This is a genomic window from Verrucomicrobiia bacterium, from assembly GCA_036405135.1.
Classification (GTDB): domain Bacteria; phylum Verrucomicrobiota; class Verrucomicrobiia; order Limisphaerales; family JAEYXS01; genus JAEYXS01.
In genome coordinates this window covers 172,255-227,349 of record DASWYF010000010.1, presented here as the reverse complement: position 1 = coordinate 227,349, position 55,095 = coordinate 172,255, and the positions used below count along the sequence as shown (strand labels likewise).

General features: G+C 56.4%; 45 protein-coding genes and 1 tRNA gene (1 of these 46 only partly in view). 22 read left to right on the top strand and 24 right to left on the bottom strand.

The features are described from left to right. Nucleotides 1–837 precede the first annotated feature (837 nt). From VGH19_05025 to VGH19_05005, 5 genes are all read left to right on the top strand, one after another. Complete coding sequence (locus VGH19_05025; protein HEY1170713.1) at nt 838–1,029, top strand: hypothetical protein; 192 nt, start codon at nt 838–840, stop codon at nt 1,027–1,029. Between the two features lie 14 nt (nt 1,030–1,043). Beyond that, nucleotides 1,044–1,457: a hypothetical protein gene (locus VGH19_05020; protein ID HEY1170712.1), complete on the top strand. Its 414-nt coding sequence runs from the start codon at nt 1,044–1,046 to the stop codon at nt 1,455–1,457. Between the two features lie 6 nt (nt 1,458–1,463). Beyond that, nucleotides 1,464–1,850, top strand: coding sequence for a hypothetical protein (locus VGH19_05015; protein ID HEY1170711.1), 387 nt, complete (start codon nt 1,464–1,466; stop codon nt 1,848–1,850). 424 nt (nt 1,851–2,274) lie between these two features. Then, nucleotides 2,275–2,814 (top strand): hypothetical protein, encoded by a 540-nt coding sequence (locus VGH19_05010; protein HEY1170710.1) that lies wholly within the window; start codon nt 2,275–2,277, stop codon nt 2,812–2,814. Nucleotides 2,815–2,920: 106 nt separating this feature from the next. Beyond that, on the top strand, nt 2,921–3,538 hold the full coding sequence (locus VGH19_05005) for a hypothetical protein (GenBank protein ID HEY1170709.1): 618 nt from the start codon (nt 2,921–2,923) through the stop codon (nt 3,536–3,538). 106 nt (nt 3,539–3,644) lie between these two features. On the opposite strand, the gene VGH19_05000 is transcribed toward VGH19_05005, so the two are convergent. The 5 genes from VGH19_05000 to VGH19_04980 all read right to left on the bottom strand — a co-directional run bounded on the left by VGH19_05000 (nt 3,645) and on the right by VGH19_04980 (nt 6,708). Continuing rightward, on the bottom strand, nt 3,645–4,070 hold the full coding sequence (locus VGH19_05000) for a GFA family protein (GenBank protein ID HEY1170708.1): 426 nt from the start codon (nt 4,068–4,070) through the stop codon (nt 3,645–3,647). Nucleotides 4,071–4,364: 294 nt separating this feature from the next. Then, nucleotides 4,365–4,631, bottom strand: a complete 267-nt coding sequence (locus VGH19_04995; protein HEY1170707.1) for a hypothetical protein — start codon at nt 4,629–4,631, stop codon at nt 4,365–4,367. A gap of 139 nt (nt 4,632–4,770) precedes the next feature. Beyond that, on the bottom strand, nt 4,771–5,577 hold the full coding sequence (locus VGH19_04990; protein ID HEY1170706.1) for a DUF899 domain-containing protein: 807 nt from the start codon (nt 5,575–5,577) through the stop codon (nt 4,771–4,773). Between the two features lie 293 nt (nt 5,578–5,870). Next, nucleotides 5,871–6,365, bottom strand: coding sequence for an SRPBCC domain-containing protein (locus tag VGH19_04985; GenBank protein HEY1170705.1), 495 nt, complete (start codon nt 6,363–6,365; stop codon nt 5,871–5,873). Then, nucleotides 6,349–6,708 carry a metalloregulator ArsR/SmtB family transcription factor gene (locus tag VGH19_04980; GenBank protein ID HEY1170704.1) on the bottom strand — a complete coding sequence of 120 codons (360 nt, stop codon included), beginning with the start codon at nt 6,706–6,708 and terminating at the stop codon, nt 6,349–6,351. Before VGH19_04980 ends, VGH19_04985 begins: the two co-directional genes overlap by 17 nt. Nucleotides 6,709–6,918: 210 nt before the next feature. Between VGH19_04980 and proB the strand changes: the two genes are divergently transcribed. The 3 genes from proB to VGH19_04965 all read left to right on the top strand — a co-directional run bounded on the left by proB (nt 6,919) and on the right by VGH19_04965 (nt 10,193). Beyond that, a complete protein-coding gene (gene proB, locus VGH19_04975; GenBank protein ID HEY1170703.1) occupies nt 6,919–7,992 on the top strand; it encodes a glutamate 5-kinase in 1,074 nt (357 codons plus the stop codon). A 177-nt stretch (nt 7,993–8,169) separates the two neighbouring features. After that, nucleotides 8,170–8,838 carry a MazG family protein gene (locus VGH19_04970; protein HEY1170702.1) on the top strand — a complete coding sequence of 223 codons (669 nt, stop codon included), beginning with the start codon at nt 8,170–8,172 and terminating at the stop codon, nt 8,836–8,838. A gap of 236 nt (nt 8,839–9,074) precedes the next feature. After that, on the top strand, nt 9,075–10,193 hold the full coding sequence (locus tag VGH19_04965; GenBank protein HEY1170701.1) for an aminopeptidase: 1,119 nt from the start codon (nt 9,075–9,077) through the stop codon (nt 10,191–10,193). Nucleotides 10,194–10,292: 99 nt separating this feature from the next. Here VGH19_04965 and VGH19_04960 read toward each other — a convergent pair whose 3' ends face one another. Genes VGH19_04960 through VGH19_04950 form a run of 3 tightly spaced genes read right to left on the bottom strand, consistent with a single transcriptional unit; the run spans nt 10,293 to nt 16,073 of the window. Further along, on the bottom strand, nt 10,293–11,699 hold the full coding sequence (locus tag VGH19_04960) for an efflux transporter outer membrane subunit (protein HEY1170700.1): 1,407 nt from the start codon (nt 11,697–11,699) through the stop codon (nt 10,293–10,295). Then, complete coding sequence (locus tag VGH19_04955) at nt 11,692–14,856, bottom strand: efflux RND transporter permease subunit (protein ID HEY1170699.1); 3,165 nt, start codon at nt 14,854–14,856, stop codon at nt 11,692–11,694. Before VGH19_04955 ends, VGH19_04960 begins: the two co-directional genes overlap by 8 nt. A 17-nt stretch (nt 14,857–14,873) precedes the next feature. Continuing rightward, a complete protein-coding gene (locus VGH19_04950; GenBank protein ID HEY1170698.1) occupies nt 14,874–16,073 on the bottom strand; it encodes an efflux RND transporter periplasmic adaptor subunit in 1,200 nt (399 codons plus the stop codon). A gap of 90 nt (nt 16,074–16,163) precedes the next feature. Between VGH19_04950 and VGH19_04945 the strand changes: the two genes are divergently transcribed. Further along, nucleotides 16,164–17,099 carry a LysR substrate-binding domain-containing protein gene (locus VGH19_04945; GenBank protein ID HEY1170697.1) on the top strand — a complete coding sequence of 312 codons (936 nt, stop codon included), beginning with the start codon at nt 16,164–16,166 and terminating at the stop codon, nt 17,097–17,099. A gap of 65 nt (nt 17,100–17,164) precedes the next feature. Here VGH19_04945 and VGH19_04940 read toward each other — a convergent pair whose 3' ends face one another. The 3 genes from VGH19_04940 to VGH19_04930 are packed head-to-tail and all read right to left on the bottom strand — an operon-like array spanning nt 17,165 to nt 20,525. Further along, complete coding sequence (locus VGH19_04940) at nt 17,165–18,040, bottom strand: LysR family transcriptional regulator (protein HEY1170696.1); 876 nt, start codon at nt 18,038–18,040, stop codon at nt 17,165–17,167. A gap of 43 nt (nt 18,041–18,083) precedes the next feature. Continuing rightward, nucleotides 18,084–19,622 (bottom strand): ATP-binding protein, encoded by a 1,539-nt coding sequence (locus tag VGH19_04935; protein ID HEY1170695.1) that lies wholly within the window; start codon nt 19,620–19,622, stop codon nt 18,084–18,086. Nucleotides 19,623–19,679: 57 nt separating this feature from the next. Beyond that, complete coding sequence (locus tag VGH19_04930; protein HEY1170694.1) at nt 19,680–20,525, bottom strand: purine-nucleoside phosphorylase; 846 nt, start codon at nt 20,523–20,525, stop codon at nt 19,680–19,682. Between the two features lie 129 nt (nt 20,526–20,654). Here VGH19_04930 and rpoD point away from each other — a divergent pair, with 129 nt between their 5' ends. From rpoD to VGH19_04915, 3 genes are all read left to right on the top strand, one after another. After that, nucleotides 20,655–22,511, top strand: coding sequence for an RNA polymerase sigma factor RpoD (rpoD, locus tag VGH19_04925; GenBank protein ID HEY1170693.1), 1,857 nt, complete (start codon nt 20,655–20,657; stop codon nt 22,509–22,511). A 296-nt stretch (nt 22,512–22,807) separates the two neighbouring features. Beyond that, nucleotides 22,808–24,076, top strand: coding sequence for a putative Na+/H+ antiporter (locus VGH19_04920; protein ID HEY1170692.1), 1,269 nt, complete (start codon nt 22,808–22,810; stop codon nt 24,074–24,076). Between the two features lie 90 nt (nt 24,077–24,166). Next, nucleotides 24,167–24,595, top strand: a complete 429-nt coding sequence (locus VGH19_04915; protein HEY1170691.1) for a hypothetical protein — start codon at nt 24,167–24,169, stop codon at nt 24,593–24,595. 105 nt (nt 24,596–24,700) lie between these two features. Here the strand turns inward: VGH19_04915 and VGH19_04910 are convergent, their stop codons facing one another. Together VGH19_04910 and VGH19_04905 are read right to left on the bottom strand one after the other, a co-directional pair. Beyond that, the gene (locus VGH19_04910; GenBank protein ID HEY1170690.1) at nt 24,701–26,161 is read right to left on the bottom strand and encodes a DUF1501 domain-containing protein; all 1,461 of its coding nucleotides are present in this window, start codon (nt 26,159–26,161) and stop codon (nt 24,701–24,703) included. Nucleotides 26,162–26,165: 4 nt separating this feature from the next. Continuing rightward, nucleotides 26,166–29,402, bottom strand: coding sequence for a DUF1553 domain-containing protein (locus tag VGH19_04905; GenBank protein HEY1170689.1), 3,237 nt, complete (start codon nt 29,400–29,402; stop codon nt 26,166–26,168). Between the two features lie 163 nt (nt 29,403–29,565). Here VGH19_04905 and VGH19_04900 point away from each other — a divergent pair, with 163 nt between their 5' ends. Together VGH19_04900 and VGH19_04895 are read left to right on the top strand one after the other, a co-directional pair. After that, entirely contained in the window at nt 29,566–31,953 is a 2,388-nt protein-coding gene (locus VGH19_04900) for a DUF1592 domain-containing protein (protein HEY1170688.1), read from the top strand. A 4-nt stretch (nt 31,954–31,957) separates the two neighbouring features. Continuing rightward, on the top strand, nt 31,958–33,226 hold the full coding sequence (locus VGH19_04895; GenBank protein ID HEY1170687.1) for a DUF1552 domain-containing protein: 1,269 nt from the start codon (nt 31,958–31,960) through the stop codon (nt 33,224–33,226). A 209-nt stretch (nt 33,227–33,435) separates the two neighbouring features. On the opposite strand, the gene VGH19_04890 is transcribed toward VGH19_04895, so the two are convergent. The 3 genes from VGH19_04890 to VGH19_04880 form a co-directional block, all read right to left on the bottom strand. Beyond that, a tRNA-Asp gene (locus VGH19_04890) sits at nt 33,436–33,512 on the bottom strand. Between the two features lie 176 nt (nt 33,513–33,688). Further along, on the bottom strand, nt 33,689–34,660 hold the full coding sequence (gene galE / locus VGH19_04885) for a UDP-glucose 4-epimerase GalE (protein HEY1170686.1): 972 nt from the start codon (nt 34,658–34,660) through the stop codon (nt 33,689–33,691). A 13-nt stretch (nt 34,661–34,673) separates the two neighbouring features. Next, nucleotides 34,674–35,360: an SGNH/GDSL hydrolase family protein gene (locus tag VGH19_04880; protein ID HEY1170685.1), complete on the bottom strand. Its 687-nt coding sequence runs from the start codon at nt 35,358–35,360 to the stop codon at nt 34,674–34,676. A gap of 193 nt (nt 35,361–35,553) precedes the next feature. Here VGH19_04880 and nadC point away from each other — a divergent pair, with 193 nt between their 5' ends. The 4 genes from nadC to glnD are packed head-to-tail and all read left to right on the top strand — an operon-like array spanning nt 35,554 to nt 41,352. Next, nucleotides 35,554–36,432, top strand: a complete 879-nt coding sequence (gene nadC, locus VGH19_04875; GenBank protein HEY1170684.1) for a carboxylating nicotinate-nucleotide diphosphorylase — start codon at nt 35,554–35,556, stop codon at nt 36,430–36,432. A gap of 6 nt (nt 36,433–36,438) precedes the next feature. Continuing rightward, nucleotides 36,439–37,422, top strand: coding sequence for a biotin--[acetyl-CoA-carboxylase] ligase (locus tag VGH19_04870; GenBank protein HEY1170683.1), 984 nt, complete (start codon nt 36,439–36,441; stop codon nt 37,420–37,422). 51 nt (nt 37,423–37,473) lie between these two features. Next, nucleotides 37,474–38,523 carry a lipid A deacylase LpxR family protein gene (locus VGH19_04865; protein ID HEY1170682.1) on the top strand — a complete coding sequence of 350 codons (1,050 nt, stop codon included), beginning with the start codon at nt 37,474–37,476 and terminating at the stop codon, nt 38,521–38,523. 54 nt (nt 38,524–38,577) lie between these two features. Then, nucleotides 38,578–41,352 carry a [protein-PII] uridylyltransferase gene (glnD, locus tag VGH19_04860; GenBank protein ID HEY1170681.1) on the top strand — a complete coding sequence of 925 codons (2,775 nt, stop codon included), beginning with the start codon at nt 38,578–38,580 and terminating at the stop codon, nt 41,350–41,352. A gap of 1,126 nt (nt 41,353–42,478) precedes the next feature. Here the strand turns inward: glnD and VGH19_04855 are convergent. Then, nucleotides 42,479–43,819 (bottom strand): hypothetical protein, encoded by a 1,341-nt coding sequence (locus VGH19_04855; GenBank protein ID HEY1170680.1) that lies wholly within the window; start codon nt 43,817–43,819, stop codon nt 42,479–42,481. A gap of 272 nt (nt 43,820–44,091) precedes the next feature. Here VGH19_04855 and VGH19_04850 point away from each other — a divergent pair, with 272 nt between their 5' ends. Both VGH19_04850 and VGH19_04845 read left to right on the top strand, forming a co-directional pair. Beyond that, on the top strand, nt 44,092–44,514 hold the full coding sequence (locus tag VGH19_04850) for a hypothetical protein (protein ID HEY1170679.1): 423 nt from the start codon (nt 44,092–44,094) through the stop codon (nt 44,512–44,514). A 369-nt stretch (nt 44,515–44,883) separates the two neighbouring features. Next, on the top strand, nt 44,884–45,978 hold the full coding sequence (locus VGH19_04845; protein ID HEY1170678.1) for a crosslink repair DNA glycosylase YcaQ family protein: 1,095 nt from the start codon (nt 44,884–44,886) through the stop codon (nt 45,976–45,978). Nucleotides 45,979–46,081: 103 nt separating this feature from the next. Here the strand turns inward: VGH19_04845 and acpS are convergent, their stop codons facing one another. From acpS to polX, 7 genes are all read right to left on the bottom strand, one after another. Continuing rightward, nucleotides 46,082–46,459, bottom strand: coding sequence for a holo-ACP synthase (acpS, locus tag VGH19_04840; GenBank protein HEY1170677.1), 378 nt, complete (start codon nt 46,457–46,459; stop codon nt 46,082–46,084). A gap of 144 nt (nt 46,460–46,603) precedes the next feature. Next, on the bottom strand, nt 46,604–47,344 hold the full coding sequence (locus VGH19_04835) for a pyridoxine 5'-phosphate synthase (GenBank protein ID HEY1170676.1): 741 nt from the start codon (nt 47,342–47,344) through the stop codon (nt 46,604–46,606). 8 nt (nt 47,345–47,352) lie between these two features. After that, the gene (locus VGH19_04830) at nt 47,353–48,984 is read right to left on the bottom strand and encodes a hypothetical protein (protein HEY1170675.1); all 1,632 of its coding nucleotides are present in this window, start codon (nt 48,982–48,984) and stop codon (nt 47,353–47,355) included. A 91-nt stretch (nt 48,985–49,075) separates the two neighbouring features. Next, on the bottom strand, nt 49,076–49,792 hold the full coding sequence (locus tag VGH19_04825; protein HEY1170674.1) for a hypothetical protein: 717 nt from the start codon (nt 49,790–49,792) through the stop codon (nt 49,076–49,078). A 548-nt stretch (nt 49,793–50,340) separates the two neighbouring features. After that, the gene (locus VGH19_04820; GenBank protein ID HEY1170673.1) at nt 50,341–50,622 is read right to left on the bottom strand and encodes a response regulator; all 282 of its coding nucleotides are present in this window, start codon (nt 50,620–50,622) and stop codon (nt 50,341–50,343) included. Continuing rightward, the gene (locus VGH19_04815; protein HEY1170672.1) at nt 50,619–51,011 is read right to left on the bottom strand and encodes a hypothetical protein; all 393 of its coding nucleotides are present in this window, start codon (nt 51,009–51,011) and stop codon (nt 50,619–50,621) included. Before VGH19_04815 ends, VGH19_04820 begins: the two co-directional genes overlap by 4 nt. 122 nt (nt 51,012–51,133) lie before the next feature. Then, on the bottom strand, nt 51,134–52,891 hold the full coding sequence (gene polX, locus VGH19_04810; GenBank protein ID HEY1170671.1) for a DNA polymerase/3'-5' exonuclease PolX: 1,758 nt from the start codon (nt 52,889–52,891) through the stop codon (nt 51,134–51,136). Between the two features lie 349 nt (nt 52,892–53,240). Here polX and thiD point away from each other — a divergent pair, with 349 nt between their 5' ends. Together thiD and VGH19_04800 are read left to right on the top strand one after the other, a co-directional pair. Continuing rightward, on the top strand, nt 53,241–54,044 hold the full coding sequence (gene thiD, locus VGH19_04805) for a bifunctional hydroxymethylpyrimidine kinase/phosphomethylpyrimidine kinase (protein ID HEY1170670.1): 804 nt from the start codon (nt 53,241–53,243) through the stop codon (nt 54,042–54,044). Between the two features lie 58 nt (nt 54,045–54,102). Further along, on the top strand, nt 54,103–55,095 hold the 5' portion of the coding sequence (locus tag VGH19_04800; protein ID HEY1170669.1) for a prolyl oligopeptidase family serine peptidase. Its footprint extends 72 nt past the window's final position; only the first 993 of its 1,065 coding nucleotides appear in the window; the start codon lies at nt 54,103–54,105; the stop codon falls past the right edge of the window.

Here is a 55,095-nt window from a genome sequence, read left to right as displayed (position 1 = left end):
ACCGGGCTGAAAACTGAACACTGAAAACTTTCCAACTCCATCGTCCGACGATGGCTCAAGGAACTATGTCAAAGAGCAATGAAACCACCCGACCCCTGCGAGTTACCGTCTTCTTCCTCCCTACGATTGAGAGTTCAAATTAAGCGATATTTGAAACCCGGCTGGTTCCGCAGTGGCTACTCAGGATTCCCCGGTTTTATTCTTCACCGGCGTCCCTTTCCCCCTCCAGCTTACGAGCCCCAACAACAACGCCCGATACACCCACAGATCCTACCCACCTCGGTAGGGCGAGGCTCCTGACGAGCCCAAACTCTTTTCGCAACTGCCCCACCAAACTTCAGCAGAGACCCCGAAGCAAGATTCTCACTTCCCCATATAAGGAAGCCGAACTTCGGCCCTGACGGTTCCATAAGGAATTGCCAAAACGATTCCATCGAATCACTCAGCGGGGATTTCAGCCTTCCGTGTCCCTAACCCGAAACTTAAAACCCGAAACACGTAACCGGCTTGCAGCCCTTCCTTTACCGACAACGAGTTGTCAGCAATCCCACTATCCCTCACCGCACCCACTCAAACCACCACAATGTGTTATCTATAAGCGACATTTCTCCCAACTTATTCCAAGAGAGATAATTCCGATCCAAGATTTCCGCTTTTTCATCCAAATTCACCTTCGCCGACCTCATCGAAAATTTACTCAGTTAAAAAAATCAGCCCCATTTGTCCCATGAGACCTATATGTCCCATTCACCTTTCCCAAAAATTAGCCCGCCGGTGCAACCGGCTTGACATAATTAACTTTGTATCACAAAGTAAGTTTACCATCAAAGGACTCTAATGAAAACTCTCGCCCGCACCGCTGCTGGTTTATCCTTCACCGCCTTCTTCCTCAGCGGCTCCATCGTCATCTCTCAGCCGGGGCTCTTCGCCACTGTCGTCGGCCTTTTCCTTATCGGCATCGCCTTCTTCACCGGCCCCCTCCTCTGGCTCGCCGCCGAGAAATGGTGTGCCAAACCTGATGGCCGGTGAACCATGTCCCACCCATGTTACGCCACCCGCTCTTAGGATTCTTCAGTAGCCTCGCCGCGCTCACCTTCATTTACATCGTAGCTTGGGTGACTGATATCGGCGGTCCAGCAGCCGCTATAGCGGATGATGGCTACCCTCTTACCGTCATATTTGTCCCTGCCATCGCCATCATCTTCTCCACCGTCGCATTTTTAGTAGCTGTCTTGCCCCAAGCATTATTGGCGCGCTTGATAGTCAATCGCTTCAAATGCCAGACACCTATTCCATACCTGTTACTTTTCGCTTTTTCAGCACTGATCATCACTCCAATCGCTTTTCAAGATTCCACCCCCACCCCGCTCTGGACACTTTTTTGGGGCATCGCATACTTGCTTACTGGCAGTTCTGTTCTTTGGTGGATTTCGTTCCGTCATATTTTGACCAAATAGAAAGTAATGAACACCTCACGCACCATCGCATGGCTCCGCTCCCCGAAGGTCAGCCCCATCCTGATCTGGACTGCCCTCGCCATCACCCTCCTCGCCCTCTGTCGCATTGGCTATGTGCTGCGTCTGTTCTATCTTGATACCGCAGCACTCGCCCCTGGCACCGCCATCCGCCCTCTGGGTGTTACCTACCATCTCGCGATCGCCTGGTTCGCCTCCCTCCTATGTGGCGGCGCGTGCGCCTTTACCGGCGGCATCTTCGCCACCATCCAACGCCGCTGGAACTACCTCGCCTTCGCCCTGCTCGCGACCGGTCTGACTCTCGCTCCCCTGCTCCTCAGCAATTGGGGCTTCAATCATATCGTCCAACTCAGGCAACTACTCCTGAAAGACTGACCATAAAACCGTCAGCCCCGAGATACTTCCCACCAAAATTCGGCTGACCCCATTCGGTTGATTCGTTTTCCCCTCTCGATGTTGGATGTTCGATGTTTCCCTTGTCATTTCCCTGGTGTTTGGAGATTTAGTTCGTCATTCGGATTTCGTCATGGGTCATTCACATCGTGGGATATTTCTCAAACTTCGCCAGCGCCACATCCATCTTGTCCCACGCGTGCGCATCTGACACCCACACATCCATCTGCGCATTAAAACTCACTCGTAGCGCAGACTGGTAGTCGGCAGGCCACACAATCCAGCATGCCGCAACGATAAATCAATTCACTAACTCCCTAATCTTCCCCGTAATTTATCCGTGTGATCCGTGTTCAATCCGTGGCTCAATTTGACGAACCCTCCCTTTTCTGATTAGCTTACTGCCATGCCCAAGGCTCCTCCCACTACGCGACCGCTCCGTGGATTCGCCACTATCCCTGAGACACCGGGCTCCAAGTATACCCCTCAGGAAACCATCCGTTTCCAGGAGATGTTTCTCCCTCAAACCGAACTCTACCGCCGTCGCCAGCGGCAAGCCGCGATCGCCTTTCTCGGAGGCGGCGGCCCATTCTTAGCTGCACTGCTGTTAAATAGTATCACCCATCTCCTGCTAGATCGCGCACCGGTTCCCCAAAGCTGGTTCACCCCCTTGGGCATCCTATGTGTTATTTCCATCATCATCGGCATTGGCCTGCTCTGGGCCACCCCCGCGCTGAAATGCCCGGCCTGCAACTGTTCTCTCGATGAAAGGATTCTAACCCACTGCCCCGAATGCGGCAGCGATAAGCTCCATAGAAACATATTCGGCAACCTCTGCTGCCAAAGCTGCAGTAAAGACTTGGAACATCGCCGTAATGAAGGACGCCGCTACCGCATCCACGCCTGCACCGGCTGCGGCGTCATGCTTGATTACCACGGCCTCTGATCGTAGCGCAGGTTGGTAACCTGCTGCCTGTCCCGCGACTGCGGTGATGTCGCCGAATGACAGTCGGCAGGGCTAACGATAGCAAAACAACCATCACAAACAACCCATGGCGCATATCACCTCCTCTGCTTCCCCTCACTCCCTCACCACCGAACTTCGCGCCCTCATACCCGCATGGGCCATCGCCACCTTTTTACCCATCCCCATACTCGTGACCTCTGCAGCCACAGATGTTTCCTGCCTTTACCTCGGCATCATGAACGCCTGGCTCGTGACTGAATTCCACCGCACCTGCGGCCTGCCAAGCAACATCACCACATGGCACATCCGCACCGTAGCTGCTTTGATTGCCGTATTGACCAACGCCGTTCTCTTCATCGCATTCGGATTCGCCACCGGAGTTACCACACATTTCCCCTTTTCCTTGATGGCCATCCTTTCCGTCATCCCCGCTATCGGTATCATTCCATGGATCCTGCGTCGAATCCCCCAGCGGCCCTATGCCTCCATCATACTCGGTGGATTTCTCATCTTCGCTTGCAAACTTGCCGCCTGTGTCGTCGCCCGCTTCGTCTATGGCCCTGACTACATGGAGCAAGGCTACATCGCTGGCGACTGGCGCACCGCCAAACTCATGATCACCCTCCTCTGGACCTTCAGCACCGTGCTTTCCCTCGCCCTGCTCTACGCCGACCATAAATCCTGCTCAGCATCCTATAAATGAGGCTCACCACTCCTCAAATCTTCCCGACGATTTATCCGTGTGATCTGTGTTAAATCTATGGCTAAAACTTCGCCCTTTCCCCGCTGAAAACTTGTAACTCCTTTTCTCACATCACCGGATATTTTCCGAACCTAGCTAAACTTGCATCCATCTTATCCCACACCAGCGCATCTGACACCCACACATCCATCTGCGGATTGAACCCGCTCGGATCATCCATGCTCCCCGCCCGGATCGCCACAATGCCCGGCACCATGTCCGGCTTCCCCATCACCGGCGAACCGCACTCCGTACAAAACCCGCGCCGCGTCATCCCACCCGCCTCACTCGGCGACGCATGAAATTTCAACTCCCCCTTCGTGAACTTGAACGCCTCCGTCGGCACCACCACAAAAGATGAGAACGGTCCTCCACTCGATCTCTGGCAATCCCGGCAATGACAATGCAACATCACCACCGGCTCCGCCGAAGCCTCATACCGCACCGCCCCACACGCACACCCACCTGAAAAAGGAACCGCAATTTTGCTCATAAATATTTAGTTTATTGTTAAATCTTCATCAACGCCGAGCACACCAACAACGTGCTGCCGGCATCTTGCCGGCAGTAAAGGGTCTCACGCCAGTCACGCTCTATTTCAAATAATCAGAATCGAACAACCATCCGCCAGGCAAACGCACTCGCCCACCCGCAGCTTCCAAATCTCTCCAGCAGGCGCCAAATGTTCCCCCTATCCCCTGTAGGCAAGCCGAGCTTCGGCGGAGAAGGCCGGGGTGAGGAAGGCAACATCCATAAGCAAAACTGCCTCACAACTTAGCCAACTCACTCACACGCGATTGATTCTCCATATTTTCACGCACCTCACCAAAACAAACCCCAACACCCCCACGCACAAAACCATCATCCCCACCCGCAGATACGCCGCCGTCGGCAACGATATCCCGATCCCCGTCGCCAACGCCACATACGCCACCACGCACGCCGGACACTTCGGCAACAACGCTAGCACCGCCCCCGGCACGATCCACCCCGCCAACTCACCTGCCCGCCGCCACCTCGACACACGTGGATGAATCGTTTCATCAACGCGCATCGTAGTTTGGCAGCCGCAATTCGCTTTTGTCATTTTAAACAGCGCTTGGATGCGCAATCAAACCGGCGATGAAAAAGGCCCCATCTTCCTTCTCCCCTCGGAGGGGAGAAGGATTGAGGATGAGGGGTGCCGGGCCCCCTCACCCCTTCTTCGCACACCCACACGCCGACTTGGATTCCGTCTCCGGCCAATACGGCTTGTCCGCATCCGCAAACTCATTCGTGCCGTAGCGATCATGATACCGCACCCACGCCATCGGAAACTCCAGATCACCCTCATCCCGCCCCTTCGGCACCATATCCAGCATCCGATACGTGCTCATCGCATCCTCCACACCCCGTCCAAAAGTGGAATACGTGTGAAAGATGTCCCCATTCGCATCCTTGAAGAACACGCTGATGCCCGGCCCCTCCGCACTCGGAAACTCCTGCATCACGTAATTATAATTCACCTTCCCCGTCGCCAGTTCCGCCGCCGTGAATGACACATGGAAGTCATGATTGAACTCACTCCCGCTCGATGACACCCATTTGAAATGCCAGCCCATTCGCCCTTTGAACGCCTCGATCTTCGCTAGCGCTGCTCGCGACACCGCCACCAACGTGACATCCCGCGCCTCCAGATGCGCCAGCGCCCCATCAAAATGATCCGACACAAACGAACAACTCGGACACCCCTCCTGCCAGTCCGGCCCGAACATGAAATGATAAACGATCAGTTGCTTCCGCCCCGCGAACAGATCCGTCAGCTTCACCTTGCCGTTCGGTGAATCAAAAACATAATCCTTCTCCACCTCCACCCACGGCAGCTTGCGTCGCGCCACCGCCAACTCATCCCGCAACCGCGTCGCCTCTTTCTCCTTGTTCAGCAACTCCCTCCGCGCCACCAACCACTCCTTCTGCGACACCACCCTATGTTCCTGCGCTTCCAATATCACTGCACTCATAATTCACCTTTCAGTTATGACTGGCCCCGTAAAAACAGACCCAGCCGATTTCATTTCACAACAACTCGACCAAACACGCCGCCGCAACGTGCTGCCGGCATCTTGCCGGCAGTCGAGGGTCTCCCAACAGACACGCACAGCCTCAAACAACCCGAACCAAGCAACCACCCGCCAGGCAAACGCACCGATTTGTCGGCATGCGTGAAAACGCCGAAGTGCTTAACCACCCTCTCCCCTCGGAGGGGAGAGGGCCGGGGTGAGGGGTGCCCGTATTCCCTCAGCCGTTGCCACACTTACCCCACCTTCTCCACATACTCCGCCAGCACATCCACCGCGCGCCCCCATCCACCCGCATGACTGTCCCGGCTCTCCACCGTGGCAAACCGCGTATGCGTCATCACAAACTCCGTCTGCTTCTCACCCCGCTTCAAAAACTCCACCGTGATCAGCGACACCTTCCCTTCTCCCTCACCGAAATCATCGCCGCTCCCGTCCTTCTCCCAATCCCACGTATACACCAGCTTCTCCGGCGCCTTCACCTCACGAAACTCGCCCGCCGCCGTAAAATACTCCCCCTTCGGATCCTGCATCTGGATGCGCAATTTCCCGCCCACCCGCAGATCCATTTTCGCCGACGGCACGATCATCCCCGGCTCCGGCCGCATCCACTGCCGGATATGCTCTGGCGACGTCCACGCCCGGAACGCCAGCTCCTGCGGTGCATTCAGCAAACGCGTGATGATCAGCGTCGCATTATCCGGCTTCTCCACTTTATTTATCGATGACATTTTTATTCTCTTTCGCTTGTAAGGTTTCCAAATATTTCTCGAACTGATCCAAGTTCCCCTCCCAGAACTTCCGGTAACGATCGATCCACGCCTGCGCCTCCCGCATCGGCTTTGCCTCCAGCTTCAGCGAATGCACCCGCCCCTGCTTCCGCCGCTTCACCAGCCCCGCCTTCTCCAGCACGATGAGATGCTTCGACACCGCCGCCAGCGACATCGAATGCGCCTTCGCCAGATCCGTCACACACTCATCCCCCACCGCCAGCTGCTCCAAAAGCCGCCGCCGCGTCGGATCAGCAAGCGCCCCAAAAGTCCGGTCCAACAACTTGGATTTATATTCAACCATCTGGTTGAATATTGAACACAATCGAAGTGAATGCAAATTAAATTTCCCGCAAATCAAATCCTGCACCTCATGCTCTCACCCTCATCCGCGTGATTCCGTGTTCAATCTGTGGCTATAAACTCCGCGCTCTCCGTGTCTCCGTGGTAAATCTCCCCCCATTTCGTCATTGGACATTCCCGTCCATCTCGCTACGTTCTGCGCCTGAATTTTATGCGGAGCGAATTGCTCAAGCACATGGATCGGATCGTGGTCAAGGTCGGCACTGGCGTGCTGACCGATGCCCAGAAGCGTCTCGACTTTAACCGCATGCAGGCGCTCGTCGCCCAGCTGGCCCGGTTGCAAAAGGCGGGTAAACAAGTCGTGCTCGTCACCTCCGGCGCCGTCGGCGCAGGCATGGGCGTGCTCGGCTTTGACAAGCGCCCTACTGAGGTCTCCGAGCAACAGGCCTGCGCCGCCGTCGGCCAGTCCCGCCTCATGGCGATGTATGAGTCCCTATTCGCCCCCTTCGGCATCCACGTCGCGCAAGTCCTCCTCACCCACGCCGATCTGGAGCACAAGGAACGCAACCTGAACGCGCGCAACACGCTCGTCACTTTGCTCAACCGCAACGTCGTCCCCATCATCAACGAGAACGACGCCGTCTCCTTCACCGAACTGAAGTTCGGCGATAACGACAAACTCTCCGCCCTCGTCGCCGCGCTCTTGCCCGCCGACCTGCTTGTCATCCTCACGACGGTAGATGGCGTCATTGAAAATTTCGGCAAGCCCAGCGCCCGCCTCATGTCCACCGTGGAAAAAGTGGAATCAGCGGAAGGTGAAGCCAGCGGCACCACCAGCACCACCGCCGTCGGTGGCATGCTCTCCAAGATGCAGGCCGCCAAGATCGCCACGCGCTCCGGCATCCCGCTCATCATCGCCTCCGGCCTCACCGGCGATTCCCTCGACCGCATCATCAAGCACGAAGAAGTCGGCACCCTCTTTCTCCCCAGCACGCGCAAGCTCAAGAGCCGCAAACGCTGGATCGCCTTCTTCCACAAACCCAAAGGCACCTTGGTGGTGGATGACGGTGCAAAGAAAGCATTACGCGAATCCGGCAAGAGCCTCTTGCAACCTGGCATCGCCCGCTGCGAAGGCAACTTCGGCGCTGGCGAAGTCGTGAAAATCTGTGACAAGGACGGCACCGAATTCGCCCGCGGCATCGCCGCCTACGACTCCGATTTCATCCGCGCCGGCGAAGCCAAACGAGTGGAGATCGTCCACCGCGACAACCTGGTGATTTTATAGAGTGGTAATTTTACAATGGTAGGGCGCGGTGTCCCACCGCGCCGCCGCCGAAGCAACTGATCACCCGATTGCAAAGCAGATCAAGGTAACGTCAACAACGCCCCACCTCCCTCGCCCCTCGGAGGGGAGAGGGCCGGGGTGAGGGGTGAACGTCAGGCTAAAAGCGTTAAAATATTTATGGCCCGCAAAAAACAATCCGGCATCGACCGCCTCACTGAAATCGCCGCCCGCCTCCGCGCGCCCGATGGCTGCCCGTGGGACCGCGAGCAGGACCACATGACCTTGCGCGAGCACGCCATCGAGGAAGTTTACGAACTCATCGACGCCATCGAAGCCAACGACGAACCCGAGATGATCGAGGAACTTGGCGACATGCTCTTCCAAGTCGTCTTCCACTGCCAACTCGGCCACGAACGCGGCGCATTTGATTTCGATAAGATCGCCCACCGCATCTCTGACAAATTGGTGAACCGCCACCCCCACGTCTTTGGCGACACCAAGGTAAGTTCCGTCGAAGACGTCCTCACCAAGTGGGAAGCCATCAAGCGCGCTGAAAAAGTCGGCACCGAACACGAGCGCCCTTCTGCTCTCGACGGCATCCCGAAACATCTCCCCGCCCTCCAACGCGCCGAGAAGCTCGTGAAGAAAGCCCGTAAAGCCAAGCTCCTCGACGCCAAAATCAGCACCAAGAAAGCCCCCTCGAAGAAGGAGCTAGCTGAACACCTCTTCCATCTCGCCGCCTACGCCCAACAACAAGGCTGGTCCGCCGAAACCCTCTTGCGCGAAGAAGTGAAACGGAAAGAGAAAACCCTGCGCAAACTGGAATCGAAACAAGCCAAGCCATAGTCGGACTGACGCCCTCGCCTGTTCTCTACAGCATGGTAAGGACCGGTTCCACCCGGTCCCAAACTCTTTCCGCAAGCTGCACTTCAAATAATAAGCTGCTCGCGAATTTTCACCCCCCTTTCCAAAAGACTTTCCGCAAGGGACCGGGTGGTACCGGTCCTTACCACGCCTCGTACACCGCCCCATTCTCTCGCTGGACTTTCTTCTGCCGGGGTCTAATTTACTACTCAGCAACTATGACCGATCCACGTTACGCGAAGCTGGCCAAACTTCTCATCGAATATTCCACCGCCCTCAAGAAAGGCGAACGCGTCCTGCTCGATATGATCGATGTCCCCGACGAGTTCACCGTGGAACTCATGCGCGCCGCACGCAAGGTCGGCGCCCTGCCCTTCGTGGAAGCCCGTCATACCCGGCTCGTGCGTGAAGTCGTCCGCGAGACGAATCCCGAGCACGCCGCCATCATCCGCGATATCGAGATGTTCCGGATGAAGAAGATGCAGTCCTACATCGCCATCCGCGGCAGCGCGAACGCCAACGAATCTTCCGACGTGCCCAGTGAGCGCATGTCCGTTTACTCGAAGACCATTCGCCCGGTGTTGAACTACCGCGTGAACAAGACCAAGTGGTGCGTCCTCCGCTGGCCCACGCCCAGCATGGCCCAAGCCGCGGGCATGAGCACCGAAGCCTTCGAGAATTTCTATTTCGACGTCTGCACCATGGACTACGTGCGCATGGCCAAGGCCATGGTCCCGCTCGAGAAACGCATGAAGAAAGCGGACAAGGTGCGCCTCGTTTCCCCTGGCACCGACCTTTCTTTCAGCATCAAAAAGATCGGTGCGAAGATGTGCAAGGGTGACCGCAACATCCCCGATGGCGAAGTCTTTAGCTGCCCCGTGAAAGACTCCGTGAACGGCGTGATCCAGTTCAACACGCCCACACTTTACTCCGGCACGAAGTTCGAAGGCATCCGCCTCGCCTTCAAGAACGGCAAAGTCGTCGAAGCCACCGCCAGCACCGCCACCACCACGAAGCGCCTGAACGAGATTCTCGATACCGACGCGGGCGCACGCTACATCGGCGAGTTCTCCCTCGGCTTCAATCCTTACATTCTCACGCCGATGTGCGACATCCTCTTCGATGAGAAGATCGCGGGCTCCCTGCACTTCACTCCTGGCCAGGCGTATGAGGAATGCGACAACGGCAATCGCTCCGCTGTGCATTGGGACATGGTGCTCATCCAACGTCCCGAATGGGGCGGCGGCGAAGTCTGGTTCGATGGCGAACTGATTCGCAAAGACGGCATCTTCCTGCCGAAGGATCTGAAGCCGCTGAACCCGGCGAACTTGAAGTAACTAGCCCTCTTTAAAAACGTAAAGCGGCTGATGACGAATCATCAGCCGCTTATTTGCGCCAGCCAGTCGGGAGGATAACCGACAGACGGCGCTAAATCATCAATCCTTCTTCGGCTCGCTCCAGCCGCCACCCAGCACGCGATACAACGTCACCTGGTTCGCCAGACGCACGAACCGGACGTTGATCAACGTCTGCTGTGCTGCATACAAGTCTTGCTGCGCCGTGAGTACCGCAAGGTAGCTGTCCACTCCGCGTTTGTAGCGCGCATCCGCCAGCGTGAACCGCTGTTGCTGCGCTGTCACTAATGCTTGCCCAGCGGACATCTGCTCATCGATCCACGTCTTCACGATCAGCGCATCTGCCACCTCGCGAAATGTTGTCTGGATGGCCTTCTCATACTGTGCCACTTCCACTTCCTTGCTTAGCTTCGCCACATCGAGGTTTGCGCGATTCCGTCCACCCTCGAAGATCGGCACCGTGATCTGCGGCGAGAAGTTCCACGCCATGGATGGCCCCGTGAACAGATCGGAGAGCTGCGCGCTCGCCGTACCGCCACCCGCCGTCAGCAAGATGCGCGGAAAGAACGCCGCCCGGGCAGCACCGATATTCGCATTCGCCGCCTTCAACTCATGCTCCGCCGCCAAGATGTCTGGACGACGCTGCAACAAATCTGCTGGCATACCTGCGGACACTTCCGCCATCGCGCCCTTGTCATTCAAAGGCGTCTGTGGCGGCAGATCGGCAGGCAACGGTGCGCCTACGAGGAACGTCAACGCATTCTCCGCCTGCGCCAGTTGCTGTTGATATGCTGCAAGGCTTGCGCGTGAACGTTGCACCAGCGATTCCGCCGAGCGCACATCCAGTTGTGATGTATCACCTAGCTCGAAACGCTTCTGCGTGAGGTTCAGCGAATCAGTCACCGTCTTGAGCGTTTGCTCGGCCAGCTTCACCTGCTCCATCAGCGATTGATGGTTCAGATATTGCAACGCCACTTCACCGATCAGCGCGATGTGCGCACTGCGCCGCGCTTCTTCAGTCGCAAAGAAACGTTCGAGCGCCTGGCTCTTCAAGCTCCGCACGCGCCCGAACAAGTCCAATTCATACGACGCCACACCGGACACGCTGTATTGATTACCAATGGTCGGCCCGCTGAAAGCCGTCGCCGCAGTGCGCTGCCGGGTGAACGCAGCACCCGCATCCGCCGTCGGCAACAAGTCTGCCCGCTGGATGCGATACTGTGCCCGCGAGATCTCCACATTCAGCGCGGCCACGCGCAAATCGCGATTATTCGCCAGTGCCAGTCCGATCACCTGTTTCAAGCGCGCGTCTTGGAAGAAGTCCTGCCACGCCAGCTCTGCTGCCACGGTGCTGACGCCGTTCGTCGCAGTAACTGAAGCGGGCCACGTGCCCGCGACCGGTGCCGCTGGTCGCTCATACTTCGGTGTCATCGTGCAGCCCGTGAGCAGGGCTGCTGTCATTGCCATTGACCAATAAATCTTACGCATGGTGACCTCCTTCCGTCGAAGGCTTGAGCGGTTCCGTCCCCGCTAGTGGCGGTTCGGGCGCTTTTTTATCTTTGAACATCCGCCGGATGACGACGTAGAATACTGGCACAAAGAAGATCGCCAGCACTGTTGCCGAGATCATGCCACCGGCCACACCCGTGCCGATCGCGTTCTGGCTCGCGGAACCGGCTCCGCGGCTGATCACCAGCGGCAACACGCCCAGCACAAATGCCATCGACGTCATCAAGATCGGCCGCAACCGCAAATGCACGGCTTCCAGAATGGATTCCATCAAGCCTTTGCCGGTCGCCTGCAAATCCTTCGCATACTCGATGATCAAGATCGCGTTCTTCGTCGCGAGACCCACCGTCGTGAGCAAGCCGACTTTGAAATACACATCGTTTGGCAACCCGCGCATCGATGCTGCGATGAGTGCGCCTAACACACCCAACGGCACCACCAGCAGCACTGCCACCGGGATGGACCAACTCTCATAGAGCGCGGCCAGGCACAGGAACACGATGAGGATGGAGAGCGCGTAGAGCATCGGCGCTTGTGAGCCGGAAAGACGTTCCTCATAGGATTGCCCCGTCCATTCGTAGCCGATGCCCGCAGGCAGTTTGCTCGCCATCTCTTCCATCGCATCCATCGCCACGCCCGTGCTGCCACCAACTGGTGCAGCACCGACGATCTGCACGGAAGGAAAGCCGTTATACGTCTGCAACTGTGGCGCGCCGTAGATCCACTTCAGGCTCGTGAAGGCCGAGAGCGGCACCATGGTGCCCGCTTTGTTCCGCACGAAGATCTTGGTGATGTCATCCGGCGTCATGCGGTAAGGCGCATCCAGTTGCACGATCACGCGCTGGATGCGGTTGCCGTTCACGAAGTTGTTGATGTAGCTCGAACCGAGCGCCGTTTGCAGCGTCGTATTGATGTCACCGAGGGACACACCCAGCACGCTCGCCTTGTCCTCATCGATCTCGATCTTCAACTGCGCGGCGTCTTCGAGCCCTTGCATACGCACGCCGGTGACATGCGGATTATTCGCCGCTTCCGCGAGCAACTGATTTTTCGCCGCGAGCAACTTCTCATGTCCCAAGCCCGCCAGGTCTTGCAACTGGAAGTCGAAGCCAGCGGAATTGCCCAGCTCCGAGATAGCCGGTGGATTCAGCGGGAAGATGATCGCGTCTTTGATGCTCGAGAAATGGCCGAAGGCACGACGGATGACCGCCTGCACGGTATGATCCGCGCCTTTGCGCTCTTTCCAATCCTTCAAGCGTGCGAACGAGAGCGCGGAGTTCTGCCCACGACCGTTGAAGCTGAAACCGGATACCGTGATGAAACTCTCGATCTCCGGTTGCGCGAGGTAATAATCCTCCACCTGCTTCAACACTTCAGATGTGCGCGCTTGCGTGGCACCCACAGGCAACTGGATGTTTGTGAGGAAGTAGCCCTGATCTTCTTCTGGCAAGAAGGAGGACGGCATCCGAATATAGAGGAAGCCCACCGCCACCACGATGGCCAGAAATGCCACCATCGAAGTGCCCGTCCATTTCAGGATGCCTGCGACCCATGATTGATAACGCGTCGTCGTTTTCGCGAACGTGCGATTGAACCAGCCGAAGAAGCCACCCTTCTCATGATGATGCCCCTTCTCCACCGGCTTGAGCAAGGTAGCGCACAAGGCTGGCGTCAGTGACATCGCGAGGAACACGGAGAACAACATTGACGCGACGAGTGCGAGGGAGAACTGCCGGTAAATCGTGCCCACAGAACCGCTGAAGAATGCCATGGGGATGAACACCGCCGTGAGCACAAGCGAGATGCCGATGAGCGCCCCGGTGATCTGGCTCATCGCCTTACGTGTGGCTTCCAATGGCGACAGCCCTTCTTCGCTCATGATGCGTTCCACGTTTTCCACCACCACGATCGCATCATCCACGAGAATACCGATGGCCAGCACCATGCCGAACATCGTCAGCACGTTGATGGAGAAACCGAAGGCGAACATAATGCCGAACGTGCCCAGCAAGGCCACCGGCACTACGATCGTGGGGATCAAAGTCGTGCGGATGTTCTGCAAAAAGAGATACATCACGAGGAACACCAGCAAGATCGCTTCGGCCAGCGTCTTGATCACTTCCTTGATCGAGATATCCACGAAGGCCGAGGTATCCAGCGGGTAATTCACTTCCACACCCGGCGGGAAGAACTTGGAGAGGTCTTCCACCTTCTGGCGCACTGCTTTCGCCGTGTTCAAGGCATTAGCCGAAGGCGCGAGCTTCACGGCCACTGCCGCCGAGGGATGCCCATTCACACGGGCTTGCGTGGAATAATCCTGACCACCCATCTCCACACGCGCCACGTCCTTGAGCCGCACCCGCGAACCATCGGTATTGTAACGCAGCAAGATATTCTCGAACTCCTCCACCGTTCGCAGCGTGGAACGTCCCTGCAAGATGACGTTGAGTTGCTGGCCTTCAACCGAGGGACGCGCGCCCAACTGACCCACAGGGATTTGCGCATTCTGGTTTTGGATGGCCGTGCGGATGTCATCCGCCGTGAGCCCATAGCTCGTCAGCTTCTCAGGATTCATCCAGATGCGCATGGCATACTGGGTGCCGAACATCATCGCTTCACCCACGCCGGAGACACGGCGGATGGGGTCTAGCACACTGGCCGCGATGTAATTACCCAGCGCGATCTCATCCAGGCTGCCGTCCGGCGTGGACAGCGTGAAGAACATCATGAAATTACGCGTGGCCTTCGCCACCGTGATGCCTTGCTGCTGCACTGTCTGTGGCAAACTCGGCGTGGCAAGCTGCACCTTATTCTGCACCTGCACTTGCGCCGTGTCTGGATTCGTTCCCGGTTGGAAATACAGCGTCACCGTCGCCTGACCAGATGCATCGCTGGAGGACGACATGTAGAGCAGGTTGTCGATACCATTGAGCTGCTGCTCGATCACAGAAGTCACCGTATCCTGTAACGTTTCAGCAGAAGCACCGGCATACGTCGCCGATACCGAGATGGATGGCGGTGCAACGTTCGGATACTGCGCCACCGGCAACTGCGTGATGGAGAGTGCCCCCAACACCATGATGAGGATGGACACCACCCACGCAAAAACCGGCCGGTCGATGAAAAATTTGGCCATGATGAAAACTCCTTAGCTCAGTGCGCGGCCTTCTTGGTCGCATTGGTGACAGCCGCTGGCGGCTGGTTCGTGTTCAACGGTGCATTCGGATCAAACGGCTTCGTCGTCACCTTCGCACCGGGGCGGATCTTCTGCAGACCTTCCACCACCACACGTTCACCGGCTTTCAATCCACTCGCCACAATCCAGCGATCACCATTCGCGGTGTCAGCTTTGATCATACGGGATTCGACGGTCTCATCCGCCTTCACCAGCATCACGCTTGCGGAGCCGTTCGCCCCACGCGTCACCGCGCGTTGTAATACTGTGATCGCCTGCGTGTTCACCGCTTGCTCCACCTTTGCCCGCGCGAACATGCCCGGCAACAGCGTGCGATCTGGATTCGGGAACTCTGCGCGCAAGGTCACCATGCCCGTGCCCTGCTCAACGGAGATGTCCGTAAAAAGCAAACGGCCAGCTTGCGGATAAGTCGTGCCGTCTTCGAGGATCAACGTCACTGCCGCTTCATTGGGAGCTACGCTTTTGAGTTTGCCTTCTTTCAACGCGCGCTGAAGTTTCAGCAGGTCCGTGGTGGATTGCGTGAAATCGAAATAGACCGGGTCTAATTGCTGGATGACCGCCATGGGCGTCGCCTCGTTCTGTCCCACCAAGGCACCTTCCGTCACCAATGTGCGCCCGATGCGACCGGAGATCGGTGCCGTCACACTGGCATAGCCGAGATTTAATCCTGCCGTCTCCACCGTCGCCTTAGCCGCGAGCACTTCCGCTTCATACACCTGCACAGAAGCCGTGGCGTTCTCGAATTCCTGACGGGAGACAGCGTTGATCTCCACCAGTTCCTTGTAACGGTTCGCCTGCGATTGCGCCTGTTTCAGATTCGCTTCCGCGCGTGCCTGAACCGCTTTCGCGCTGCTGATCGTGGCCTTCAACGGCGCAGGATCGATCTGGAAGAGCAGATCGCCCGCCTTCACATCCGCGCCTTCTTGAAATTTCTTTTCCAGCAAGATGCCGGGCACACGGGCGCGCACTTCCGCCACACGCACGGGACTGATGCGCCCCGGCAACTCCGTGATGACGCTCACCGGCTCTTCCTTCACCGTCACCACGGTGACTTCCACGGGCGGCTGCGCGGGCGGCGGGCCTTCCTTCTTTTTGCCGCATCCCGCTCCTGTCAGCACCAGGAGCACTACCATCACACCTGCATAAAACGATTTCATTCCGTTCCAAACTACACCTAAACGCGTTCCCCAGAATGACTTTGATGTTTCCAAGGTCGTAACTTTTTGTTACCACTCTACCAGAAACGTATGGAACTCAGACATCTCCGCTACTTCACCGTCGTTGCTGAGGAACTGAATTTCCGTCGTGCCGCCGAACGCCTGCATCTCACCCGTCCGGCGCTCAGCAAACAGATCAAAGATTTGGAAGATGAACTCGGCGTCCGCCTACTGGAACGCAACACCGTGCGTGCCTCGCTTACGGATGCCGGACGCGTCTATCTCGTTGAAGCACAACAGATTTTAGCTCACGCCCAACGCGCCGCTGCCTTGGCCAAAGAAGCCGCGGCGGGACGTCGCGGAACACTCACAGTGGGCAGTGCAGGAGCTCTCGCTCCCATCTTTCTGCCCAACGCGCTGAAGTCATTTCACGAGGCTTTTCCCGATGTGGAAGTGGTGTTGCAGGAGCTGCCCTTTCCAGACCAGATGACCGGCCTGGCCGCAGGTGAATTGCAGATCGCTTTTGCTTTTGGAGATAACGGCAGTAATTCACCCCATTTTCAGCGACTGCTCGTGCTGCAATCTTCCCTCGGCATCGCTGTGGCTCGCAATCATCGGCTCATCCGTCGCCCGCAGCTTTCGCTCAAAGAACTGGTCGATGAAAATTTCGTGTGTATCGGCACCGAATGTAATTCCGACCATGCCGATCATTTACGCCGCCTCTTTGCCTCCGAGGGCTTGAAACCGCGCCGGATAAAATACTGCCAGGGCTTCGATTCACTCGCTTCTATCATCGCCAGCGGGCACGGCATCTCGCTCATGTTGCACGCGCTGGAGACATATCGAAATCTGGAGATGAAGATCGTGCCCCTCGAAGGCGCGACGGAACATCTGGAACTGCATATGTGGGCCGTGTGGCGGAAGGATGAAGCGTCACAACTTGTGCACAACTTCATCAAGCTCCTAAAGCCTGAAACTAAAGGGCGAAAAGCATATCCGGCTCCGACGGTTTTGCGGGCTGCTTGAACCATCACCTTCAATGAGAAAGGCCGTCCTGATTGATCAGAACGGCCTTTTTTCCCTAAAAGATATCAGTTCTTCAGTATCGTGATGAACTGCTTCATCGCCGGGGAGAGCACTTTGCTCTTCTTGTAGATCACCGCGAGCGGACGGAAGAATTCTGCGTCTTCGATCTTCACTTCCACCAGCGTTTGCTTGGAGACTTCTTGCAGGATGGTGTTGTGCGGCACGATGGAGATACCAGCATCGATTTCCACAGCGCGTTTGACCGTCTCAATGTTGTCGAACTCCATCACCGGCATCAGCGAGACACCGTGATCCTTGAACACCTTGTCGATGGCGCGGCGTGTCGGGATATCCGGCTCGAAGCCCACGAATTTCTGTCCTGCGATCTGCTTGAGCTTGATCTGCTTCGCCTTGGCGAAGGGATGCTGCGGATGGCAGATGAGCACCATGGGGTCTTCGCGCAAGGGGATCACTTCCAGGCGTAGTTCCTTCTGCGGATAAGCCACGAGGCCGATGTCCACCACATTGCCGAGCACGTCATCATACACCTGATTCGCGCGGCGATATTCCACATGCACGTTCACTGTCGGGAACTGCTTCAGGAATTGCTTCAGATACGGCGGCAGGTCATGCAAACCGATGCTGTAAATCGTGGAGACGCGGATCGTGCCAGAAACGATGTCTTTGATCTCTTGGATGCGGTTCTGCAGAGCATCGTAAGTTTGGATAATCTGTTTGCTGTACTCGTAAAGGACCTGTCCTTCACGGGTCAGCCGGAACTTCTTCTTGCTGCGCTCGATGAGGATGGATTTGAAGTGGCGTTCCAGCGAACTGATCTGCTGGCTCACAGCGGACTGCGTCACGCTGTTGATTTGGGCTGCCTTCGTAAAACTCTCCGTTTCCGCAAGATCAGTAAAAACTTTCAGACTCTCAATTTGCATGAGGCAGTCTTTTATTAGGAAACAAAAATAAAGTCAACTTATGTTACGCCGTGTGATATTCTTCCGGATTAAGCACCTTCTTGACTTTTAGCAACAAGTCCTGACTGCTGAACGGCTTTTGAAGATATACCTCTCCGTTAGAATCTTCTGCGCCCTTCGAACGTACGTAACCGGATGTGCAGATGATAGGCAGGTAGGGATAATTAGGCCGTACCTTTTCGATGAGTTCGCGACCGCTCATCTTCGGCATCACCAGATCGGTGATTAGCAAATCTATCCGTGGCCCCTGCTCCTCCAGGACTTCTAACGCACGCTGACCGTTATTAGCCGTGATGACGCGGTAGCCGAACGAGGCGAGCACCATCTCGCCCATGGTGAGCAGCAGATCTTCATCATCCACCATGAGGATGGTCTGGTTGCCGCGCAGCTCATCATCGTTATACACGCGGTCCTGCACCACGCGTTTCTGTGCCGGCAGGTAGATGCGGAAGGAAGCGCCTTGGCCCGGCACGCTGGATACGGCGATCAACCCGCCATGATTCGACACAATGCCGTAAACCCAAGCCAAACCCAACCCGCGATGCCCGTATTTGGTCGTGAAGAACGGTTCAAAAATGCGCGGCAAAATCTCTTTCGCAATACCTGCACCACTATCTGAAACTTCCAGGCAAACATACGCTCCGGGAGCCAACATCACCGCGCCATCTTGCGTCGGTTCGACGACATCTCGATTCCGCGTGACCACCGTGATGCGTCCCGTTTTGTTCACCGCTTGGACGGCATTCTCCAGCACCTTCATCACGGCCTGCTGCATCTTGCCTTCTTCGAAATTCGCCGTGTAAAGCTTGCTCTCCAGATGCAACTTCCACTCCACACCATTGCCCGCGAGGCCACGGAAAGATTCCACACCATTGCGGAGCAGATCGTTCAGATTACCAGCGACCTGCGCCTTCGTGTCCTTCTCCTGACGGCTAAACACCGCCAAGTCATGCGCGATCTCCGCCGCCTTCTCTGCTGACTTCTCCACTTCCACCAACGAATTCCGCCACGGACTGTCTGCCGGAAGTTTGCGGAGAATGAGCGAGGTGTGACCGAGCACGCTGGTCAGGGCGTTGTTGAAATCCAATGCCACCGTGCGCGTCAACTGCAGAGCACACTCCAGCTTTTGCTTGTGGATCTGTGCCGGGTCCATTGGACCAGCAGGGGGTTTCTCCGGCTGTCGGAAAAACATTGTGGTATTGCCCGTGGCCGGAGCGGCAACCTCCCGGAAAAGCTGCAAGAGACAACCCGTGCCGCCATCTATATGAATGGGGCTGGCATAAGTGGAGAACGCGATCTTCTCGCCATCCACCGCCTTGAGCTGGATGACTGCAGGTGTTGGGGTAAGAACCGATTGGCGAAGAAATGCTCCCGCATCCGAGGAATTCGCCACATCCCACAAATCACTGAAAGGCTTGCCCACTGAATCAAACCCAAAACATTGGACAGCGGCATCATTAACGCCCGCGACCCGGCCATCCGCCCCTACTGAAAGGACGGGCCACGCTGCTTGCCCTAATACATTTGTCCAGTTGTCGCTCATTCCACGGCTTTACCGACTGACCTCTTGGCTATCGGCTCTCTTCTTATCGGCTCAATACTAACCAGCCTTTGCATCTGGCGCAAACTTCTGTGCAAAAATCCGTATTAACTCGCTGTTTCGATGATTGTTTTCACTACCCGCAGCCATCACCTCATCGTGCGAGATCGTCTTTTTCGTCAATCCTGCCGCCATATTTGTGAGGCAGGAAAGCGCAGCTACTTTCATCCCGTAACGCCGCGCCACAATCGCTTCCGGCACCGTACTCATACCGACAGCATCCGCCCCCCACTGCCGAAAGGCCCTAATCTCCGCCGGCGTCTCATAACTTGGTCCTGAGACAGCAAGATATACGCCTTCTCTCAACTTTATTCCTGCTTTAATGGCGGCGAGTAACAGCCCTTCCCGCAAGTCACCATCATAGGTTGCCGACAAATCTACAAAATCTTCAGAACTTTTCCAACCCATTTCGCATAAAGGGTTTACCCCCATGAAGTTGATATGATCGCGGACCTGCATCAAGTCCCCGCAACGCCATCGGGCATTAAGGCAGCCGGCAGCATTGGTGAACAGGACGTTTCGCACACCATACTCCGCCAATGTCCGGATGGCAAAGGTGACTTCCGCCATGTTCCGGCGTTCGTAATAATGAACCCGCCCCGCTATCAATAACACCGGGGCTTTTCCCAAGTTGCCCCAGCCCCATCGTCCTGCATGTCCCGGCACCGAAGGCTTTGGACAGCCGGGAATCTTGCCCGTTGGCACCCACCCCCCCTGAAAAGCCTCTGCCACGTTTCCGAAACAGCTGCCCAAGACGATGGCCAGCGGCGGCGCCTCCAGGCTTACCCGGCGGCAAAAGCCCACGGCCCGGCGCAACTCATTGCGGTCTGTAACTTTATGCCCCATTAGATTACTCAAAGGGCCTAACCTGCCAGCACCAAAGAATCAAGTCCATGTATTGACTACTGGCAGGTTTTCTGACACCTTGGGAATCTTGTTGTCTCTAGTGGGAGACGCAAGTGACGAACCGGATATATGGCAAAATCGACTCGCAGCAAAACGAACACGAAAACGGAATCCGCCCCGCCACCCCGCTCTCGTGGTCGCAAATTGGTTTTTGGCAAAGGCGCGGCCACCGAAGCTCCTGCTGATTCTCACGCTCACGGCAAAGGCGAGAAGGTGCCTGCCGCTTTGCGCAGCGGCACGGAAAAGGCAGACAAGGACAAGGATGCCGCTCTTGAAGCTTCCGTCCCCCAACGCTTCACCACCGTGGACCTTCTCGAAAAGGTCAAAGAACTTTCCGATCTCGCCCGCGAGCAGGGTTACCTCACTTATGATGACATCGCGGAAGGTCTTGCCGAAACGCCTCACACCGCTGAGGACTTGGACGAGATTCACCAACGCCTGAGCAATCTCGATATCGAGATCGTCGACCAGGAAGAAGTGGAACGCGCCAAGCAAACCACGGAAGCTGAAGACGAAGACGAACGCTCCCGCCTCGACAGTCTGGATGACCCCGTCCGCATGTATATGCGCCAGATGGGCAAGACTCCCCTGCTCACCCGCGAGCAGGAAGTCGAGATCTGCAAACGCATCGAGGACGCGGAACTCAACGTCAAGCGCATCATCTACTCCTTCGGCTTCACCGCCAAGGAACACATCGCCCTCGCTGAAAAACTCATCTCCGAACCGCCGAAGGAACGCTTCGACCGCGTGATCGTGGACAGCAAGATCGAAGGTCGCGAGAACCACTTGAAGGCCCTGCGCCGTCTGGTGAAGAAAGTCCGCGAAATGGACCACGGCGTGGATGAAGCCTATGCCGCCTGGCGCAAAGTTGCCGAAGGCACCAAAAAGACCAAGCTCCAACAGGAGATGGCCAAGCTCGACAAGAAGCTGCAATCCACCTTCGGCCAGTTCTTCTTCAAGCAAAAGGTGCTCGAGGAAATGGCGGTGGTCTCTGACAACATCCACGACAAGATTCTCGCCAGCCGCCGCCTCATCAAGGAGATGGAGCACAAAGGCAAGTCTGCCGCGGTGCATAACATCATCGATGGCGAGCAGTCCAAGATCCGTTCACTGGAAGATTTCGTCCGTATGCCGGAGCAGGATTACCTGAACGCGCACGCGGAGATGAAGCGTTTTGCCGAGGCCGCCCAGAAGGCCAAGATGGAAATGGCCGAGGCCAACTTGCGCCTCGTGATCTCCATCGCCAAGAAATACACGAACCGTGGCCAGTCCTTCCTCGACCTGATCCAGGAAGGCAACATGGGTCTGATGAAGGGCGTTGAGAAATTCGAGTATCGCCGCGGTTACAAGTTCTCCACGTATGCGACGTGGTGGATCCGCCAGGCGATCACCCGCTCCATCGCCGATCAGGCCCGCACGATCCGTATCCCGGTGCACATGATCGAGATCATCAACAAAGTCTGGCGCGTCCAGAAGCAGTTGATGCAGGAACTCGGCCGTGAAGCGAATCCGGAAGAGATCGCGGACGAAATGAACATGCCGGTGGAGCGCGTGAACTCCATTCTGCGCATGGCCCGCCAGCCGGTCTCGCTGCAAGCCCCCGTGGGTGATGACGGCGATTCCAGCTTCGGTGACTTCATCGAAGATCAATCCGTCGAGAACCCGATCGATTCGACCGGTTACAGCATGTTGAAGGACAAGCTGGGCGAGGTGCTCAACACCTTGACCGAGCGCGAACGCCGCATATTGGAACTCCGTTTCGGCCTCGTGGACGGCTACGCCCGCACGCTGGAAGAAGTGGGCAAGCAGTATAAAGTGACCCGTGAGCGTATCCGTCAGATCGAGGCGAAGGCGTTGCGTAAGTTGCGTCACCCGACACGTATCCGCCACCTGCAAGGCTTCCTCGAAACCGCCGAAGCCGCGTAAGCAGGACGGTGATTATTTCAAAAGCCGGTCATCGTCAGATGACCGGCTTTTTTCTTTCGCGACTGCCTGCCCCGGCAGATGTCGGGGTCCAAGTCGCACCAATCCCCATCCAAGCAAAGACAGCTTCTGCCATTTCAAAATCCTGAACCATTTGACGAACCTGCAATCCAGCAGCTACCTTGTTCGCGGGTTCGAGGCCTGCCAGCCTCGAAGGTTACTGGATGGTCGGGCCGCCATCTGCTGAAACACAACCGCACACTATTGCCGTTGAATCACCGGATGCTGAGTTCCAGCCCATGAAGTCCATCGAAATCCTTGCCACAGTCCTCTTTGCGCTCGCAGTCATACACACCTTCTGCGTGAAGCGCTTTGCTCATTGGGCGCACAAATATCCCGCCGGTTCGCTGCAAGAGAATGTGCTGCATTTTCTTGCCGAAACGGAAGTGGTCTTCGGACTGTGGGCTGCTGCTCTTTTCGGCGGCATCACGGTTTTAAGCGGCTCAGTCAATCAGGCGGTAGAATACATCGAGAGCCTCAATTTCACCGAGCCCAAGTTTGTCTTCGTGATCATGGTCGTCGCCGCCACACGCCCTGTAGTGAAGCTGGCGGAGTGGCTCATCTCCCAAGTCGCCCGCCTCATTCCCGCCCGTGAAAGTGTCGCGTTCTACTTCACCGCGCTCTCTTTTGGACCTTTGCTCGGCTCCTTCATCACGGAACCCGCCGCGATGACATTGCTGGCATTATTGTTAAAACGCCGCTACTTCGACCAAGGCATCAGCACGAAATTTGCGTATGCCACCTTGGGTCTGCTCTTCGTGAATGTATCCATCGGCGGTACGCTCACGCACTTCGCTGCACCACCCGTGCTCATGGTCGCTGCGAAGTGGAACTGGGATTTCGGTTTCATGTTTCAAAATTTCGGCTGGCGCGCCGCTTCCGCCTGCATTTTTTCTGCCATCATCATCACCACCATGTACCGCAAGGACTTGGCCCAAGTTCAAGTCCAGCGTGGCGACGGTGGCCGAATCCCGGCGTGGCTCACGCTTCTGCATATCGCCTTCCTTGCCATGGTCGTCGGCTTCGCCCATCACCCGGACGTGTTCCTCGGCATCTTCGTGCTCTTTCTCGGCCTCGTGGTGGCCACGAAAGAATATCAGGATGAACTCAAGTTGCGCGAAGGTTTGCTGGTGGGTTTTTTCCTCGCGGGTCTGGTCACGCTTGGCTCTCTGCAAGCCTATTGGCTTAAACCGCTGATCCAAAGCCTCAACGGTTCATCGCTCTTCTATGGTGCAACCGCACTCACCGCCATCACGGACAACGCCGCCCTCACCTATCTAGGTTCCCTTGTCGAAGGCATCTCCGATGAACTCAAATATGCTTTGGTGGCTGGCGCCGTCACTGGCGGCGGTCTCACCGTGATCGCCAACGCCCCCAACCCCGCCGGAGTCGGCATTCTCCAAAGCGCCAAAGTATTTCAAGACGAAGGCATCAGCCCGTTAAACCTGTTCTTGGGCGCACTGCTGCCCACAGCCGTCGCCATCGTATTCTTCTGGCTGTTACATTAAGAACGCCTCGTAAATCGTAATTCCAAAATCGTAAATCCCACTTCATTTTCCCGCTTGCCTGCGGGAGGCGCTTCACTACCCTCCGCGCCCGTGACTAACGATATCGATTTACTGCCCCGCTCGCCGCTTTTGATCTTCCTCCTCGTTGCCGCCTCTGACGGCAAGGTGGACAAGAAGGAACTTGAGAACTTCCAAAAGGTCGTCCTCAGCTCCGGCAAGCTGCCCAGCCCTCTCCTGCAAAAAGCCATCGCGGACATGCTGCCAAATTTGGAGCGCTATCTGAAGGAACTGACCTCCGGCCAATTTGATTTCGTCGCCGAACTCAAGCGCATCGGCGAATACGTGGACACGAATCATCCAGCGGAAGCGCAGACCTTCAAGATGTCCCTGCTCGGCCTCGGCAAGCTGATCGCCGAATCCTCTGGTGGCTTCTTCGGCTTCGGCAACAAGATGAGCAAGGATGAAGAAAAAGCCCTTGTCGCCATCGCGGTGACCCTAGGTGTGTATCCGAAACCGTAAGACCACTTCGGATTTACGATTTTTGATTTACGATTTACGCACCCATCACAAAGGTGGGCGCGTAATTTCTTTTTATACCTCCAATCATCGAGCCACTCGTAAATCTCACAGTATTTCCCGGATCACATGCCCATGATCCACATCCAACCGCTTGCGCCCCGGCACTTCCAGTTTCCGTGAATCCAATCCAAGCTGATGCATGATGGTGGCATGCACATCCGTCACATAATGCGGATGCTCCACCGCATGGAATCCCAATTCATCCGTTGTACCATGCACGATACCGCCTTTCACACCGCCACCCGCCATCCACACGGAGAAACCAAACGGATGATGATCACGCCCATCCGCGCCTTGTGAACCCGGCGTGCGCCCGAACTCAGTGGCAAACACCACCAGCGTGTCATCCAACATCCCGCGCTGCTTCAAATCTTGGAGCAACCCTGCGATCGGTTTATCCACTTCACGCGCCAGCTTGGTGTGATTGCTCTTCAGTCCTGAATGCGCATCCCACGCACCTGCCGCACCATCGCCATGCTGGATCTGGATGAAGCGCACGCCCCGCTCAGCGAAACGTCGCGCCGCGAGCAATTGCATACCGAACGGCTTCGTCGCCTCTTCATCCAAGCCATAGAGCTTCTTGATACTGTCGCTCTCTTTCTCGAAATGAATGACCTCTGGAACCGCCGTCTGCATACGAAAGGCCAGTTCATACGCCTTGATGCGTGCGAGCAGATTCGGGTCCTGCGGATACTTCACCGCGCTGAAGCGATTCAGTTTACCGAGCAATGCAAACTCAGCCGCCTGCTCGGCTTCCGTGATGTCACTTTCCGGCTTCGCAAAATCCAACGGTGACTTCGGATCGATCTTCAACGGCACGGCATCAAAGGCTGGCCCGAGATAATGGCCATCGCGTGAATCGAAGAAGCGCGGCCCCATGTTGATGAACTGCGGCAGGTTGTCATTCAACGAACCCAACCCGTAGTTCACCCAAGCACCAATCGTGGGAAAACGACCATCCAACATGTGCCGACCAGAATGGAACTGCACCTGCGCACCATGATTATCATCCGTCGTCCACATGGAACGGATCACCGCGAGGTCATCCACGCACTCGCGGATGTGCGGAAAGAAATCGCTCACCTCGATGCCACTCTGCCCTGCTTTACGAAAGCCCGTTTGCAAAGGATAGATGACATTGCGCTGCTGCCCATTCGCGTCATTCACCACCACTACGCGAACCTTCTTCAACTTCTCCGGGCTCTGCACGTCCTTGAACGGCGTCTCACCGATGGATTTGCCCGCATACTTGTTCAACATCGGCTTGGGATCAAATCCCTCCATGTGACTCACACCTCCGCGCATGAAAAGCCAGATGACGCTTTTCGCCTTCGGCGCGAAGTGCGGCTGTCCCGTCGGCGGCGCCCAAGTGGTGGATGCGTAGCCATCCCGCTGCAACAACGACGCCAGTGCGATACTCGAGAAACCCATGCCGATATCGCCGAGAAAAGAGCGACGATTCAGTATCGGCTGCCTGCGCTTGAGATAAGAAGAGAATGGATTCATACGCCTACCTCACCGTGATGAAATCGTTGTGATTGAACAAGGCATGCACCAAGCCCGCACGCGCACGCGCCATCGGGTCTTTATGCCCTTGCTTCTCCGCAAGGCTGCGTAACTGCATCAGTGTTTCCGCGCACACTTCCATTTCACCTTTATCTGGCTCTAACGCGAGAATGGTTTCATAGGCCGTGCGGATGAACACGTCATCCGTGATCGCCGAATTATCCTTTATCAACCTCTCCGCCAGCTTGCCCGCTGACATCATGGATAATTTACTGTTCGCCAGCGCCAATGCCTGCTGTGGCAGCACGCTCTCCGAGCGGCGATAGCACTCCTGCACGTTCGCATTATCGAACGTCTCTAGGAACATGTGCACATCATCCTTTGAGTGCGTGAAGTAAAGGCTGCGTCGGAACACTTTGTCTTCTTTCTTCGGATCGATTGTCGGTCCACCCATCGTCAGATCAAGCTGACCGGATAGCTGCAGGAGACTATCGCGCACGGATTGCGCCTCCATGCGCACCGGATTCATACGCCAGTAATACTTGTTCTCCGCATCTTTCATGAGCGATGCCTTCGGCGCGTCCGCATTGGATGAACTCAGCCGATACGTGCGAGAGAGCACCATCAAGCGGTGCATATGCTTCATGCTCCAGCCGCTCTCCATGAACTCCACCGCCAGCCAATCTAACAATTCCGGATGCGTCGGCGCTGCACCGCGCCGACCGAAATCCATCACTGTAGGCACCAACGGCTGGCCGAAATGCCGCACCCACAAGTGATTCACCGCCACGCGTGCGGTCAAGGGGTTCTGCGCATTCGCGATCCACTGCGCCAAGGCGGTGCGACGACCAGTGCTGGTCGTGGGAAATGGCAGGTTACGGTGATCCTCTTTTTCATCCGGGCCATCGAGAGCTTTTAGCGAACCACGCAAGGAAGTGTATTTGTCCTCCGGCTTCGCAACTCGTTCTTTCGCCTTGGTCACCGCTTCGCGCGCACTTTTTAATTTCTTTTCATCACTCTTTTTGGCCTTTTGCTCAGCAGCTTCCAGTTTTACCAACGCAGTTTCTGCCTCCGCCAATCGCCAAGCCGCTTCATCTTTGGCGGCAATACCGATCAGTGATGCCGCATCAGCCGATTGCTTCAGCTTCGCGCGATCCGCCTGCCAACTGCTGTGCAACGCTTTCAACCGCAGTTCCGCCGTGACAACTGCTTTCGCTGCCGTGTCCGCTTCAATCCGAGCATCAGCCAGTTTGGCTTCCACAGAAGCACCGGGGCGCACGTAATCGGCTGGCAGCTCATACAATTCACAATTCAAGAACTCCGCACTGGCATCGAAGGTGACCAACTGAAGATGTCCGGGTTGACGACTCGGCAGGGTAAAGGAAAGTGCATCTACACCATCCACCAATACCGTGAGTTGATCGCCTTGCACGAACGCCTCCAGATCATACGAGGTGCCGGTCTTCACTTCGCGAGTGATAAAACCGTTCGGCGGATACACGGTCTTGCCGTCATCCGTGATGGCTATCTGCAGCTTCGATCCGACATAGGCACTCAAATACACCAGCACATCGTGCTTCTCACTGGCATCGAAGGTGAAACCTACGGACTTCCATTTTTCACCGCCTTGGATGGTGAAGCGCACCTTGGCGTAGAAATCTTTTGGATGCGGCTCACGCAATTGCAGCACATGCCGTTCAGCACCCACCTGTGTCTGTTTCAAACCAGTCTGATCGCGTTTCCATGCGCCGCCCTTCTCTTCCCATGATTCCGAGTTGAGAGCGTGGAACTCGTCGGTGAAGACCCGCTTCGGGACGGGGCTTTCGGCTTTCTTAGTTTTGGTTTTCTCCTCCAGATCAGCCACCGCTTGCCGGGCCTTCTCCAGTGCTGCCTTCGCCGAAGTGACCTGCTGTTCCACGATCTGCCGATGATTCTCGAACACGTATTCCTGCAACGCCGGGCTGTGCGATTCCACCGGCAGAGCCACCGCTTTGATAGCAGGTTCCCGCAGCTTGAAGATCACAGGCACCGTTGGCGTGATTTCCTTGGATTTATCCGGATGCTTTTCATCACCGCGCACATGCAGATAGGTCGGCAGGTCCAGATGCACATCGTAGGCACGCGGCAGACCGTCCTTCTCCAGATTCGGTTCACCGGGCAATTCATCGAGGCGCACGTGGTAGGGCTCGAAGAAGGCGCGCCACGAATAATAGTCCTTCGCCGTAACGGGATCGTATTTGTGATCGTGGCACTTGGCGCAATTCATCGTGAGGCCGAGGAATGCCTTCGACGTGTGCTCCACCACTTCATCCAGCCACGTGGTGCGATTGAAGAGATAATAGTTGCGGGCGAGAAAACCTGTTGCGCGCAAGGTGTCGCGATCCGTCGGCGCAATCTCATCGCCCGCCAGCATCTCCACCACCATGCGATCGTAGCCTTTGTCCTTGTTCAGCGATTCCACGATCCAGTCGCGCCAGTGCCAGATATGTTTTTGGCTGTAGCGCAACTGATCGCCCAAGCCATACCAGTCCGAGTAACGCCAGATGTCCATGAAGTGGCGTCCCCACCGCTCACCGTATTGCGGTGAGGCCAACAAACGATCCACCACCTTCTCATATGCTTGCGGTGAATTATCCGCTTCAAACTCCTGCATCTCCTTCAAACTCGGCGGCAGGCCGGTCAGGTCCAAATACACGCGTCGCAGCCAGAGTGATTTCTCCGCGAGCGCTTGCGGCTTGAGCCCTTGCTTTTGATGTTCCGCTGCGATGAACGAATCGATCGGGTTTTGCGACCATTCGTGCGCTTTCACTTTTGGCACAGCAGGACGCACCGGTGCCTTAAAGGCCCAATGATCTTTTGGATCTGCCTCCGGCTTCTCCCCGGCGGGCGCTTTAGCTCCTTGGGCAATCCACTGTTTGAAAAGAGCGATTTCCTCCGGCTTCAACGCTTCACCTTCCGGCGGCATCCGGTCTTCCACATCCTCGGCGGTCAGGCGTTCGATGAGATGACTCGTATTCGGTTTGCCAATGACAAAGCCGACGCCATGCTTGCCGCCTTGTTTCAAGAACTGTGCCGTATCCGTGCGCAGCTTGCCCTGTTGTTTCAGCACCCCGTGACAGGCGTAGCAACGCTCCATGAGGATAGGTTTTATCTGCGTGGCATAATCTATCTTGCTGGCAGCGAAGAGGATTGATGTTGGAGTCCACGTCAGCAAGATCACAGGCAACAAGACGCCTTTCATCAGCCTGTTAAGACTGCGAGGCACACCTGTTCCTGCGGAAAGCATGGCTCAATATTACCGCTGCAAAAAGCACTTGGTCAACGGCGGGCTGTGCAAAATAGGGTCTAAATTCTCCCTGACAAGCGCGCTGCGCTCTGCAAACTTGAGGCATAGCACCAACCGCATGTTTGCGCGCACACTAGCATTATTTGTCGCTCTCGGATTGCTGGCTGAAACAACTGTTTCCGCCGCGAGCACCGATCCGCAGGTCACCACTTTCTTCAAACAGCATTGTGTGAAGTGTCATGGTGCGGACAAGCAGAAGGGCGATCTGCGTCTCGACAACATCGAGCAACCATCCGCGAAGAACATCGAAGTCTGGCGCAAGGTGGTGGCGGCGATTGATACTGGTGATATGCCGCCAAAGAAAGAAGCGCGTCCTGCTGCTGGCGATGTCACGAAAGTGGTGCATAACATTAGCGGTTCACTGGCCAAGCTGCCCGGTGCGCGTCCCCTCGCCCTACGCCGCATGAACCGTGTGGAGTATGAGAACACAGTTCACGATCTTCTGGGCATTGATACTCCGCTCGCCGAGCTTCTGCCGGAAGATGCGAGTGTGCAGGGCTTCGATAATGTCGCGAACGGCCTCAGCATTTCGCCCATCTTGATGGAGCGTTATCTCGAAGCAGCGGATGTTGCTTTCGAATCCGTCTTCCGCCGTATCAAGCCGCTGCCCGCTGCTGAACGGCGTGCGGTGATGATGGAGAATAAGGACAACATCGATTCCGTGGATAAGAAGAAAGGCGGCACAATCGAAGTGGAGAATTCCTTCGTAAAGTTCGCTCCCGGCTGGCCGCCAGCGCGATTGGATTCTGCGCATCCGATCGAGGAAGGTATCTATCGTTGCCGAATTGCTGCGTGGCCGCATGAACCGGGTGAACGCACTTTGGCTGTGGCGGTTTATGTCGGCCCCTTGTTCGGCACGGGCAAGCTACGGCCGATGGGGGTCTTTGACATCACGGGCACTCCGACAAATCCGCGCATCATCGAGTTCACCACGCACATGATGGAGAATGACGCGTTGCACATCGTGCCGCGCATCTACCCCGAGCATATCACGTATCGGGACAAGCATGAGGCAAGGCCCGGTATCGGCTTGATGTGGGCGGAGACGTATGGGCCGCTCGACCAGGACTTCCCTTCACCTGCGCAACGCCGCCTCTTCGGCGACAGCTCAACCATGAAGATGGTGGAAGGCGCGCCTTTCTACATGCGTCATCGCAAAGGTATGAAGAAGAGCACGGTGGAATCTTCTCAACCGGCTGTGGATGCTGAGCGGATCATCCGCGATTTCGCTCCACGTGCTTTTCGTCGTCCAGTGGATAAGGCGTTGATTGATTCCTTCGTGAAGCTCACGCTGGATCGTTTGAGCGAAGGCCGCACGTTTGAGCAATCCGTCCGGGCGGGTGTCTCTGCCATTCTTTGCTCGCCTTACTTTCTATTGGTGAATCGTGAAGCCGTGGTGGATGACTACACCATTGCCTCACGTCTCTCCTATTTCCTCTGGTCCACGCAGCCAGATGAGGAACTCATGCAGCTCGCGGCGAAAGGCCAGCTCAAGAATTCCAAGACTGTCCACGCGCAGGTGGAACGCATGCTGAAAGACCCGCGTCGTCAGCGTTTCGTGGAGAACTTCACGGGCCAATGGCTGAACCTGCGCGATATCGAATTCACCACACCGGATGCGAAACTGTATCCCGAGTTTGAACCATTGCTGCAGGAAGCCATGCTCACGGAGTCTCGTGGATTCTTCAGCCACATTCTCACGAATGACCTGAGCGTGGTGAATTTCATCGCGTCTGATTTCACGGTGTTAAATGAGCGCCTGGCGAAGCACTACGGCATTCCCGGTGTGAAGAGCCATGAGAATTTCAGTATCGTGCCCTTGCCGAAAGACAGCGTGCGTGGCGGTGTGATGGCGCAGGCGGCGGTACTGAAAGTCACGGCGAATGGAACCACAACTTCACCTATTCTTCGTGGCGTGTGGGTGTTGAATAAGATCATGGGGCAACCTGCTCCACCTCCGCCTGCTGGCGTGCCGGCGGTGGAACCGGACATTCGCGGGGCCACGACCATCCGCGCGCAACTGGACAAGCATCGTGCCGATGAGTCCTGTGCACGTTGCCATGTGCGCATCGATCCGCCTGGTTTCGCGCTGGAAGTGTTCGATCCCATCGGCGGCAATCGTGACCGCTATCGTTCCGTGGGTGACGGTGAGAAAGTGCGCGATCAGCGTTACAAGCTTGGACCGAAGGTGGAAGCGAATGGTGAGTTTGCCGATGGGCGCGCCTTTGCCAACTACCTTGAATTCCGCCAGCAAATGCTGACGAACAAAGACCGCGTGGCGCAAGCGCTTGCGGAGAAGCTAATCGTCTATGCGACTGGCCGCCCCATCACTGCGGCAGATCGCAGTGCGGTGGATGCGGTCGTAGCCTCCGCCCAAAAGAACAATCTCGGTCTGCGCTCCATGATCCACGCTGTGGTGGATAGCGAACTTTTCCAACAACCTTGATGTCATGAATATCCCCCGCATTAACCGCCGCACGTTCCTCCGCACCACCGGCATCGCGATGGGCCTGCCGTTGTTGGAAAGCATGATGCCGCGCACGGCTCGCGCCACGACCACGCCGGACATCCGCCGCATGCTGGCCATCTGCGCGCCACTGGGCATTCACACGCCCTTCCTTGTGCCGCAAAAGACGGGACAGGATTATGATGTCACGCCTTACCTTGAGCCGCTTCAGCCATTGCGTAACAAGTTCAGCGTGCTCTCCGGACTATCGCATCCAGATGTTGATGGTGGTCACTCGGCAGAGCAGAGCTTTTTGACCGGTGCCGCTCATCCGAGCCAGCCGAGTTTCCGCAACACCATCTCGGTGGATCAGTACGCGGCGGAGCGCATCGGGCATCTCACGCGGGTGAACTCCATCGTGCTCTCCGCGAATGGTGCGGGATTGTCTTACACGCGTTCAGGGGTGCGGATTCCACCGGAGACACGGCCTTCCAAACTGTTCGCGCGCCTGTTCCTCGAAGGCACCAAAGAAGAGAAAGCTTCGCAGATGCGCCGTATCAAAGACGGCCAGAGCATCATGGACTTGGTGAAAGATCAGAGCGGGCAGATCAGTCGCAATCTCGGACGCGAGGATGTGCAGACGCTTGATCAGTATTTTACGAGCGTGCGGGAACTGGAGCAACGGCTCGTGAAAGCCGAGGAGTGGGCCAAGTTGCCAAAACCGAAAGTGGATCAGAAACCGCCCACGGATATCGAGGATCGCGCTGACTTCACCGGTCGCATGCGTCTCTTTTACGATCTCATCTTTCTTGCGATCCAGACGGATTCGACGCGCCTCATCACTTTCTGTGGTGCAGGTGGAAATGAAGTCGTCTCGTTGCAAGGTGTGGATGATGGCTGGCACAATCTCAGTCATCACGGCAAGGACCCGGAGAAGATCAAGAAGCTCGCCATCATCGAGAAGGAAGAGATGCGCGTCTTCGGCGAGTTCATGCAGAAGCTGGAGAATGTCCGCGAAGGCGATCGCACCTTGCTGGACCAGACGGCCATAGTGTTGGGCTCAAACCTCGGTAACGCTTCCAGCCACAATAACACGAATCTACCGATCATCGCCGCTGGCGGACGCTTCCAACATGGGCAACATCTGGCATATCAACCGGAGAACATGCCGCCGTTGTGCAATCTCTTCGTGTCGTATCTACAACACCTTGGATTGGAGCAGGACTCGTTCGCGACGGGGAATAAGACGATGGAGGGGTTGAAGAAGGTGTAGTGATTGTGCCTTTCGTAGTTCCCAGACCGATCCCGGCACCCCTCACCCCGGCCCTCTCCCCTCCGAGGGGCGAGGGTGCTCACGCCAGTCCTTGTTCACATTTTTCTGCTTACAAAGTTTCCAACAGACTTTAAGTAACACAGAGAAATCACAGGTTCTATAAACGACGAAACCCTAACTTTTAGTTAGGGTCTTCCGTTTCCAAAAAATGGCGGGAGCGACGGGACTCGAACCCGCAACCTCTGCCGTGACAGGGCAGCGCTCTAACCAGTTGAGCTACGCCCCCGCGCCAAATTGGAGCCGAGAAGCTAGTTAATGCCCCCCGGCAAGTCAACGGATATTTCTTTAAAAAATGACGAATGACCAAATCCCAATGTCGAAGGAATGAGTAATGACCAAATGACCTTGTTTCATTGGAAATTCTTTGGTCATTCGGGCTTCGTCATTGGGCATTGCTACGCATCAATCCCCATATCCCTGAGGATGTTGCACATGCCATTGCCAGGCGCTGGCCACAATTTGCTCCAGCTTGGGATACTTCGGATTCCAGCCCAGTTCGGTCTTGGCTTTCGTGGCGGCTGCCACCAAGCGCGGCGGGTCACCGGGGCGACGTGGCTTTTCCACGGCTTTGATTGATTTGCCGCTCACCCGTTGGCAGGTATCGATGACTTCGCGCACGGAATAGCCCTCGCCATTGCCGAGATTGAAGAAACCGCGCTTGCCCGGTTGCAAGGCGAGGATGTGTGCCTGGGCCAAGTCCAAGATGTGGATGTAATCCCGGATGCAAGTACCATCCGGCGTGGGATAATCCGTGCCGAAGATATCGCACTGTTCCTTCTGCCCGAGCGCCACCTTTAGCACGTTCGGGATGAGATGCGTCTCGATACGGTGATCTTCACCAAAGCGCGCCGTGGCACCAGCCGCATTGAAATAACGGAAGGCGACGAATTCCAAGGCATGCAACTGCTCATACCACAGCAGCATCTTCTCAAACATCAGCTTGGATTCGCCGTAAGGGTTCACTGGCTTCTGCGGTGTGCTCTCATCCATAGGCACACGTTCAGGCAAACCGTATGTGGCGCAGGTGGAACTGAACACGAACTTGCGAACACCGTTCTCTTTTGCCGCCTCAAGCAGGTTCAAACCATTCGCCACGTTGTTGCGAAAGTACTTCGCGGGGTTCGTCATGGACTCGCCCACCAAGGCATGTGCGGCGAAATGGATCACCGCTTCCGCTTTCGCCTGCTTCACGCTACTAAGCACCAGATCGCGATCGCTCAGGCAGCCTTGGACGAAGCTCGCGCGTGAATCAATCGCCTTGCGATGGCCCTCGGTGAGATTGTCAAAGACCGTCACTGCGTGGCCTGCGTTCAGCAGTTCTTCCACACAAGCGGACCCGATGTAACCCGCGCCACCCGTTACAAAAACATTCATGGGATAAATCCGATCAAGGCAGGTGCTTCTTCACGATGTCCGTCCACACCTGATAGCCTTCGGGCGTCATGTGCAGGCCATCCGCCACCAGATATTCCGGGCGTGGTTTGCCATCTGCGCCCAGCATCGCCGGAAATATGTCGATGAAGTCGAGGCGTTTGTCTGATTTGCAGTAAGTTTCGATCAGGCTGTTCGCTTCTTTCACTTTTTCCACCAAGTTCCAGCGTTTGATGCTGGGTTTAATGGCGATGTAGGCGATCTTGGTTTTCTTATCCGCCGCCCAGACTTTTTCAGTGAAGGCTTTGAAATCTGCCGTGACCATTTCAGGTGTTTTGCCGCCGCCGATGTCGTTATCACCGGCATACATCACCACCATCTTCGGCTTATAAGGCGTCACGATACGATCGGCGAACGCGACGGAATCCGAGATGACCGAGCCACCGAAACCGCGATTCATCACCTTATGCTTCGGGAAATCCTGCTTCAGCGTGGTCCACTTCTTGATGCTCGAACTGCCGACGAAAACGATGGGATTTTTCGGCGGCTTGTTTGTCTTGTCCGAATTCTCGAGGGCGACAATCTCTTTCTCGAACCGGGCGGGGTTAAACTTATTGGTCGTCGCGGTTGTCGCTTCCGCCGCACGCAAAGTCGTCATGCCAGCCATCAGGGCCAGTGCTGCCAGTATCAGTCTCAGATGCATGGCGCATGTTGTGACGGAGAACGGCATTTTCGGAAAGCTGAAAAGTGTCCACCAAGTTCTATATAAATTTTTGAGGTCGGAAGTCCGCTTGAGGCCATGAGGGCAGATAATCTTCCCACGGGGGTGTTTCACCTGTGCTTCTACCTTAAAAATTTGCTTCCGTGAACGGAGTGAACATGGCCATGCTCCGCTCATGCTGAAACTGCTCCCAGAGGATTTCCTGCCTTTGTTACGCATGGCGTTGGAAGAAGACATCGGCCCCGGCGATGCCACCTCCATCGCCACCGTCCCGCATGAACTGGAAGCACGTGCCATGATGGTCGCCCGCCAGCCGATGACCGTTTGCGGATTGACCGTTGCCCAGCGAGTTTTCACGGAGATCGATCCCAACATCACTGTCGTTTCCTGCGTGACAGATGGTCGTCAGGTGAATGCTGGCGAGGAACTGCTGCACATCGTGGGACCAGCACGGCATATCCTCACTGCGGAACGCACGGCGTTGAATTTCGTCCAGCGCCTGAGCGGCGTGGCCACACAAACTGCCAAGTATGTTCAGGCGATCGCGGGCACAAAGGCCAAGATCCTCGATACGCGCAAAACCACACCCGGCTGGCGCAAGCTGGAGAAATATGCTGTAGCTTGCGGCGGTGGAGCCAATCATCGTGTGGGTCTATACGACTTGATACTCATCAAGGACAACCATCTCGCTGCTCTTCGCCAGCAGACCGATCGCGCCATCATGGCTGCCGTGCAGAACAGCCGTGAAGAATTTCCCAACCTCAAAGTCGAAGTGGAAGCGGACACACTTGAAGATGTCGCTGAAGCTGTTGAAGCAGGTGCTGACATCATCTTGCTGGATAACATGGGACCGGACGTGATCAAGCAGGCTTTGCGCCTCGTGGATGGCCGAGCCAAGACCGAAGCCAGCGGTGGCATCACTTTGCAGACTATTCGTGCGGTGGCGGAGACCGGCGTGGACTTCATCTCTGTAGGCGCCCTCACCCACTCGGCGATTTCCGTGGATGTGGCGCTCGATTTTGTCTCGGCACCGGCCTCGGTTATCAGGCATTAAAGAGGCATGTCGCTTGATGCGCGCATCCTCTCGGCCTTGCGTGCCGCCAAAAACGGTTCCGTGGCGGGCACCGATCTGGCCAATTCTCTCGGCGTCAGCCGCGCTGCAGTGTGGGCGCGTATCGAGGAGATGCGCCAGCTCGGCTATGAGATCGAGGCCAGCCCCCATCATGGTTATAAACTAATTTCCGTCCCTGACGTTCTCCACGCGGATGATCTGATTTCCCGCCTGCCTGCCGATCGCATCATCGGGCGTGACATCCGAGTGTTCCAAGAAACTACATCCACCAACGATGTCGTGGAGAAGTTCGCCCGTGATGGAGTGAATGAAGGCGTGGCTGTCTTCGCCGAATCCCAGACGAAAGGTCGCGGGCGCATGGGCCGCAAGTGGATATCGCCTCCCGGCAAAGGACTGTGGTTCTCGTTGCTGTTGCGGCCCAAGTTGCGCCCTACCGCTGTGACACAGATCACTGTCATTGCCGCTACAGCTTTGGTTCGCGCCATCCAGAAGGAAACTGGTTTACAGCCTGATATCAAATGGCCCAATGACATTTGGATCAAAGGCCGCAAGGTCGCTGGCGTGCTCACTGAGATGAGCGCCGAGATGGACCACGTGAAGCATGTGACACTCGGCATCGGCTTGGACGTGAATCTCGAAGAGCAAGATCTGCCGTCCGAGCTTCACGCGATCGCCACTTCGCTCCGCATCGAGAGCGGCCGCAAACTCGATCGCCCGCAAATTGCGGCGAGATTGCTCAAGGAGCTCGAACACGATTACCAACGCATCTGCCATGGGAAATTCGAAGCGGTGGCGGATGAGTGGGAGCAACGCTGTATCACGGTCGGCAAGCAGGTGAGCATCACTCTCGGCGCCACCATCCTTAAAGGCCGCGCAGAGGCCCTCGACGCCGATGGCGCCCTGCTCCTCCGCACGCAATACGGTCATTTGGAGCGCATCATCGGCGGTGATGTGACGCTGGAAAAGAATTGAAATGCGTGTTATCCCTCTTGTGTGAGGAAGGCACTGCCCCCCACTTAACTTATGAGATTCATCCGCACCGGCATTTTGTCCGCCGCACTCTTCGCGTTCGCAGCCCACACCCAGGCCGGTGATAATTTCGACCGCAACTACGATCAAGGCCCCAGCTTCACCATCATCGAAGAGAACGATCTCTTCTTCGATTCCGACCGTCATTATACCCAAGGCATCCGGCTCAGCTACCTCACGGGTGACAAACGGATCGCAGAGAATGCCGAGGATGAAGATTTTCTGGAGCGTTCCGGTAGCGGCACTTTGGCGTGGGGCTTTGATCCCAAGTCCTATCGCATCGGCTACGAGATCGGCCAGAGCATGTTTACGCCGCGGGATATTTCGATCCCCGGTTCTCAGCCGGACGATCGTCCTTATGCAGGCTGGCTCTACTTCGGCCTGAACTTCCAGCGTCGCGGGGAAACCACTCGCGGCGAGACTCCCACGATGGAGAACGTCTCTTTGCTGCTGGGCGTCGTCGGCCCGTGGTCACTGGCCAAAGAAGCACAGATCTGGGTGCATGAAGTCCGTGGCTTCGGCCTGCCGGAAGGCTGGCATCACCAGCTCAAGAACGAACCGGCCATCGCACTGCGTTATCAGCGTTTCTGGCTGTATCGCTTTGGCCCTCGTTACGGCCCCACTGCCGACTTCATCCCGGACGTCGGCTTCAGCGCGGGCAATCCGCTCACCGCTGCCCAACTTGGTGCCACCGTCCGTCTCGGCTGGAATCTGCCGGATGATTTCGGCATCCAACAGGTGGACTCGCTCTCCATCGTCGCCGGTGGTCCCTCGCCTACGCGCAAGTCTCACTTCGGCTTCTATGTTTACGGTGGCGCTGCCGGTCGTGCGGTAGCTCACAACACCTTCATTGATGGCAACATGTTCCGCAGCACTCCCGGCGGTGTGAAGCGCGAACCGTTCGTAGCCGATTTACGTCTCGGCGCGGTCATGAGCACCAAGTACCTCGAAGTCGGTGTTTCCGGTGTCTGGCGCTCGGACGAGTATCGTTTGCAACAGGAACGGGATGTTTTCGGTTCCGTTTACTTGCGAGCGAAGTGGTAAGCCGAAGGCAAATTCCCTCTTTGCTCTTTCGCTCCTCCGCCCTACTGTCCCCGCGTGCCGACCTTGTTGGAAAAGATTGATGCGAGTGCCAGCCAGCGTTTACCGCTGCCTGCCGGGCGCACACCCGCACAGGAACTGGCCCGCTACAAGAATTTCCTCAAGGTCGAATCCCATCGCCTCCGCATCCTCCATCGTGCCGGTGGTGGCGGGCGCGAGATCTGCCAGGCGCGCGCCGCCATCATGGATGCGCTCTTGCGCAACCTCTTCGACACCGTCGTCAAGATCGGCAATTTCTATCTGCCCCAGCTTCCTCCGCTCGCGCTCTTGGCGATCGGCGGTTATGGCCGTGGTGAACTGAATCCGCACAGCGATATCGACATCATGTTCCTGCATGATGGCCGCATGATGTCCGGGAACAAGCCGCATCCTCTGCTCGAGGCTCTCACCGGCGCTGGTGGCCTGCTCTACACACTCTACGACATCGGCCTAAAGGTCGGCCCCGCTGTCCGTAGTCTGGATGATTGCGTGAAAGTCGCGAACAGCGACATGCAGTCCAAGACCTCGCTCATCGAAGCACGTTTTATCGCCGGTGATGCCAAACTCTTCGACAGGTTCCAGAAAGTCGTCGAGACCAAGTGCGTCAAAGGCTACGAGCAGGAATATATCGCTGCGCGTCTGGCCGATCAATCAGATCGCCGCGCCAAGTACGGCAACTCGGCTTGTATGCAAGAGCCGAACATCAAGAACGGCTGCGGCGGCCTGCGCGATTACCAGAACCTCATGTGGATGGCGTATTTCAAGATTCGCGCCCGCACCACTGAGGAGCTGCGCCTGCGCGATCTTTTGAGCGCGGCGGAAGCGAAGCAGCTTGAGGCCGCTTACGACTACCTGATGCGCGTCCGCACGGACCTGCATTATCACACCGGTCGTCCCGTCGATGCCCTGCCCAAGAGCATCCAGCCCGCTATCGCGCACAATCTCGGCTACACCGATCGCTCCCCTCGCAAACGTCTCGAAGGCCTGATGCGCGATTTCTACAAACACTCGCGCAACATCTACCTTATCAGCCAGCTCGTGGAGCAACGTCTCGCGATGATGCCCGTGGCCAGCCGCTTCCCGACGTTCCGCGAGATCTTGCGCAGTCGCAAATCCGCCAAACCCGCGCCGGTAGATGGTTTCATTTTCCTCGATGGCCAGATCGAGGCGGCGAACGCCCGCGTCTTCCGCGAGCAACCGCGCCGACTCATGCGCGTGTTCCTCTACGCGCAGCAACGCGGTCTTTCGCTGCATCCCGATCTCGCCCAGCTCATCCGTCAGGAACTCTCCTTGGTGAACCGCTATTTCTTGGAGGATATCCACGTTCACGAGACCTTCCTCCAGATCATGGACCAGCGTGGTGACGTCGCGCGCATTCTGCGGATGATGCACAATGTCGATTTCCTCGGAAAATACATCCCGGAATTCGGCCGCCTCACCTGCCTCGTCCAACACGAGTTCTTCCATCAATACGCTGCCGATGAGCACACGCTCATGTGCTTGCAGAAGCTCGATGACATCTGGGGCGCGAAGACCCCGCCGCTGAACGCCTACACCGAGATGTTCATCAGCCTGGAACATCCGCACCTCCTTTACCTCGCCTTGCTCCTGCATGACGCCGGCAAGGCCGATGACAGCGGTCACCATGAGAAAGACAGTGCCCGCCTCGTGAACCGCATGGGCAAGCGCCTCAAACTCAGCGCGGCGGCGGTCGATAAGCTGCACCTCATCGTCGAGCAACACCTCACCATGGTGCAGATCTCGCAACGTCGCGACCTCGATGACCCCGCCGTCATCCAGAGCTTCGCGAAGCTCATCGAGACACCTGAGAACCTCGTGATGCTCACGCTTCACACCGTCGCCGATTCACTCGGCACCAGTGACAAGATCTGGAACAGCTTCAAGGACTCGCTCCTCTGGACGCTTCATCGCAATACGATGAACCTCATCGCCGGTGGACCTGACTTTATTCGCGCGGAAGAGAAGTTGCGTGAGAACCTCGCCAAGGAAGTCCGTAAACTCGCTCCTTCCAGCTTCAACGAAGACGAATTGCAAGCGCACTTCCATTCGTTGCCACCACGCTATTTCCATACGCACACGGCGCGCGATGTGATGACCGATCTCGCGCTCACCCATCGCTTCATGCATTTGCAACTCACGGAAGAGAACCGTGCGTTGGAGCCCGTCACCTACTGGCATAACGAGCCCGACCGCAGCCACAGCGTCGTGAAGGTCTGCACCTGGGACCGCACCGGCCTCTTCGCAAAGATCACCGGCGCACTCACAGCTGCGGGCCTGAACATTCTCAGCGCCCAGATCTTCTCCCGAGGCGATGGCATCATCATCGACACCTTGCTCGTGAACGAAGCCGTGACTGGCAAGCCAGCCGAGCGCGAATCCAAAGAGCTGTTCGAGAAATATCTCGCTCAGGTGCTGAACGATGACACCACCAACCTCAACGCCTTGATCAAAAAAAGGAAGGCAGTGAAGCCGCTCTACTTCCCGCTCGAAGGCGAAGAACTGCCCATCATCATCAGCTTCGATAACGACAGCTCGGCGCAATGCACCGTCATTGATATCGAGACGGAAGACCGCGTCGGCCTCCTCTACACCATCGCGCAGACCCTGAGCGACCTGAAGGTGGATGTCATCCTCTCCAAGATCACCACCGAGAAAGGCGCCGCCATCGACTCCTTCTACGTCACCGAGATCGGCGGCGGCAAGCTCCTCACGCAACAGCGTTTGAACACCTTGGAGCGCAAACTCCGCACCGCCATCGCCGCCTTGGAGTAAACCCATTCTCCAACTGTAGCAGCCCGACGTAAGTCGGCTCTAACCCCCTTTCGATGTTCAGAGTTCGATGTTTCCCCAACTTCTCCCCTTTCATACCTCATCCTTCATAATTCATACATTCCCCGAAGCAGCCTTCCCATCTCGTCCGTTTGATGCTCCCTCTTCTCGATAGCATCCTGTCCTGCGGCACTCTAGCCACCAGTCTGCACCTCCCGGATCCGACCCTCGCCAGCCACTCCACAAGGCAACGCCGTTCGTCCTCGTCCTCGTTCTCGTCGTCGTCCTCGATTTTTGATAAATCTTGAACTTCGCCCTCACGCGGACGCTAACCTCAGCATTCCCTTTAGGAAATTATGTCAAAGAGCAATGAAACCACCCGACCCCTGCGGCTGTATCTGGCCTATGGCTCCTCCTCACAGGGAGGCCAGACTCTGGCGCTGTTCCTGACTCGGCTGGTTCCGCAGTGAGTACTGTGAGATTCCCCGGTGGGTCATAAATAATCCTACACCCACCGACGTCCCGTTCCCCCTCCAGCTTACGAGCCCCGATCCAACACCCGATACACCCACAGATCCTAACTATCTGAGACTTTTGGTTGGGCTGTTTTCGTTTCCCAGTCTGGCCTCCGGTGCAACCGGCTGAAAACTGAACACTGAAAACTTTCCCACTCCATCATCCCATGATGGCTCCATAAGGCTGTCACCTCCCCACCAACGCAGGACACAACTACACGACAATGCGTATCGCTATGCTTGATGACTTTGGGATTCTCCAGAAGCTGCCTACCACTCCGATTCGAGCGCCAACCTCCAGTCTCACCCGCCTTTACCGACAACGAGTTGTCAGCACTGGAATTAATCCCACAAACATCGCAAGAAAACCACCACTTTTCGCTAAAATTCGCACGTAAATCCCAACCATTTCCCACTCAACAACATCCAAAAATCCCCATCCACGTAACTCGCATTTTACCTTCCGGTTTTCAACTCCCCTTTCATACCTCATAATTCATAACTCATAATTCCCCCTCCCATTCGGTTGAAAAAATTTCCCTGCGCCTTCGCCCCCATTGGCCCACCGGTGCAACCGGTTTTCGCGTGTTTTGCGGGCCATACCGTATTCTATCCTACCGCCCGATATTCACCACGATATCATACGCCGTCCCCGCTCCGGCTCCTGACGACTTCTTCACCCCGCCATTATCGGCCCCATCACCGGCCACGCTGTACAACTGATACCCCTTCGCCAGCTTGCGATAACGGAATAGTGCCCCCTCCGCAAAAGGATCTTCCGCCACCGCCTTCCCCTCCCCCTTCGCTAAACCCTCAAGCGATTCCGGCACCCGCCCCATATTCTTTAAACGCTCTTGCTCGATCGCCAGCGCCGTCAGCAACAACCGCCGCCGCGCCAGCGCCTCACCCTGCTTGAGACTCAACCCCGTCAAGGGCGGCACAAACGAGGAAGTCTGGATGAACTGCTTCTGCTCGGCCTCCTTGCATTTCACTTCCACAGCCGCCTCCATCTGCCTCCCTTGCTTCACCGGCTTTTCCGCCGCCTCGATCAACACCCCCATCTGCTCCAGAAACATCACGGAATCCAGATGGATCCGCCCATCCTTCCACAGCGCCTCCCCGGCCTTCACCACCTCGGGTGGCGTGGTATGCAACACCCCGGTGGCCACTGATTTCCCCTGATACAGCGAATCATAAAAAAGCTGCGGCGGCAGCAGCATCAAATCCCGGCTCATCACGATCTCACTCGCCAGCCCCAATTTTAGCTGCTCGGTATAAGCCTCCCGGGTAAACAATTTTGTCAGCCGCTCCAGTTGTTCTGCGTTCAACGTTCGACGGCCGATCAATTGCCCCGCCGCCGACTCGGCATACGCATCCAGACCCAAGCGCGACAGATACGCCACCACCGTCGGTTCATGGCGGAGAAAATCACTCAGCTTCAAGATGTCCGCGATGGCATCGATCGCCCCCTTCACATCCCCTTGCCCTGCCTGCACATGACTTTTCAGCGCCAGCAACTGCGCCAGATGCCTCATGTCCATGAAATGATACTCTTCATCGGTCCGGGCGAGTCTGGTTCCATGTTTCAGGAACAGACAATCCGGCTTGCCCAGCGCCACACTCAACGCCTGCACCGCCGCCGCCCTTCGCGCCAGCCACGCTCTCGCGATGCTTAGATCCGTGAGCGATAGCGGACGCGTGACATCTGGCGGGATCACCCCGGCGATGTAGGGCAACCGCGCATCCGGCTTGCCCGGCAACCCCAGCTTCATCGCGGCATCCAACAGCAACGGTGCCGCATTATCCTCCTTGGGCACGGCCTTAACTTTTTCCCAGATGGCTTTCCGCGTCGTCGGCACCCCCTTCTTTTCCAGCTCCTCCATCTTCCGCTGCACCCGCGCATCCAACGTCTGCGCGATCCCGGATGAAGCTCCTGCCAATAGAAAAACCGCCATTGCCATTAACATGTAATAGCTCTTGGCCCAAAAACTCCTCAGCGAACTTTTCACCCCTCAAATTTCAATTTTTCCTTGGCTGCTTGTCAAGCCCACCTGCGGCTTGCCGTAGCACGGAGCCTCGTGCTGCCGGATTCCAGCCGGCAGTCCGCGACGTCCGCCGTAGCCAACCATGCTTCCCTGACCCGTTTACAATCACACTCGCTTGCTCTCGGCCAACAAGTTTTGCGATTTTACTCCCGAACAGTTCCTGACATTCTCTAACCCGCTCGATGAAGAACAAGCGAAAGATACTATGGCGTCTGGCCGCCGTGGCTCTCCTCCTGAGCATCTACCCTTTATGTGTTCTTGGTTACACCTGGACCCACGTTTTCCGATCAGACTTCGAAGGTGGCCGACACGGCCCCCTCGATGCCTACCGCCACGCCCTCGCCAGTGCAGTCGTTTCTTACACCTTGGATGAGCAGGCAGTCTATCTGATGACTGCTCTGATGGAATCTGGCGGCAAAGATTCCAACCGGATGGACCGCCACAACAACCGCCTCGGCGCCCAGATCGGAGCGAGTGCGAAATCTTTCCGTGACCTGGAACCCTCTGTACGCCAAAGCGTCCTGGCCGGCTCCGTCAACACCACCGACACCAACCAGATCACCTGGCTCCCCAAAGACCTGTGGCGAGCCGGCCGCATTTGGTGACGCTCATTCGCGAGTCGTCATTTCACGCCCTCCCCGTTTTCCCTTTTCGTGTATTTCGCGTAGTTCGCGGTTAACTTCCCTGATTGCTCCAAAAAACCGGAACACCCCATCCATTCGTTGAAATATTTCTCCCCTTCGCTGCCTTCGCGCCCTTCTGTTCAAACTCTCTGCCCCTCCGTCTCCGGTTCAACTTTACCCCACATAGGCCCACTGATGCCACCGGCCTCGCTGTTTCCCCGTTACGCATTACGTATCACGCATCATATCTCCATCCTGTAACTCTTGTTGATCCTGTCTAACCCCATTCCCTGTTTCCCTTTTTACGTATTCCGCGTATTTTCACCCCGGCTCCTGTCGGGGCTGTGAATTTTGAAAACCGTCACCACCACGCCCCAAGCCTGCCGCAAGTTCCTCCGCCGCGTCCTCCATCTCGACGCCCCTCATCGCACCACCGATGACGCCATCCGCCATCACGGCTACATCCAGATCGATCCCATCGACGTCTGCGGCAAGATGCACGATCTCATCCTGCGCAACCGCGTACAGAACTATCAGCGCGATGATTTATTGAAGGCGCTATACCAACGAAAAGACCGCGCCTTCTTCGAGCACTACGTCGGCGTCCTCGTCGCCCTGCCAATGGAGGACTACCGCTACCTCCTGCCCGGCATGAAAGCCCGCCGCACTTCAGACAGATACTCCGGCGCCCTTGATGCCGATCAAAAGAAGATGGCTCGAAAGATCATCGACCGCATCCGCACCGAAGGCCCGCTCAGTTCCTCCGCTTTCCTCGATTCCGGCAGTTCCCAAACCGGCTGGGGCACCACCGGCACCTTGGCGAAAGTCACCCTCGATAAACTCTTCTTCCACGGTCGCCTCCTCATCACCCGCCGAGATAACTTCCGCCGCGTCTTCGATCTCCCCGAACGCATTCTCCCTGAATCCGTGCTCTCCAGCAAACCCGCCACCGCCCGTGAGATCAAACGCTGGCTCATCCAAGTCCGCCTGCGCCAGCGCCGCCTCGTGACCTTGAACAACGCCCACGCACAACTCGCCAAAGACTTTATCACCAAAGTAAAAGTGGCCGACCACGCCCCCGTCTATTGCCTGAACGAAGACGCCGAATTATTGAAGAACGCCGCCGACCTCCCCGAGCCTCCAACGACCCCACACCTGCTCGCCCCGCTCGACCCCATCATCTACGACCGCAAGATCACCCGCCGCCTCTGGGATTTCGACTACACCTGGGAAGTTTACACCCCACCCGCCAAACGCGTCCGCGGCTACTACGCCCTCCCCATCCTCAGCGGCACCCGCATCATCGGCCACGTAGACCCGAAGGTGGATCGTGAAAACAACCTCCTCAACGCCCGCGTAACAGTGGAAAAAGGTATCGAGCTAAAACCAGTGTTGAACGAATTCACCAAGTTCTTGGCGATGAATTCACACAAGGTGATTAAGTAAAACTGCTTCCTCTCGATGCTGGACGTTGGGAGTTCGATGTTCGATGTTTCCCAATCAAGAGCCCACCGATTCGTAAATCGTCCTTCGTAAATCGTAAATCCCCCTACCCCTCAATCACCACCACCGCCGCCGCATAATTCTCCGTATGCGTCAGCGACACATGCGTCCCCTTCCCTCCACGCGCTTGAAACAACTCGATCGCCTTCTTGTGTAACACCAGAAACGGCTCTCCCGTCGGCTTCCGACCGATCTCGATATCCAGCCAGCCCAACTCCTCACCCACACCCGTCCCAAACGCCTTCGCCACCGCCTCCTTCGCCGCGAACCGCGCCGCGATGTGCGTAAGTGGATACTTGTGTGATTTGCAGAACTCGATCTCCTCCGGCAACAGGAACCGCTCCAAGAACGCATCCCCAAAGCGATCGATCGACGCCTGAATCCGCGCCGTCTCCACCAAATCAATGCCAATGCCTAAAATCATATGTCGTCAACACCTCGCCCTCGTCAGCCCAAGAACACATCCTCAAATTACCTGCAGGTGATGAAAGCGAGTAAACGCCACATCTCCCTCGCCCCTCGGAGGGGAGAGGGCCGGGGTGAGGGGTGCCCCCTTCTCGACAGCGACCTAGCCCTTATAATCTTTCATCAACTCCAGCATATCCTTCACCGCCTGCGCCATCCCCGTCGTCACCGCCCGGCTCACGATGCTGTGCCCGATGTTCAACTCCACCAGATGCGGCACCACATGCAACACCGGCAGATTCACATAATTCAACCCATGCCCCGCATTCACCTGGATGCCCAGCGCATGCGCCTGCTTAGCTCCCGCCACCAACCTTTCCAGCTCCACATTCCGCGCCGCCTTCTGGTCAAAATGATCCGCGAACTTCCCGGTGTGCAATTCGATGAACTGCGTCCCTGTCTTCGCCGAAGCCTCGATCTGCTGCGGGTCCGGCGCGATGAACAGGCTCACCTCGATCCCCGCATCATTCATCCGCTTCCGCGTCTCCGTGAGTGCCGCCAGATTCCCCACCACATCCAGTCCACCTTCCGTCGTCACCTCCTGACGCCGCTCAGGCACGAGACAAACGATCTCCGGTTTCAACTTCAGCGCGATCTCCACGATCTCCGGCGAGTTCGCCATCTCCAGGTTCAACCGCGTCTTGATCCGCTCCCGCAACAGCCACACATCACGATCCTGGATATGCCGCCGATCCTCCCGCAAATGCGCTGTGATACCATGTGCTCCCGATTCCTCACAGATCAGCGCCAAAACCACCGGATCAGGCTCACCCCGCGTCTGTCCGCGATACCGCGCCTCACGCACCGTCGCCACATGATCAATATTGACTCCCAGTTTCAACATAACTTCTTTTACTTGGGCACCCCAGGCCCACCCGGGGATGCAGGCAGCTCAGGCAATCCCAGTTGATGAGCGCCTTCCTCATCCCACCGCGGAAAGCTCTTCTGGTCCAGCCAGCGGAAAAAGAGATAGATTTCAAATCCCGACATCCCAGCGGGAGATTTGCGGAACACTTTGATCTCATTCGCCGCCGCCAATTCCGCTTCCGTCACCGTGTTGCCCAATTTGGAGGCCACATTCACCGCCCACTGATAGGGGGCCACGCCATTGTGTATGGGCACTCTGTTGGCCGCCATGTAAAGCAAAGAGGCGGATTGCAGCCAATGTGTCAGCCGCGCTTCTGTGATTTCCCAATCGTAATAAACCAGGTTCGTGCGATGGATGAACTGCATCAGCAATTCACGCGGCAAGTCTTGGGGCTTCGGCACCATCGGGGCCAGACCGAATACCAGATAGTCGTCAGTCGGTTCCGGAGCCGCTTTCAGAAAAGGCAGCAATCCCATCAACCCCGCCCAGTTCAGCTCGTTGGTTTTGGAAGCAAACCTGCCCGCGATCCGGTTGCCATACGTTTTCTGTAATTCATTGGTCCAGCTCTTCAATGACGTTTGAACCAAGTTCGATGCGCCCGGTACGGATGCCGCTACGAAAGTCTGAAATGGCAGGTCAGTCTGAGCCCAGACATAGATTTGCTCAGGCGGTTTGGGCAGTCCCAAAGGTTTCAATGCTTCAACCCGGGACCAGATATCCCCCACCCCGCGCAGGGCCGTGAAACTGACGATCGGATCTTTGATCGTATTGGTGGGCACATTCCAAGGTTGCTGCGGAATCTTTAAATCTTTCAGAAATTTCAGGTCCAGGCGGCTGAGCTGGTTCTCGCCTTTGCCCTCCATGGTCAGGCGCAAGTAGGGCAGATTGTTTGTGTCCAGCAAGGTGCCTGTTAACGGCAGTATCCTTGCTGGAAGCTCCACTGCCAGCCACACATTGCTCGCCAGACTGGCCGAAAAAGCGCCCCATTTATAATCCTTCTCCGATCGCTCCACCGTCACCCAGCCTTCCTTCAAACCATAACTGTATGTTTCCTGCGGAGTATAGGAGACAGTGAACCACTGATCGGTGATGTTCGTGAGCGGAACCGTCTCTGCCGGCTGGCCGCTCGCCAAAAGGGCATGCAGGTTCGCAGACCAGATGCCGGTCCGCTCCACCGGTATCTTCACTGATACGCGCCAGCGCAGCGGAGCTTCACTGGCCCAGACCACCTTGGACTCATAAGTTGCGATGTCATCAAGCAGGGGCTTGAGCTTGTCCGCCTGTGCCTTGCTCGCAAGGACTTCAGAAAAAATGATGGCGGGAAGATTATGGGAAAGTTTGACGAGGGTGTTGCTCTTGAGCGCAGCGGTTTGCGGCATGCCCAAGACTTCTCTCAATCGGCTGCCACCTTCTGCCTCTGCCACTGATTTAAGCCCCGCCGAATGCCAGGACAGCAAAGCGGGAGGAGCAGCGGGTGCCGCCACCGTGACATTCGCGGGAGAATGTGCGACCGGCTTCTCCGCTTCAGTTTCCGCCTGCGGCGCAGGAGCCGATGGCTTGCATGCTCCTTGCAGCAAAAGCAAAGAAGACACGACGACCGTCCAGATACGATTCATGACGGCCTTTGGTTGCCACAAAAAACTGCCCGACGCAAGTGGCACCACGGGATTTCAATACCTCCCGCCCGCCGGAACGTCCCTCCGCGGATCAGTTGCTCACTTCCACATCATGGCGAAGCTGCGCACTGTCCGTTACGCGCGCCCACAACACGTTCCGCATCTCCTCAAACTCGGGTGCTTTCACCTTTGACAGCCACTTTTGCGCCTCGGCATAACGCGCCGCCAAAAAATTGACCCGTCCCAGGTTCACATAGATCTCATCCAGATTGGCGTCCGGTTTCTTTTGCGCCAAAACCAGCACTTGGTTCCATTCCGTGAGCGCCTCTTCCGCCCGGAAAGGCTTGATGCCGTAATGGACCATCGCCAGATCCTTGGCCAGCTCGTAATTCTCCGGGTCCAGTATGCGCGCCTTGCGATACTCACGCAACGCCATCGAGAACACCTGTTCTTCATTCACGCCAAAGAATTCTTTGGCATCCTTGCGATACATGAAAAGTCCTGTGGCTAGGTTCTGATGATACGCCGGCTCATGCGGCATGATGCGGACGGCGTTCAGGAAACAGACGAACATGTTCGTCATCGGCCCTGAGCGGCCGTATTCATTCCCCCAGTCATTCCAATATTCGGCTGCCTCACGGGGAGAATATGTCGACAGGTCTTCTTCAAAAGGACTCAATGCGCCGCGGACTTCACCGGTCTGGGCAACTGCCCGGTCCGTCTTGGAAAAAGCCGGGAAACTCATGAAGGCCAGAAAGGCCACTACCAGCCCCAACACCACTGCCACACGTTTTAAAATGCTAGTCACTTCTTTGATCATTGTACGTCTGGCGATCAGCCGCCAACCGTATTACGTCCATCCTAGACGTTTCGTTTGGCCAAAGGTTACGCACCCCTGATCCGCCTGAACTGGTTAAGCAGCTCCTTTGCCAATAGGCATTTCGGCCTAGGGAGCCTCAAAAAAAATCTCACTCCGACTCTTTCCACCTCGGTAATACCAGTCAAAATCGAAACACAACTCTTTGAGCGAAAACATATTATAAAAAATATAGCCCCGTGTATCGTTTTTTTATAAACTTCCTGTCATGGATAAATTTTTCCACTCGTTTAGGTAAAAATCCGCCATCAGGCTTTTTTTGACCGCTTAGGCTGAATCAAAAGATACGGGGTTTTACCTAGCGTTTTTTCACCAAATAACCTCATCCATTCCTGGCTTTGCCCACCCCTCTCCGACTTTATTTTTGCCCCCTCCTGTGCTTTATTATGGGTGAGATTTGTCGTCAGTTTCCTCCTGCGATGGATCTCGGGCGGGCGGCAAGGTTTTGTGTGTTACCTAGCCGTTCGCCCACTTCTTTTTTAGGGCTTCGCCGTCAGGTAAGTCTTCAGCACCCGCTCCAAGTCCGTCACCTTGATCGGCTTCGGCAGATAATCATCCAATCCCGCCGCCAGACACTTCTGCCGGTCCGACTCCATCGCATTCGCCGTTAGTGCGATTAACTTCGGCCTTTCACCGCTGGAAATATTGGCGATCACCAGTACTGCCACCTGATACCCGTCCAACTCCGGCATCTGGATATCCAGCAAAACCACATCGTAATGTTTTGCCGCCAACGCATTGAGCACCTCGCGACCATTCACCACCGTGTCAGGCTCATACCCATGCGTTTCAGAAACGAGCTCGCCACCTTGAGATTCACCACATTATCATCCGCCACCAGGATCGATCCCGGATGACTCTCGGCCAGCAAAATCACCCCCGTCTTGGCCACCGCTGACGTCTCCGATGAAGCCTTGCTCAAACTCTTCAAGATCACTTCCATCATCTGCTGACGACGGATCGGTTTGTAAACCGCCGCCTTGATCGGAGCATCCGCTGCCAAACGCGAGTTCGTCAGCGCAACCGGATACGCCCAACGGCATGCAGCAAGATCTTTGAACTGACTCCACTGCACGCACGCATCACTGCCCGGTAATTGATGATCCAGCAGCACAAAATCCAGCCCAGGTCTTTGCGATGTTCGCTGCATCGCTGCCTCCAAACCTTATTTTTCATTGGCCGGCAGTGGTGCTGGTTTGGAGCCGGGGATAGGCATGTTTACGTCAGAGTGGTTAATGCTTGCCGCTGACTAGGCCTGATCTTCTGCCGTCATCAAACCCCACTTCTCTTTTTTTGCAGAGCTTGCAACAGTCCTTTCAAGGTCAAGGTGTTAACCACATCCTCTTTGGTCAACCACCCCTTACGGGCTATGCCCGTGCCTAACCTCAAAAATCCAGCGTGTTCATGGCGATGAGCATCGCAATTGACCACGCACTTCACTCCCTTGGACTTCGCATACTGCCACAGGCGCCAGTCCATATCGAAGCGATAGGGATTTGCATTCAGCTCGATCCACGTGCCCGTCGCGGCACACGCATCGATCACCGCTTGCTGGTTCACCTTGTAAGCTTCACGCTCCAAGAGCAACCGCCCCGTCAAGTGACCGAGCATGTGCACATACGGATTCTCCGCCGCGCGTATGAGTCGCTTCGTATTATCCGCCTCATCACTGCCCGGCACGTGCAAACTGGCCACCACCACATCCAATTCCGCTAGCATGTCGTTCTCGAAGTCCAAACGTTCCTTCAACACATCCACTTCAGAACCCGTGAGTAGGCGGAAATCCGTGCCTTCGTCCGCGAGCTTCTGATTGATGGCTTTGATCTCCACCAACTGCTTGCGCAAACGTTCCGCATCCAAGCCATTCGCTTGGTATGAAGCTTTGCTGTGATCCGTGATCGCCCAGTAACTACAGCCCAGTTCCGTCATGAATTTGGCGATGTCCTCCAAGGTGTTGCGGCCATCACTCCAATTGGAGTGATTGTGCAACGAACCTTTCAGATCGGACCATTCGAGCAAACGCGGCAAATCATTCTTCTCACCTGCCGCAAACTCACCATGGTCCTCACGCAACTCCGGCGCGATGTAAGGCAGATCAAGCGTCTTAAAAATCTCATCCTCCGTCTGACAAGCGACGAGTAAAGCCGGATCGCGCGTTTCTTCCTTGGAACGGAACAGTCCGTATTCATTTAATCGCAAGCCGCGTTGAATCGCACGCTGGCGCATCACAATATTGTGCTCCTTGCTGCCCGTGAAATACGCGAGCGCGAAGGGATACTCCGCATCACTCACCACGCGTAGATCCGCCTGAATGCCGCCCTCCACGATCACGCTGGATTTCGTATCCCCCTTCGCCAGCACATTGATGACGCCCGGCAACTTCGTGAAGAAATCGATGACATCCAAAGGCTTTTTCGAAGACACCAAGAAATCGATGTCACCAATGACTTCCTTGAAACGCCGCAAGCTCCCTGCCGTGCTGCAACGGATTACATCCGGATGTTCACGCAACGCATCAAGAATCGGCTCACTTGCATAAAGCGCATCCACCAAGCGATGTCGCGTGGCGTATTTGCGCCGGAAATCGATCGCCTCGAGAATCTTCGCCTGCGTCTTTTCACCGAAGCCGTCCAGCTCCGCCACCTTTCCCGCCTTGCACGCCGCTTCCAAAGATTCGAGCGAGTCGATGCCCAGCTTATCATGCATCGCCTTCACCTTCTTCGGGCCAAGCCCTTGGATCTCCAGCAATGCCACCATGCCCGCCGGAATGGACGCTTTCAGGTCTTCGTAATATTTCAGGCGGCCTGTGGTCACCAATTCCGTGACCTTCTGCTGCAAGGCTTCGCCAAATCCTTTAATCTCACTGAGGCGATCCTCTGCCACCATCTTCTCCAACGGTTCGCCAAGGCTCTCCAACGCGCGCGCACCATTCACATACGCCCGCGTCTTGAACGGATTCTCACCCTTCAATTCCAGCAGGACACCGATCTCCTGCAAAATCTCCGCCACCTGTTCTTTATCCATCGCCATGCCGTTACGTTACACGCCCAAGCAAAACTGCAAACCCGAAAACGAATCCTATCCAAGGTAGGGCGAGACTCCGTCGAGCCTTAACCGCTCCTCATAGCAATCGTCAACCAAATGCAGAAACATAGAACCACAACGATCACCGATCTCGCCAAAGGAGCGCGGCATTTATGCCGCCTAAACATCCAAATGTCCGATGGCATAAATATGATAGGTGCAAGCGAACATACCATCTCCCTCTCCCCTCAATGGGGAGAGGGCTGAGGTGAGGGGTGAGTCGTAGCACAAGGGCATAACTCTCCCCTCATGATTGACCACCCCCGCCCTCTTCCATCATCCTGTTCCCAATACGATGAAACACACCGCCGCCACTCTCCCCGTCACCCTCACAATCGCCGGTTCCGATAGCGGTGGCGGCGCCGGCATCCAAGCGGATCTGAAAACCTTCGCCGCCCTCGGCACCCACGGCACCAGCGCCATCACCTGCCTCACTGCGCAAAACCCGAAAGCCGTCACCGGCATTCAGGCAGCGTCACCAGCAATGGTGCAGAAACAGATCGAAGCCGTTTTTGCCGAACTGAAACCCGCCACCGTGAAGACCGGCATGCTCTTCTCCACGCCCATCATCAAGATCATCACCGAGTTCTTCTCCCAGGCGAAAATGCCGCCGCTCATCGTGGACCCCGTCATGGTCTCCACCAGCGGCGCACGCCTGCTGAAATCCTCCGCTATCAAAGCGGTGAAAGAAGAATTGCTCCCCCTCGCCACACTGGTAACGCCAAATCTGGATGAAGCCGCCCTCCTCGTAAACCGCCCCTTGAGCAACGTGGAAGACCTCCGTTCCGCCGCCCGGGAAATCTTTGAGACCTACGGCTGCGCTGCCCTCGTCAAAGGCGGTCATCTGAAAGACAGCCGTGAAGCCATCGACATCTTTTACGACGACGAAAACGAACTGATGCTCACCGCGCCCTACGTGCGCGGCGTCTCCACCCACGGCACCGGCTGCACCTACTCCGCCGCCATCACCGGCTACCTCGCACTCGGCTGCGAACTCCCCATCGCCGTCGAACTCGGCAAAAACTTCATCACCCAAGCCATCACCCAGCACGAAAAAGCCGCCAAACATTCCGTGCTCAACAGCTTCTGGGAAGAATAACGGAGCGCGGCTCTCCGAGCCGCAGCAAGGTCCACAAGCAAGAGAGACTTGAGCATTTTTGAAACTTCACCATAACACGTTGCTACGCCTCCCCCGCTTGCTCTACACCATTCTTTTCCCCTATCTTCTTCCCATGCATTTCCCGCTCGCCTTGCTGATCACCACGCTCGCCCTGAGCGCCCACGCCGCCACGCCTGTCCCCAAGAGCGAAGCCCCCGGCAAAGTCATCGAACGCTGGCCCGCACAGGTGAAAGAGATCAAATACCCCAGCAAAGCGGACAACACCGATCAACCCGCGATGTTCTTCACACCTGATAGCAAAGAAAAGAAACCACTCCTCGTCGCCTTGCATAGCTGGTCCGCTGATTACAAACAAACCTCGCAAGCCCCTTACGCCGAATGGTGCATCACGAACGGCTGGGCCTTCATTCATCCGAACTTTCGCGGACCAAATAACACCCCTCAAGCCTGCGGCTCCGAACTCGTCGTACAAGATATCTTGAGCGCCGTTGAGTTTGCGCGGAAGGAAACGTCCATCGATCCCAACCGCATCTACCTCGTCGGCGCTTCCGGTGGCGGTTATGCGACCTTGCTCATGGCCGGTCGTGCACCAGAGTTGTGGGCCGCTGCTTCCGCTTGGGTACCCATCACCGACATCCAAGCCTGGCACGACGAATCCAGCCGCAAGAAACAGAAATACGCGAAGGACATCGAATTGGCCTGTGGCGGCGTGCCCAAGCCAGACAACCAAGCCGGTGCAGAAGCCAAGAAACGTTCCGCGCTAACGTACTTAGCGAAAGCAAAAGATTTCAAAATCTCCATCAATGCCGGCATCAAAGACGGCCACACCGGCAGCGTCCCCATCAGCCACACGCTCCGCGCTTACAATCTCCTCGCCGAACCGAAAGACCGGCTGACCGAAGAAGAGATCACCTGGTTCACCGAAAAATCCCAAGTACCCTCTTCCATCAAAGACCCGATTCCGAACGATCCGCTCCACGGCGAAAAGAAAGTCCTCTTCCGTCGCGAATCCGCCAATGTCCGCGTGACC

Excerpts from the sequence above, each read along its gene's own strand:
- polX (HEY1170671.1), bottom strand. The coding sequence starts at position 52,891 with ATGGCGATGGATAAAGAACAGGTGGCGGAGATTTTGCAGGAGATCGGT.
- VGH19_05010 (HEY1170710.1), top strand. The coding sequence starts at position 2,275 with ATGCCCAAGGCTCCTCCCACTACGCGACCGCTCCGTGGATTCGCCACT.
- VGH19_04865 (HEY1170682.1), top strand. The coding sequence starts at position 37,474 with ATGAGATTCATCCGCACCGGCATTTTGTCCGCCGCACTCTTCGCGTTC.
- VGH19_05020 (HEY1170712.1), top strand. The coding sequence starts at position 1,044 with ATGTTACGCCACCCGCTCTTAGGATTCTTCAGTAGCCTCGCCGCGCTC.
- VGH19_04930 (HEY1170694.1), bottom strand. The coding sequence starts at position 20,525 with ATGGGGCATAAAGTTACAGACCGCAATGAGTTGCGCCGGGCCGTGGGC.
- proB (HEY1170703.1), top strand. The coding sequence starts at position 6,919 with ATGCGGAGCGAATTGCTCAAGCACATGGATCGGATCGTGGTCAAGGTC.
- VGH19_04985 (HEY1170705.1), bottom strand. The coding sequence starts at position 6,365 with ATGTCATCGATAAATAAAGTGGAGAAGCCGGATAATGCGACGCTGATC.
- VGH19_04880 (HEY1170685.1), bottom strand. The coding sequence starts at position 35,360 with ATGCATCTGAGACTGATACTGGCAGCACTGGCCCTGATGGCTGGCATG.
- VGH19_04935 (HEY1170695.1), bottom strand. The coding sequence starts at position 19,622 with ATGAGCGACAACTGGACAAATGTATTAGGGCAAGCAGCGTGGCCCGTC.
- rpoD (HEY1170693.1), top strand. The coding sequence starts at position 20,655 with ATGGCAAAATCGACTCGCAGCAAAACGAACACGAAAACGGAATCCGCC.
- VGH19_04945 (HEY1170697.1), top strand. The coding sequence starts at position 16,164 with ATGGAACTCAGACATCTCCGCTACTTCACCGTCGTTGCTGAGGAACTG.
- VGH19_04960 (HEY1170700.1), bottom strand. The coding sequence starts at position 11,699 with ATGCGTAAGATTTATTGGTCAATGGCAATGACAGCAGCCCTGCTCACG.
- VGH19_04950 (HEY1170698.1), bottom strand. The coding sequence starts at position 16,073 with ATGAAATCGTTTTATGCAGGTGTGATGGTAGTGCTCCTGGTGCTGACA.
- VGH19_04855 (HEY1170680.1), bottom strand. The coding sequence starts at position 43,819 with ATGGCGGTTTTTCTATTGGCAGGAGCTTCATCCGGGATCGCGCAGACG.
- VGH19_04910 (HEY1170690.1), bottom strand. The coding sequence starts at position 26,161 with ATGAATCCATTCTCTTCTTATCTCAAGCGCAGGCAGCCGATACTGAAT.
- VGH19_04905 (HEY1170689.1), bottom strand. The coding sequence starts at position 29,402 with ATGAAAGGCGTCTTGTTGCCTGTGATCTTGCTGACGTGGACTCCAACA.
- VGH19_04995 (HEY1170707.1), bottom strand. The coding sequence starts at position 4,631 with ATGCGCGTTGATGAAACGATTCATCCACGTGTGTCGAGGTGGCGGCGG.
- acpS (HEY1170677.1), bottom strand. The coding sequence starts at position 46,459 with ATGATTTTAGGCATTGGCATTGATTTGGTGGAGACGGCGCGGATTCAG.
- VGH19_04990 (HEY1170706.1), bottom strand. The coding sequence starts at position 5,577 with ATGAGTGCAGTGATATTGGAAGCGCAGGAACATAGGGTGGTGTCGCAG.
- VGH19_04835 (HEY1170676.1), bottom strand. The coding sequence starts at position 47,344 with ATGTTGAAACTGGGAGTCAATATTGATCATGTGGCGACGGTGCGTGAG.
- VGH19_04830 (HEY1170675.1), bottom strand. The coding sequence starts at position 48,984 with ATGAATCGTATCTGGACGGTCGTCGTGTCTTCTTTGCTTTTGCTGCAA.
- nadC (HEY1170684.1), top strand. The coding sequence starts at position 35,554 with ATGCTGAAACTGCTCCCAGAGGATTTCCTGCCTTTGTTACGCATGGCG.
- VGH19_04940 (HEY1170696.1), bottom strand. The coding sequence starts at position 18,040 with ATGCAAATTGAGAGTCTGAAAGTTTTTACTGATCTTGCGGAAACGGAG.
- VGH19_04900 (HEY1170688.1), top strand. The coding sequence starts at position 29,566 with ATGTTTGCGCGCACACTAGCATTATTTGTCGCTCTCGGATTGCTGGCT.
- VGH19_04965 (HEY1170701.1), top strand. The coding sequence starts at position 9,075 with ATGACCGATCCACGTTACGCGAAGCTGGCCAAACTTCTCATCGAATAT.
- VGH19_04970 (HEY1170702.1), top strand. The coding sequence starts at position 8,170 with ATGGCCCGCAAAAAACAATCCGGCATCGACCGCCTCACTGAAATCGCC.
- VGH19_04850 (HEY1170679.1), top strand. The coding sequence starts at position 44,092 with ATGAAGAACAAGCGAAAGATACTATGGCGTCTGGCCGCCGTGGCTCTC.
- VGH19_04955 (HEY1170699.1), bottom strand. The coding sequence starts at position 14,856 with ATGGCCAAATTTTTCATCGACCGGCCGGTTTTTGCGTGGGTGGTGTCC.
- thiD (HEY1170670.1), top strand. The coding sequence starts at position 53,241 with ATGAAACACACCGCCGCCACTCTCCCCGTCACCCTCACAATCGCCGGT.
- VGH19_04870 (HEY1170683.1), top strand. The coding sequence starts at position 36,439 with ATGTCGCTTGATGCGCGCATCCTCTCGGCCTTGCGTGCCGCCAAAAAC.
- VGH19_05015 (HEY1170711.1), top strand. The coding sequence starts at position 1,464 with ATGAACACCTCACGCACCATCGCATGGCTCCGCTCCCCGAAGGTCAGC.
- VGH19_05000 (HEY1170708.1), bottom strand. The coding sequence starts at position 4,070 with ATGAGCAAAATTGCGGTTCCTTTTTCAGGTGGGTGTGCGTGTGGGGCG.
- VGH19_04980 (HEY1170704.1), bottom strand. The coding sequence starts at position 6,708 with ATGGTTGAATATAAATCCAAGTTGTTGGACCGGACTTTTGGGGCGCTT.
- VGH19_05025 (HEY1170713.1), top strand. The coding sequence starts at position 838 with ATGAAAACTCTCGCCCGCACCGCTGCTGGTTTATCCTTCACCGCCTTC.
- galE (HEY1170686.1), bottom strand. The coding sequence starts at position 34,660 with ATGAATGTTTTTGTAACGGGTGGCGCGGGTTACATCGGGTCCGCTTGT.
- VGH19_04920 (HEY1170692.1), top strand. The coding sequence starts at position 22,808 with ATGAAGTCCATCGAAATCCTTGCCACAGTCCTCTTTGCGCTCGCAGTC.
- VGH19_04815 (HEY1170672.1), bottom strand. The coding sequence starts at position 51,011 with ATGCAGCGAACATCGCAAAGACCTGGGCTGGATTTTGTGCTGCTGGAT.
- VGH19_04895 (HEY1170687.1), top strand. The coding sequence starts at position 31,958 with ATGAATATCCCCCGCATTAACCGCCGCACGTTCCTCCGCACCACCGGC.
- VGH19_05005 (HEY1170709.1), top strand. The coding sequence starts at position 2,921 with ATGGCGCATATCACCTCCTCTGCTTCCCCTCACTCCCTCACCACCGAA.